The 56100-nt window shown below is 61.8% G+C and carries 54 protein-coding genes and 2 pseudogenes (1 of these 56 only partly in view); 32 read left to right on the top strand and 24 right to left on the bottom strand.

Features of this window, described 5'->3' with window-relative positions; genetic code table 11:
- Nucleotides 1–383, top strand: partial view of an FAD-binding protein gene (locus HGO38_RS16010; protein WP_250956902.1) — the 3' end only. 1207 nt of this gene lie to the left of the window's left edge; only the last 383 of its 1590 coding nucleotides appear in the window; the start codon falls outside the window, past its left edge; its stop codon occupies nt 381–383.
- Entirely contained in the window at nt 380–742 is a 363-nt protein-coding gene (locus HGO38_RS16005) for a 4Fe-4S dicluster domain-containing protein (protein ID WP_250956901.1), read from the top strand. The genes HGO38_RS16010 and HGO38_RS16005 overlap by 4 nt, the downstream gene beginning before the upstream one ends.
- Nucleotides 743–921: 179 nt before the next feature.
- Here the strand turns inward: HGO38_RS16005 and HGO38_RS16000 are convergent, their stop codons facing one another.
- Entirely contained in the window at nt 922–1968 is a 1047-nt protein-coding gene (locus tag HGO38_RS16000) for a substrate-binding domain-containing protein (protein ID WP_250956900.1), read from the bottom strand.
- 303 nt (nt 1969–2271) lie between these two features.
- Here HGO38_RS16000 and HGO38_RS15995 point away from each other — a divergent pair, with 303 nt between their 5' ends.
- From HGO38_RS15995 to HGO38_RS15975, 5 genes are all read left to right on the top strand, one after another.
- Nucleotides 2272–3756 (top strand): sugar ABC transporter ATP-binding protein, encoded by a 1485-nt coding sequence (locus tag HGO38_RS15995; RefSeq protein WP_250956899.1) that lies wholly within the window; start codon nt 2272–2274, stop codon nt 3754–3756.
- The gene (locus HGO38_RS15990; protein ID WP_250956898.1) at nt 3753–4787 is read left to right on the top strand and encodes an ABC transporter permease; all 1035 of its coding nucleotides are present in this window, start codon (nt 3753–3755) and stop codon (nt 4785–4787) included. The genes HGO38_RS15995 and HGO38_RS15990 overlap by 4 nt, the downstream gene beginning before the upstream one ends.
- 43 nt (nt 4788–4830) lie before the next feature.
- Complete coding sequence (locus HGO38_RS15985; RefSeq protein WP_250956897.1) at nt 4831–5877, top strand: substrate-binding domain-containing protein; 1047 nt, start codon at nt 4831–4833, stop codon at nt 5875–5877.
- A gap of 76 nt (nt 5878–5953) precedes the next feature.
- The gene (locus tag HGO38_RS15980) at nt 5954–7207 is read left to right on the top strand and encodes an LVIVD repeat-containing protein (RefSeq protein WP_250956896.1); all 1254 of its coding nucleotides are present in this window, start codon (nt 5954–5956) and stop codon (nt 7205–7207) included.
- A 37-nt stretch (nt 7208–7244) separates the two neighbouring features.
- Nucleotides 7245–8609 (top strand): LLM class flavin-dependent oxidoreductase, encoded by a 1365-nt coding sequence (locus tag HGO38_RS15975; protein WP_250956895.1) that lies wholly within the window; start codon nt 7245–7247, stop codon nt 8607–8609.
- Nucleotides 8610–8677: 68 nt separating this feature from the next.
- Here the strand turns inward: HGO38_RS15975 and mgrA are convergent, their stop codons facing one another.
- From mgrA to HGO38_RS15955, 4 genes are all read right to left on the bottom strand, one after another.
- The gene (mgrA, locus tag HGO38_RS15970; protein WP_250956894.1) at nt 8678–9721 is read right to left on the bottom strand and encodes an L-glyceraldehyde 3-phosphate reductase; all 1044 of its coding nucleotides are present in this window, start codon (nt 9719–9721) and stop codon (nt 8678–8680) included.
- 73 nt (nt 9722–9794) lie between these two features.
- Complete coding sequence (locus HGO38_RS15965) at nt 9795–11057, bottom strand: SfnB family sulfur acquisition oxidoreductase (RefSeq protein WP_250956893.1); 1263 nt, start codon at nt 11055–11057, stop codon at nt 9795–9797.
- An 8-nt stretch (nt 11058–11065) separates the two neighbouring features.
- On the bottom strand, nt 11066–12334 hold the full coding sequence (locus HGO38_RS15960) for an SfnB family sulfur acquisition oxidoreductase (RefSeq protein WP_250956892.1): 1269 nt from the start codon (nt 12332–12334) through the stop codon (nt 11066–11068).
- A 32-nt stretch (nt 12335–12366) separates the two neighbouring features.
- The gene (locus tag HGO38_RS15955) at nt 12367–13776 is read right to left on the bottom strand and encodes an LLM class flavin-dependent oxidoreductase (RefSeq protein ID WP_250956891.1); all 1410 of its coding nucleotides are present in this window, start codon (nt 13774–13776) and stop codon (nt 12367–12369) included.
- A 448-nt stretch (nt 13777–14224) separates the two neighbouring features.
- Between HGO38_RS15955 and HGO38_RS15950 the strand changes: the two genes are divergently transcribed.
- The 3 genes from HGO38_RS15950 (at nt 14225) to HGO38_RS15940 (ending at nt 16842) form a co-directional block, all read left to right on the top strand.
- Nucleotides 14225–15055 (top strand): MetQ/NlpA family lipoprotein, encoded by an 831-nt coding sequence (locus tag HGO38_RS15950; protein WP_250956890.1) that lies wholly within the window; start codon nt 14225–14227, stop codon nt 15053–15055.
- 70 nt (nt 15056–15125) lie between these two features.
- Nucleotides 15126–16208: a methionine ABC transporter ATP-binding protein gene (locus tag HGO38_RS15945; protein ID WP_250956889.1), complete on the top strand. Its 1083-nt coding sequence runs from the start codon at nt 15126–15128 to the stop codon at nt 16206–16208.
- Nucleotides 16189–16842, top strand: a complete 654-nt coding sequence (locus HGO38_RS15940; RefSeq protein ID WP_250956888.1) for a methionine ABC transporter permease — start codon at nt 16189–16191, stop codon at nt 16840–16842. Before HGO38_RS15945 ends, HGO38_RS15940 begins: the two co-directional genes overlap by 20 nt.
- 69 nt (nt 16843–16911) lie before the next feature.
- On the opposite strand, the gene HGO38_RS15935 is transcribed toward HGO38_RS15940, so the two are convergent.
- Nucleotides 16912–17100 (bottom strand): hypothetical protein, encoded by a 189-nt coding sequence (locus tag HGO38_RS15935; RefSeq protein WP_250956887.1) that lies wholly within the window; start codon nt 17098–17100, stop codon nt 16912–16914.
- A 478-nt stretch (nt 17101–17578) separates the two neighbouring features.
- On the opposite strand from HGO38_RS15935, the gene HGO38_RS15930 reads away from it, so the two are divergent.
- The 12 genes and pseudogenes from HGO38_RS15930 to HGO38_RS15875 all read left to right on the top strand — a co-directional run bounded on the left by HGO38_RS15930 (nt 17579) and on the right by HGO38_RS15875 (nt 28677).
- Nucleotides 17579–18205 carry an RBBP9/YdeN family alpha/beta hydrolase gene (locus HGO38_RS15930; RefSeq protein WP_284739439.1) on the top strand — a complete coding sequence of 209 codons (627 nt, stop codon included), beginning with the start codon at nt 17579–17581 and terminating at the stop codon, nt 18203–18205.
- Nucleotides 18206–18255: 50 nt separating this feature from the next.
- A pseudogene (locus tag HGO38_RS15925) lies at nt 18256–18464 on the top strand (IS6 family transposase); the annotation flags it as partial.
- Between the two features lie 215 nt (nt 18465–18679).
- Nucleotides 18680–19867 carry an aminotransferase gene (locus tag HGO38_RS15920; protein WP_250956885.1) on the top strand — a complete coding sequence of 396 codons (1188 nt, stop codon included), beginning with the start codon at nt 18680–18682 and terminating at the stop codon, nt 19865–19867.
- Entirely contained in the window at nt 19867–21291 is a 1425-nt protein-coding gene (locus HGO38_RS15915; protein WP_250956884.1) for an FAD-binding oxidoreductase, read from the top strand. Before HGO38_RS15920 ends, HGO38_RS15915 begins: the two co-directional genes overlap by 1 nt.
- Nucleotides 21292–22089 (top strand): MetQ/NlpA family ABC transporter substrate-binding protein, encoded by a 798-nt coding sequence (locus HGO38_RS15910; RefSeq protein ID WP_250956883.1) that lies wholly within the window; start codon nt 21292–21294, stop codon nt 22087–22089. It abuts the gene before it with no gap.
- A gap of 1 nt (nt 22090) precedes the next feature.
- The gene (locus HGO38_RS15905) at nt 22091–23251 is read left to right on the top strand and encodes a methionine ABC transporter ATP-binding protein (protein WP_250956882.1); all 1161 of its coding nucleotides are present in this window, start codon (nt 22091–22093) and stop codon (nt 23249–23251) included.
- Nucleotides 23205–23897, top strand: coding sequence for a methionine ABC transporter permease (locus tag HGO38_RS15900; protein ID WP_250956881.1), 693 nt, complete (start codon nt 23205–23207; stop codon nt 23895–23897). The genes HGO38_RS15905 and HGO38_RS15900 overlap by 47 nt, the downstream gene beginning before the upstream one ends.
- Before the next feature lie 58 nt (nt 23898–23955).
- Nucleotides 23956–25014, top strand: a complete 1059-nt coding sequence (locus HGO38_RS15895; protein ID WP_250956880.1) for an isopenicillin N synthase family dioxygenase — start codon at nt 23956–23958, stop codon at nt 25012–25014.
- A gap of 259 nt (nt 25015–25273) precedes the next feature.
- Nucleotides 25274–26261: pseudogene (gene tauA / locus HGO38_RS15890) on the top strand (taurine ABC transporter substrate-binding protein).
- 101 nt (nt 26262–26362) lie between these two features.
- Nucleotides 26363–27166 (top strand): taurine ABC transporter ATP-binding protein, encoded by an 804-nt coding sequence (locus tag HGO38_RS15885; protein ID WP_250957069.1) that lies wholly within the window; start codon nt 26363–26365, stop codon nt 27164–27166.
- On the top strand, nt 27163–27999 hold the full coding sequence (locus HGO38_RS15880) for an ABC transporter permease subunit (protein WP_250956879.1): 837 nt from the start codon (nt 27163–27165) through the stop codon (nt 27997–27999). Before HGO38_RS15885 ends, HGO38_RS15880 begins: the two co-directional genes overlap by 4 nt.
- 222 nt (nt 28000–28221) lie before the next feature.
- Nucleotides 28222–28677 carry an RrF2 family transcriptional regulator gene (locus tag HGO38_RS15875; RefSeq protein ID WP_250956878.1) on the top strand — a complete coding sequence of 152 codons (456 nt, stop codon included), beginning with the start codon at nt 28222–28224 and terminating at the stop codon, nt 28675–28677.
- A 24-nt stretch (nt 28678–28701) separates the two neighbouring features.
- Here HGO38_RS15875 and HGO38_RS15870 read toward each other — a convergent pair whose 3' ends face one another.
- The 4 genes from HGO38_RS15870 to HGO38_RS15855 all read right to left on the bottom strand — a co-directional run bounded on the left by HGO38_RS15870 (nt 28702) and on the right by HGO38_RS15855 (nt 31656).
- Entirely contained in the window at nt 28702–29772 is a 1071-nt protein-coding gene (locus HGO38_RS15870; protein WP_250956877.1) for an acyl-CoA dehydrogenase family protein, read from the bottom strand.
- Between the two features lie 113 nt (nt 29773–29885).
- On the bottom strand, nt 29886–30023 hold the full coding sequence (locus HGO38_RS15865) for a hypothetical protein (protein WP_250956876.1): 138 nt from the start codon (nt 30021–30023) through the stop codon (nt 29886–29888).
- 408 nt (nt 30024–30431) lie between these two features.
- On the bottom strand, nt 30432–31046 hold the full coding sequence (locus tag HGO38_RS15860) for an RBBP9/YdeN family alpha/beta hydrolase (RefSeq protein ID WP_250956875.1): 615 nt from the start codon (nt 31044–31046) through the stop codon (nt 30432–30434).
- Between the two features lie 55 nt (nt 31047–31101).
- A complete protein-coding gene (locus tag HGO38_RS15855) occupies nt 31102–31656 on the bottom strand; it encodes a flavin reductase family protein (protein WP_250956874.1) in 555 nt (184 codons plus the stop codon).
- 415 nt (nt 31657–32071) lie between these two features.
- On the opposite strand from HGO38_RS15855, the gene HGO38_RS15850 reads away from it, so the two are divergent.
- Nucleotides 32072–32533, top strand: a complete 462-nt coding sequence (locus tag HGO38_RS15850) for an RrF2 family transcriptional regulator (RefSeq protein WP_250956873.1) — start codon at nt 32072–32074, stop codon at nt 32531–32533.
- Here the strand turns inward: HGO38_RS15850 and HGO38_RS15845 are convergent.
- From HGO38_RS15845 to HGO38_RS15820, 6 genes are all read right to left on the bottom strand, one after another.
- A complete protein-coding gene (locus HGO38_RS15845; protein WP_250956872.1) occupies nt 32530–33048 on the bottom strand; it encodes an L-2-amino-thiazoline-4-carboxylic acid hydrolase in 519 nt (172 codons plus the stop codon). The genes HGO38_RS15850 and HGO38_RS15845 overlap by 4 nt on opposite strands.
- A 100-nt stretch (nt 33049–33148) precedes the next feature.
- Nucleotides 33149–34318, bottom strand: coding sequence for an FMNH2-dependent alkanesulfonate monooxygenase (gene ssuD / locus HGO38_RS15840; protein WP_250956871.1), 1170 nt, complete (start codon nt 34316–34318; stop codon nt 33149–33151).
- A gap of 39 nt (nt 34319–34357) precedes the next feature.
- On the bottom strand, nt 34358–35791 hold the full coding sequence (locus tag HGO38_RS15835; RefSeq protein ID WP_250956870.1) for an FAD/NAD(P)-binding protein: 1434 nt from the start codon (nt 35789–35791) through the stop codon (nt 34358–34360).
- Nucleotides 35792–35973: 182 nt separating this feature from the next.
- On the bottom strand, nt 35974–36732 hold the full coding sequence (locus HGO38_RS15830; protein WP_250956869.1) for an ABC transporter ATP-binding protein: 759 nt from the start codon (nt 36730–36732) through the stop codon (nt 35974–35976).
- Nucleotide 36733: 1 nt separating this feature from the next.
- Nucleotides 36734–37573 (bottom strand): ABC transporter permease, encoded by an 840-nt coding sequence (locus HGO38_RS15825; protein WP_250956868.1) that lies wholly within the window; start codon nt 37571–37573, stop codon nt 36734–36736.
- 23 nt (nt 37574–37596) lie between these two features.
- Nucleotides 37597–38562 (bottom strand): aliphatic sulfonate ABC transporter substrate-binding protein, encoded by a 966-nt coding sequence (locus HGO38_RS15820; protein WP_250956867.1) that lies wholly within the window; start codon nt 38560–38562, stop codon nt 37597–37599.
- 365 nt (nt 38563–38927) lie between these two features.
- Here HGO38_RS15820 and HGO38_RS15815 point away from each other — a divergent pair, with 365 nt between their 5' ends.
- The 7 genes from HGO38_RS15815 to HGO38_RS15785 all read left to right on the top strand — a co-directional run bounded on the left by HGO38_RS15815 (nt 38928) and on the right by HGO38_RS15785 (nt 46377).
- Nucleotides 38928–40385: an FAD/NAD(P)-binding protein gene (locus tag HGO38_RS15815; RefSeq protein WP_250956866.1), complete on the top strand. Its 1458-nt coding sequence runs from the start codon at nt 38928–38930 to the stop codon at nt 40383–40385.
- A gap of 406 nt (nt 40386–40791) precedes the next feature.
- Nucleotides 40792–41889: an ABC transporter substrate-binding protein gene (locus HGO38_RS15810; protein WP_250956865.1), complete on the top strand. Its 1098-nt coding sequence runs from the start codon at nt 40792–40794 to the stop codon at nt 41887–41889.
- 34 nt (nt 41890–41923) lie between these two features.
- On the top strand, nt 41924–42745 hold the full coding sequence (locus HGO38_RS15805; protein ID WP_250956864.1) for an ABC transporter ATP-binding protein: 822 nt from the start codon (nt 41924–41926) through the stop codon (nt 42743–42745).
- Nucleotides 42738–43640, top strand: a complete 903-nt coding sequence (locus HGO38_RS15800) for an ABC transporter permease (RefSeq protein ID WP_250956863.1) — start codon at nt 42738–42740, stop codon at nt 43638–43640. The genes HGO38_RS15805 and HGO38_RS15800 overlap by 8 nt, the downstream gene beginning before the upstream one ends.
- Before the next feature lie 20 nt (nt 43641–43660).
- Nucleotides 43661–44671 carry a C-terminal binding protein gene (locus HGO38_RS15795; protein ID WP_250956862.1) on the top strand — a complete coding sequence of 337 codons (1011 nt, stop codon included), beginning with the start codon at nt 43661–43663 and terminating at the stop codon, nt 44669–44671.
- Complete coding sequence (locus HGO38_RS15790; RefSeq protein ID WP_284739438.1) at nt 44668–45732, top strand: LLM class flavin-dependent oxidoreductase; 1065 nt, start codon at nt 44668–44670, stop codon at nt 45730–45732. Before HGO38_RS15795 ends, HGO38_RS15790 begins: the two co-directional genes overlap by 4 nt.
- A 12-nt stretch (nt 45733–45744) precedes the next feature.
- Nucleotides 45745–46377 carry a shikimate kinase gene (locus HGO38_RS15785; RefSeq protein WP_352230491.1) on the top strand — a complete coding sequence of 211 codons (633 nt, stop codon included), beginning with the start codon at nt 45745–45747 and terminating at the stop codon, nt 46375–46377.
- Nucleotides 46378–46752: 375 nt separating this feature from the next.
- Here the strand turns inward: HGO38_RS15785 and HGO38_RS15780 are convergent, their stop codons facing one another.
- The 8 genes from HGO38_RS15780 to HGO38_RS15745 all read right to left on the bottom strand — a co-directional run bounded on the left by HGO38_RS15780 (nt 46753) and on the right by HGO38_RS15745 (nt 54139).
- On the bottom strand, nt 46753–48069 hold the full coding sequence (locus HGO38_RS15780) for a M20 family metallopeptidase (RefSeq protein ID WP_250956861.1): 1317 nt from the start codon (nt 48067–48069) through the stop codon (nt 46753–46755).
- A gap of 2 nt (nt 48070–48071) precedes the next feature.
- On the bottom strand, nt 48072–49028 hold the full coding sequence (locus HGO38_RS15775) for an ABC transporter permease (RefSeq protein WP_250956860.1): 957 nt from the start codon (nt 49026–49028) through the stop codon (nt 48072–48074).
- A complete protein-coding gene (locus HGO38_RS15770) occupies nt 49025–50002 on the bottom strand; it encodes an ABC transporter permease (protein ID WP_250956859.1) in 978 nt (325 codons plus the stop codon). The genes HGO38_RS15775 and HGO38_RS15770 overlap by 4 nt, the downstream gene beginning before the upstream one ends.
- An 18-nt stretch (nt 50003–50020) precedes the next feature.
- Nucleotides 50021–51007: an autoinducer 2 ABC transporter substrate-binding protein gene (locus HGO38_RS15765; protein WP_250956858.1), complete on the bottom strand. Its 987-nt coding sequence runs from the start codon at nt 51005–51007 to the stop codon at nt 50021–50023.
- A 30-nt stretch (nt 51008–51037) separates the two neighbouring features.
- Nucleotides 51038–51811 (bottom strand): ATP-binding cassette domain-containing protein, encoded by a 774-nt coding sequence (locus HGO38_RS15760; RefSeq protein ID WP_250956857.1) that lies wholly within the window; start codon nt 51809–51811, stop codon nt 51038–51040.
- A 28-nt stretch (nt 51812–51839) separates the two neighbouring features.
- On the bottom strand, nt 51840–52625 hold the full coding sequence (locus tag HGO38_RS15755; protein WP_250956856.1) for a glutamine amidotransferase: 786 nt from the start codon (nt 52623–52625) through the stop codon (nt 51840–51842).
- Between the two features lie 40 nt (nt 52626–52665).
- Nucleotides 52666–53844: a PfkB family carbohydrate kinase gene (locus HGO38_RS15750; RefSeq protein ID WP_250956855.1), complete on the bottom strand. Its 1179-nt coding sequence runs from the start codon at nt 53842–53844 to the stop codon at nt 52666–52668.
- A gap of 157 nt (nt 53845–54001) precedes the next feature.
- A complete protein-coding gene (locus tag HGO38_RS15745; protein ID WP_250956854.1) occupies nt 54002–54139 on the bottom strand; it encodes a hypothetical protein in 138 nt (45 codons plus the stop codon).
- Nucleotides 54140–54341: 202 nt separating this feature from the next.
- On the opposite strand from HGO38_RS15745, the gene HGO38_RS15740 reads away from it, so the two are divergent.
- On the top strand, nt 54342–55427 hold the full coding sequence (locus HGO38_RS15740) for a recombinase family protein (protein WP_250956853.1): 1086 nt from the start codon (nt 54342–54344) through the stop codon (nt 55425–55427).
- A gap of 3 nt (nt 55428–55430) precedes the next feature.
- Nucleotides 55431–55925, top strand: coding sequence for a tyrosine-type recombinase/integrase (locus HGO38_RS15735; protein ID WP_284739437.1), 495 nt, complete (start codon nt 55431–55433; stop codon nt 55923–55925).
- Nucleotides 55926–56100 lie beyond the last annotated feature (175 nt).

Raw genomic sequence — 56100 nt, 5'->3', positions numbered from 1 at the left:
CGGTCTCCCGGCATGACGTGGACCTCAAGGCGACGCTTTCGGTGATCCAGAACGAAATGCTGTCCTTCGACAAGAACATCTTCCGCACGGCCGACAAATTGAAGCGATCCGGCGCAGTGCTGGAAGATGTCTGGAGCGTCTTTCATGCGCATGCGCTCGGCAAAGACGACGCCGTATTGCGCACCCGGGAGACCGCAGCCATGCTGGCAACAGCGCGCTGGTCGGCAGCATCGGCGCTGGCGCGCGACGAAAGCCGCGGCATGCACCAGCGCGACGACAGGCCGGACGTCGATCCCAGGCTCAACCATCGCATTCTGGTGGGCGGCCTCGATAAGGTCTGGACCGCCAGGGAAAGCGGGCAGCTCCTGGAGCGTGCATCATGATCGAACTTATCATCGAGGACCGTTGCGCGGCCTGTAACAAATGCGTCGAAATCTGCCCAACGAACGTGCTGGCTATTGTTCCCGGCGGCATCCCGCGGATCGCACGCCAGGACGAGTGCGAGACCTGTTACATGTGTGAGCTTTATTGCCCGCATGACGCCATCTATGTCGGGCCGGACTGCGAGCGGCCCGAGCCTGTCGACAAGGACGTCATTCTGGCTTCCGGCCTGCTGGGCGAATTTCGCCGCAACCATGGCTGGGACGAATGGGCAGGCGATCCCCGCTATACCAACGAACACTGGCAGATGGAAAACGTGTTCCTGCGTGCCCGCGGCGCGGCACCGGCGGGGCAGGTATAGCAGGCTGCTGCAAAACTCCTCGTCGACGGGCTGAATTTGGGATTCACTGTTTAGATTGATGCGCAGACGCTTGGATGATGTCCCGTTCGATCCGCTAAGCCTTTGCCAACGGAAAGGGGCGAAGATCCCTCGTTGATCTCCGCCCCGCCGCTGCGCCGAGCCTGCTTGGGAGGATATGCTCAGAAGGCTGCAGACGGAATCCAGGACGCGGTTGCAGCCGCACTGGTCGAGAAGGCGGGGATCTTCTTGGCAAGGTCCTCGATCGTGTTAACGCCCGCTTTGCGCAACTCCTGCTGCGTGACGAGCACCGGATCGACGACGATCTTGGCCGGCACTTCTTCGCCGGCGATCTGCAGCGCGGCAGCGCGGATCGAGACGGCACCGACGACCGCCGGGTTGGTGGCAGCGGTCGCGACCCAGGGACTGCCTTCTTCGACGATTTCCTGGATATCGGCGGTCGAGATGTCGGCCGAATAAATCTTCAACTTGCTGGAGATGCCGAGATCGGCGGCGGCGAGCTTCACGCCACGTGCGAATTCGTCATAGGGTGCGAAGACGACGGTGATATCAGGGTTCGCCTGGAACACGGCCTTTGCCTGGTCGGCGGTGCTGGTCGCCGTCGTGTCGCTGACATTGCCGAAGCGTGCCTTCTCGACGATCCCCGGATGGGCGGCCTTCACCTTGTCCCAGATCTCGTTGCGGCGATCGAGCGGCGCAAAACCCGCGACATAAACATAGCCGGCATTAAAGCTGGCGCCATTGTCCTTGATGGCCTGCTCCAGCGCGACCTCGGCCAGCTTGTGGTCCGACTGCTCGATCTGCGGGATCTTGGCATTGTCGAGGTTAACGTCGAAGGCGACGACCTTGATGCCCTTGTCCAGCGCCTGCTGCACCACATCCGACAGCGATTCCGGCAGGCCGTGGTCAACCACGATGCCCTGGACACCGAGATTGATCGCCTGGAGGATCTGCTCGCGCTGCTCGGCGGCATCCTGGCGACCGGGGAAGACGCGCAGGTCGACACCGAGCGCCTTGGCCTGGGCTTCAGCACCCGCCTGATAGGCCTGGAAAAAGTCACCGGCCGAGATATAGCTGATCAGCGCCAGCTTGACGCCGCCCTTGTCGAAGGGGGCCGGCGCGCCGGCAATCCCTTCGGCCGAGACTGCGGGAACGAGCGCGAAAGCCGAAAGGGCGGTAAAGGCGAAAAGGCGAAGGGCGTGGGTCATTGTAACTCCATCAGGTCAGACAGTTGATCCGCCGATTTAATATCCAATTAATACACAGTTTTTATAGACTTATGATTTGCCAATTTTTGGCGAGAGGCGGATTTCTTTGCTACGCCTCGTGTCATGGACGGAAGTTTCACCTCAGCCGAACAGTCGCCTCTGACATCACCCAAACGCGCTACACAGGCCGCAGCAATGTCATTTGGAAATTTATTCTATTGATTTGGTAGACATTGAAACAGCCACCCTTGTTCGCCTGCGAGAAGCTTCTAGGAAACAGGGGACACAATTGGTGACTCCGCGATGCCCCTTCTGAGCGCCTTAAACATTGACCGCACATTCGGCTCGACCTGCGCTCTTGCCGGCGCATCCCTGCATATCGACCGCGGCGAGATCGTCGCCCTGATGGGGGCGAATGGGGCCGGCAAGTCGACCCTGGTCAAGATTCTGTCCGGGGTCGACCGGGCAGACAAGGGAACCATCACCTTCAAAGGCGAGACCTTCGCTCCTAGGATGCCGTCGGAAGCGACGCGCAAGGGTGTCGTGACGGTTCACCAATCGACCGATGTCGTCGGCATTCCCGGCCTGACGGTGGCAGATGCCCTGCTCCTCAACCGCTATGTCGACGGTGGCTGCCCCTTCTTCATCTCCGCCCGCAGCGTGCGCCACGCAGCCCGACAGGTTCTCGACGAGGCCGGCTTCGACCTGCCGCTTGACCGCGACTTCGCCGATCTGGGCGCCGCCGAGCGGCAGTTGGTGGCGATCGCGAGAGCTCTGTCCGACAAAGCCGAACTGCTAATCCTGGACGAGCCGACCGCGAGCCTGTCGTCTCAGGAATCGAAACGCCTCTACGAGATACTGCTCGACCTGAAGGCGCGGGGACTTGCCATCCTCTATATCTCCCACCGTACCGCCGACCTTGCCGCCATCGCGGACCGGGTCGAGGTGCTGCGAGGCGGCCGCAATGCCGGCAGCTTCGTGAGGCCAGTGGATTTCGACCAGGCAATTGAGACCATGATCGGCCGCACCCTTGGCGCGGCCCGACCAGAACGGCGAACCGATTTCGGCAAGGCCGTCTTGGAGCTCGAGGCCGCCCGGATCCTGCCGGACAGCCTTCCCTTCGATCTCACCTTGCATGCCGGCGAGGTAATCGCGATCACCGGCGTGCTGGGTGCGGGCAAGAGCAGGCTGCTCTCCGCACTCTTCGGCGCCGGACGCCTCGCAGGCGGCGGCATGCGGCTCGATGGTCGAGCTTACGATCCTCAAAACCCGGCAGAAGCGATCGCCCGTGGCGTGGCACTTGCGGCCGAAGACCGTCACCGCTCCTCGCTGATCCCAAAGGGCTGGCCAGGCGAAAGCATCGAAGCGACGATCAGCCTGCCGCATCTGCCGAAATGGTATCCCTGGAATTTGCTGCTCTCCGGCCGCGAACGGAACGAAGCGCTGCGGGCCATCGACCGTCTCGGCATCAAGGCCGCCGGCCCCGATGCTTCCATCTGGTCGCTCTCCGGCGGCAACCAGCAGAAGACGGTGCTTGCCCGCTGGGAAGTGGAACCCGGTCTTCTCCTGCTGCTCGACGAGCCGTTCCAGGGCGTCGACGTCGGCGCCCGCCAGGACATCATCGCCACCATCCGCAGCCACCGCGCCCGCGCGACACTGATTGCGACCTCCGATCCGGAGGAAGCCTATGAAGTGGCCGACAGGGTTTTCGTGATCGATCACCACACGCTTCGTCCCGCCAAGATCGGTGCTGGGCATTCATCCTCACTCGAAAGCCTTTCCACATGACGACAATCCCTGACAGCTCAAAGTCCCACGCTCAGCAGCCTGCGACCTCCGAACTTTTGCGCGAAACCGTCCGCCGGGGTGCCGTTTTCATCCTGCTCGCAGGCCTTGTCGTGCTCTTCAGCATCGCGCAGCCAGCCTTCATCAACATCAACAACCTGATGAGCATCCTGCAGGCGGTTGCGGTCGTCGCGATCATCGGCGCCGGCGTGACCGTGACGCTCGCCATCGGCGGCTTCGACCTCTCGGTCGGCGCGGTCGCGGCATCCAGCGTGATGGCCGCGAGTTACGCGATGATCGTGCTGGGCTTCAACGCCATCGAGACCGTCGTCCTCGTGCTTGCCTTTGGCGCACTGGTCGGCGCGGTCAACGCCTTCCTGATCGTCAAGCTGAAGGTGCCGGATCTGCTGGCAACATTGGCCGTCATGTTCCTGCTCACGGGCCTGCAGCTGATCCCGACCGCTGGCCGTTCGATCTCCGTTGGCCTCATCCTGCCCGATGGCACGACCGCCCCCGGCAAGGTCGATCCCAGCTTCCTGCTGATCGGCCGCTCGAGTCTGTTCGGCCTGATCCCCGTTCCTGTCATCCTGATGGTCCTGGTGGCGCTCGCGCTCTTCGTGCTGACGGAACGCACCCGTATCGGCCGGCTGCTCTATGCCACCGGCGGCAACGAAGTTGCAGCCCGGCTGGCCGGCGCCAACACAGCCCGGATCAGGACCTATGCCTACATCCTCTCCGGTACGCTGGCAGCCCTCGGCGGCATCATCATCGCCGCCCGTGTCGGCCGTGGCGACGTCTCCTCCGGCGCATCATTGCTGATGGATTCGGTCGCGGCCTCGCTGATCGGCTTTGCGGTCCTCGGCCTGCGCCGCCCGAACGTGCTAGGAACCGTGATCGGCGCCGTCTTCGTCGGCGTGCTCCTGAACGGGCTGACCATGCTCAACGCACCCTATTACACCCAGGATTTCGTCAAGGGCGCCGTACTCGTCGGTGCGCTTGCCCTGACTTATGGCGTCAGCCGCAGCCGCGCCTGACGCTCCAATCGCCAAACATACTGTTCGAACAAGGGGACCTCTCATGCTCCAGACATTCAAGACAATCACATCCGCGATCCTCGCCGGATCGCTGCTCACAGCCGCTCCGGCCTCGGCCGCCGGCATCGCCGGTGCACCAGCACCTTTCGACAAGGAGACCGTCGATATCGCCGTCGTCAGCTTCCTCGGCGGCGGTGACTGGCTGCAGGCTTTTGAGGCCGGAGTGAAGCGCCAGGCTGATGCGCTCGGTGTCAACCTGACCATCTCCCAGGCCCGCAACGACAACGACACCCAGCGTAGCCTCGTCGAACAGGCGATCAACCTCGGCGTGGACGGCATCATCATCAACAACGGCCGCCCGGAAGTGCTGCAGGACGTCGCCCAGAAGGCGCTCGACGCCGGTATCAAGGTCGTTGCCTATGATGTGAACCTCGACAATCCTGATATCCCGCAGATCGAGCAGAGCGATGCCGACATGGCCAAACTCGTTCTGGATCAGGCGATCAAGGACAAGGGTGACGGCTTTGCCGCCGGTGCGGTCTATGTTGCGGGCTTTGCGCCGCTCGACCGCCGTTACGCCGTCTGGAAAGACTACGTCGCCAAGCACAACCTGACCGAAAAGGCTGTCTGGGGCGTGGTCAACGATACGGTGCCGGCCTCCGTTGCCGACCAGACCAAGGCCGTGCTCACCGCAAACCCGGATATCTCTGTGATCTTCACCCCCTGGGATGAATTCGCCAAGGGCGTAAAGCTCGCCGTCGACGAACTCGGTCTCGCCTCGAAGGTCAAGATCTACGGCGTCGACATTTCGACCGCCGACATCCAGTTGATCACCGAGCCTGACAGTGCCTGGGTCGCGACTGCCGCCACCAATGCTGCCGTTGTCGGCGAAGTTTCCGTGCGCGCCGTGTCGCTGTCGATCGCCGGCCAGGATCCGGGCCGCTCGGTTCTGCTGCAGCCGACGCTGATCACGCGCGAGGACCTGATCAACAACAAGATCGGCACGATCGAAGAGCTGCAGGCCAAGTTCCCGGCCTTCCTGAAGAGCGATGCGGCAACCGCTCCCTGGATCCCGACCGTTACGCAGTAGTCCTAGCCCTTCAGGACCCAAGACGGACGCGCTGGACCAAGCGGCGCGTCCCTTTCCATTTCGCATGAGGACGACGATGACGAGCCCGGACCTGCCCAAGCCGCAATTTGCCCGCAACATGAAACTGATCGGCCACAGCGATATCGGCGGCCGGGGCGACGGTCTGCAACTGATGGTGCATCGCGGCCATGCCTATGTCGCCCATCCCTGGTCGCAAGGCTTCTCGATTGTCGACGTGCGCGACCCGAAGGCACCGAAGACGGTCAACTACGTGGCGGCACCGGCCAACACCTGGAACATCCATCTCCAGACCCATGACGATCTGCTGCTTGTCATCAATGCGCTCGATCTCTTCGCCGATGTCGAGACCTTTGTCGACGAGAAGGTCTATTACACCCAGTCCGTCGGCGAGACGGTCGCCGCCCGCAAGCGCGAGCGCGCCTGGACGGCGGGCATGACGGTCTACGACATTTCCTCTCCGGCCAGCCCCCGCAAGATCGGCCAGCTCGACGTCGACGGCATCGGCTTCCATCGGCTCTGGTATGTCGGCGGGCGCTATGCCTATGCCTCGGCCCTGCTCGACGGCTTCACCGATTATATCTTCGTCACCATCGACCTCAGCGACCCCACAAAGCCCGAGATCGTCGGCCGCTGGTGGCTGCCCGGCATGAACAAGGCTGCCGGCGAGGAACCGGCCTGGGGTACCGGACGGCGCTTTGCCCTGCATCATGTGCTGGTGCACGGCGACACGGCCTATGCCTGCTGGCGCGACGGCGGATTGACGTTGCTCGACATCAAGGATCATTCCGCACCCAAGCTGATCAAGCATCACAACTGGTCGCCTCCTTATGGCGGCGGCACGCATTCGCCACTGCCGCTTCCCGGCCGCGACCTGCTCGTGGTGGCAGACGAGGCCGTGCTCGACAACGAGGAAGACGGCCGCAAGCACACCTGGATCTTCGACATCCGCGTGCCGGAAAACCCGATCAGCATCTCGACCTTGCCGATCCCGTCAGAGGCCAACTACGCAGCTAAGGGCGGCCATTTCGGGCCGCACAACCTGCATGAAAACCGCCCCGGCTCCTTCGTATCGGAAACGCTGATCTTTGCGACCTGGCAGAATGCCGGCATTCGCGCCTTCGACATCTCGGACCCCTACCACCCGGTCGAGACCGGTGCGCTGGTGCCCGCCGATCCCGTCACCATGACCGACCGCAGACCGGGACGGCCGAAGGTGATCCAGTCGGCCGACGTCTTCGTCGACAAGAATGGGCTGATCTATGCCACCGATTACAATGCCGGTCTTGAGATCATCGAGTATGGTGGCTGAACCGGGCGCGACACAGCCATCCACGAAGCGGGGAACCATGCCGAAACAGATCCTCTTCAATGCCTTCAGCATGAACTGCGTCGGCCATATCAATCACGGGCTCTGGACGCATCCCCGCGACCGATCGACCGAGTTCAACACGCTGCGCTACTGGACCGACCTCGCCCGCACGCTGGAGCGCGGCCTCTTCGACGGGATCTTCCTCGCCGACATTCTCGGCGTCTATGACATCTATGGCGGCTCTGTGGATCTGACCCTGCGCGAAAGCATCCAGTTGCCGGTCCACGACCCGATGATGCTGGTCTCGGCCATGGCGGCCGTCACCGAACATCTCGGCTTCGGCGTGACGGTCAACGCCAATGCCGAACCGCCCTATCTCTTCGCCCGGCGCATGTCGACGCTCGACCACCTGACGGGCGGACGCATGGGCTGGAACATCGTCACCGGCTATCTCGACAGTGCCGCGCGTGCCATCGGCAACAGCGCCATGACCGCCCATGACGACCGCTACGACCAGGCCGAGGAAGCGCTCGAACTGCTCTACAAGCTCTGGGAAGGAAGCTGGGAAGACGATGCTGTCCGAGAGGACAAGGCTAACCGGATCTATGCCGACCCGGCCAAGGTCCACGCCATCCACCATGCCGGCCGCTTTTATCAATCGGAAGGTTATCACCTGACAGCCCCCTCCCCGCAACGCACACCGGTCATCTTCCAGGCCGGCACGTCCGCACGCGGGCGCCGTTTTGCCGCGCGCCATGCCGAATGCATCTTCATCTCGGCACCCGACGCCGCCACCGCCCAGAAGACTTCGCGTCTTCTGCGGGCCGATGCCGTCGAGGCTGGCCGGAAGCCGGATGACATCAAAATCTTCGTCGGAATATCGATCGTACCCGGTGCGACTGAAGCAGAGGCACAGGAGAAATATGCGGACTATCGCCGCTATGCGAGCCCCGAAGCGGGAATGGCGCATTTCTCTGCCGGCTCCGGCATTGACCTCGCGCAACTCGATCTGGACGATCCGATCGTGAAAGACAGCGCGCCCGGCAATGCGATCCAGTCGGGCATCGAGGCCGCCCGCAAACGCGGGCTGACCAAGCGGCAATTGCTGGAAGGCCTGGCGCTCGGCGGTCGCTATCCCACCTTCGTCGGTACGGGGTCGCAGATCGCCGACAGCTTGGCACGCTTTGTCGAAGAGGGCGAGATTGACGGTTTCAACCTGACCCGCACCGTCGTGCCGGAAAGCTACGAGGATTTCGTCACTTTCGTCGTGCCAGAGCTCCAGGCACGCGGGCTCTACAAGACGGCCTATAGCGGTGGCACCCTGCGTCACCAGCTTTTCGGCGCCGGTCCGCGGCTCTCCAGCCCTCATCCGGCCGCCGACGCGCGTCGCCTAGACATCTAACGTCTGAACGACCAGCAACAGAAAACGCCCGGCCATCCGACCGGGCGCTTGATTTCCAAAGAACCCGATCAAACGACGGCGTCGTGCGATGGCTTTTCCCAGAGGTTGATGCCGCCCTCGACCGCATGACGATCGATGTCCGCCAGCTCTTCCACCGTGAAGTCGAGGTTCTTCAACGCCTCGATGTTTTCGGCGACCTGCTTGGCGGAACTCGCACCGATCAAGGCGGAGGTCACCCTCGGATCGCGTAGCACCCAGGCGATGGCAAGCTGGGCGAGCGATTGGCCGCGACGCTTGGCGATCTCGTTGAGTGCGCGGGCCCGCACGATGTTCTCTTCTTTCAGATGTTCAGGCCGCAGAAAATCGCCACCCGGACGGTTGACGCGAGCGTCGTCCGGAATGCCGGTGAGATACTTGTTGGTGAGCAGCCCCTGCGCCAGCGGCGTAAACGCAATCACACCGGCACCCACGTCGTCGGACGCGGCGAACAGATCCTTTTCCGCCCAGCGGTTGAAGAGGTTGTAAGCCGGCTGATTGATCAGAAGCGGCACGTTACGCTCCTTGAGCAGGGCTGCGATCTCGCGCGTCTTGTTGCCGGAATAAGAGGAAATGCCGACATAAAGCGCCTTGCCCTGGCGCACGGCCTGGGCCAGCGCATCGGCAGTCTCTTCCAATGGCGTCTCGGCGTCGAAGCGATGCGAATAGAAGATGTCGACATACTCGATATTGAGACGCTTTAGGCTCTGGTCAAGGCTGGAGAGCAACGCCTTCTTGGACCCGCCACCGCGACCGTAGGGACCCGGCCACATGTCCCAGCCCGCCTTGGTCGAGATGATCAGCTCGTCGCGATAGCCGGCGAAGTCTTCGCTGAGGATACGACCGAAATTGATCTCGGCACTGCCGGCGGGAGGTCCGTAATTGTTGGCGAGGTCGAAATGGGTGATGCCGAGATCGAAGGCCTTGAACAGGATCGAGCGCTGGGTTTCGATCGGCGTGGTGTCGCCGAAATTATGCCAGAGGCCGAAAGAGATGGCAGGCAGCTTCAGGCCGCTTCGCCCAACACGGCGAAACGTCGCATCATCGTAGCGGCGGGGATCGGGGAGGTAGGTCATTGCGGGGGTCCTATTTCACAAGAAAATCCGGCACATGAGGATGTCATGTGCCGGCAAGTTGGCCTGCCAGAAGTCAGAGGGCGCCGTGCCGTGGCGGCAGGGTGCCGTTGAGGTAGAAATTGCCGATGTGATGGTATTTCCAGCGCACCGGATCATGCAGCGAATGGGTCCGGGCATTGCGCCAAAAGCGATCGAGGCCATAGCTCTCAAGCGTCGAACGGGCGCCGCCGAATTCGATCAGCTTGGTCGCGGCGAGTTGCGCCACCTCCGTGCCGAGCGCCTTGACCTCCGCCACGGCGATCGAGGCTTCCGCGACCGTTTTGGCATTCGGCTCGGCCGTGGCACGATCAAGAAGGCGGCCGGCCCGCGCCAAGAGGGCATCGGCCGCATGCACGCGGATCGCCACATCGCCCACTCCGTGGATGGTGTGCGGATCCTCGTAGCCATGCTCGATCGTCAGCTCGAAGAACGGCCGCGCATGCGCCCGAACATAGGAAATCGTCTCAGCGAGCGCCCCGCGCGCGATGCCGACCTGGACCGCCGCATGGATGATCTGCGCGAACGGACCCATCGGCGTCGGTCGCTCGAAGCTTTCGTCATGATCAACGATCTGGAACGGCGTCACCTCGACATCGTCGAAGATGACGGTACCGCTGCCCGTCGACCGCTGACCGAAGGACGACCAATCGTCGACGAAATCGAGACCTGGGGTCGCCCGGTCGATGAAGACCAGATGAACACGATCGTTCGGCCCCTTGGCGACGGCAACGATGATATGGGCAAAGAGCGAGCCGGTGGCGTAGAACTTCTGGCCGTTCAGGTAGAGCTTGCCGTCCTGCTCGGCGAAATGCGTCTTGTAGTCGACGGGCGTTTTTGTGCCGATCTCGGTGAAGGCATTGCCGAGGCGATCGCCTTCCATCACGCGACGGAAATAGTGCCGCTTCTGCTCCTCGCTGCCGTTCAGGCGCAGCGCCTCCACCATATAGAAGTGGTTCTGCGGGATCTGCCCGATCGAGGAATCCGCCGCCGAGATGATGGCCGTGACTTCGGCCAGCGTAACGGCCGAGACGCCGGCGCCGCCATAAGCCTTCGGGATGCTGATGGCCCAAAGGCCACTTTGCGAGAAACGATCGATCTCGGCGAGCGGCAGGCGCCGTTCGCGGTCGCGCTGGGCGGCGCCGATGGCAAATTCGCGGGCCAGATCTTTTGCCACCTGTATGGCCTCGGCATCGTCCCGAATGACAAGGGCCGGGGTCCGGCGCGGTGCGATATGCGGGGCCGGTCGGCCCGCAGTGAGTGCTGCCTCCCGGTGCAGCTTGCGATCATTCGTGCTCATCGTGGCGCTCAATTCCAGGCGTGACGCGGCGGATGCACGCCGTTCAGGTAATAATTGCCGACATGGTAGAACTTCCAACGCACCGGATCATGCAGCGTATGGACGCGCGCATTGCGCCAGTGGCGGTCGAGACCATGCTCGGCAAGCGTCGAGCGTGTGCCCGCGAGCTCAAACAGCTTGTTGGTCGAGAGAATCGCGATCTCGGTCGTCAGCACCTTGGACTCGCCCGTCTTGATCGTCGCTTCGGACACCGTCTCAAGCGTCGGATTGGCGCGGGCGACGTCGATACTGCGCCCGGCGATCTCCAGCAGGGCTTCGGCCGCATGCAACTTGATCTTCAGGTCGCCGATCTGGGCGATGGTGAAGAGGTCCTCACCGGCCGTTGCCTTGCCACTGTCGATCCAGGGACGGCTGTATTTGGTGACGAATTCGATTGTGTCGTCGATGGTGCCGCGCGCGATGCCGACATCGATCGCCGACTGGATGATCTGCGAGACAGGGCCGCCGACGGTCGGATGGTCGAAGGAGGTGACCTTCAGCGCACGCGCCTTCGGCACGCGAACATTCTCGATCTTCACCGAACCCGACGCAGTGGTCCGCTGGCCGAAGCTCGACCAGTTGTTGGTGACGGTCAGGCCCGGGGCCTCGCGATCGGCGAAAACGAGATAGCCCTGCCCCGTCTCGTCGACGCCGACGATGGGCACGATATGAGCCAGCAGCGCACCGGTCGTGTAGAACTTTTCGCCGTTGACGATGACGTCGTCACCGGCGTGGACGACCTTGGTCTCGAAATCGGCGACCGTCTTGCTTTTTAATTCCGAGAAGGCGTTGCCGTAGCGGATGCCTTCCAGCGCCCAGCCGAAGAACTGCTTCTTCTGCTCTTCCGTACCGTCCAGGTCGACGGTGGCGACGATCGCCAGATGGTTCTGGGTGATCTGGGCGATGGCCGGATCGGCTGCCGCAATGGTGGCAATCACCTTGGCAAGCGTCGCATAGGAGACTTCCGGGCCGCCATAGGCCTTGGGCACATTGATGCTCCAGAGACCGCTCTGCGAATACTCGTCGAGTTCGGCGATCGGCAGCAGTCCCTCCCGGTCACGCAGTGCCGCGCCGACCTTGAAACTCGCTGCGAGCTTCTCGGCGATCTCGATCGCCTCTTCGTCGGTCTTGATCACATGCGCCGGCCTCGCAGGCCGCGGGCGCGCGGTGAAGGGATCGGTGGAATTGACGCGCGGATGGACGCTGTAGTCGATCTTGGTGTCGCTCATGCTTCCCATGGGAAAACCTCTTGATGGTTGGACCTTCGATCTCAGCTGGCATTGGCCAGCGCGATCGCCTGGTTGCGTTTGTAAGCCTCGATGTCGCGGTAACGATTGGCCGGATGTGCCTTGGGCAGGTAAGGACCACCGCCGAACAGCTTTTCGCGCAGCGTGCCGGGACGGTACTCCGTTGGATAAACACCGCGCTTCTGCAGTTCCGGGATCAGATAGCCGACGATGTCCTCGAAGCTTTCCGGCGTCACGGCATAGGCAAGGTTGAAGCCGTCGACATCGGTCTCCTCGACCCAGGCCTGCAGCTCGTCGGCCACCGTCGAGGGCGAACCGACGATCACCGGCCCCATGCCGCCGATGCCACCCCACTCAGCGAGTTCCTTGATCGTCCAGCGCTTGTTGGGATCGCCTTCCGAGAGGCTTTCGATCGCCGAATGGATCGCGTTCGTCTCGACCTTGCGGACGAGATCGTCGGGCGCATAATGGGAAAAATCGACACCGGTCCAGCCGGACATGAAGACCAGCGACCCGTCATAGGAGACGTAATCGAGGTAGTCGCGGAACTTGGCACGCGCCTTCTCGTCGGTCTCGTCGACGATCACCGTGAGCAGGTTGTAGATGCGGAACTTGGAGGCATCGCGTCCGACGGCGGCGGCCCGTGCCCGCACGTCCCGGACATAGTTCTTGAGAATGGTCTTGGTCTGGGCCGCAACGAAGACACATTCTGCATGCTCGGCGGCGAACTGCTTGCCCGGACCGGAGGCGCCTGCCTGGTAGAGTACCGGCGTACGCTGTGGCGATGGCTCGGTCAGTCCGTAACCCGGAACGTCGAAGAAGCGCCCTTTGTGGCCTATCTCGTGCACCTTCGTCGGATCGGTGAAGATCCGCTTCTCCCGGTCACGCAGCACGGCGCCCTCTTCCCAAGACCCTTCCAGCAGCTTGTAGATGACCTCAAGATATTCGTGGGCGACCTCGTAGCGGTTGTCATGCGAGCGCAGACCGCCTTGGCCGATGTTCTTGGCACCGCTCTCCAGATAGGAGGTGACGATGTTCCAGCCGACGCGACCCTTGGTCAGGTGATCGGCCGTCGCCAGACGGCGCGCGAAGGGATAGGGATGTTCAAAGGAGATTGAGGCCGTGATGCCGATGCCCAGATGCTCCGTGGCGAGCGCGATGGGCGCTGCGAGCTGGATCGGATCGTTGACCGGGATCTGCGCGGCCTGATGAATGGCGTGGTAGTTGTTATCCTTGTAGACGTCGTAATAGCCGATCACATCGGCGATGAAGATCCCGTCGAAAATCCCCTTTTCAAGCGTCCTTGCCAGATCCTGCCAGTAATCGAGATCCTTGTACTTCCAGGATTTGTCGCGCGGATGCGCCCAGAGGCCCGGCGACTGGTGGCCAACGCAGTTCATGTCGAACGCGTTGAAATGGATCTGCTTGCTCATTCCTCGATCCCATCCGGATATCAGGCTGTGGTGCCAACAGCATCGCGATGTCGATCAGAATAAACAGTCATTATATATTTTTTATAGACTGTTTAAGGGGATTTTTTTCCAGAAGTAGATGAGTGGCTGACCGGTCGCCCATCTGACGTCTATTTCCGCCGCGGCGCCACCTTCGACAGCGGCTGGCGCCGGCCGCGCGGTAGCCGACCATGTCCGGCGCTTCCCCGGCCTGTCGATCGACTAGGAACGCGAGCTACTCCTGAGAAAAGCTCGGCCTGCTCAAAGTTTGTACACTAAATTTATAGATTATAATTTCACGGCCGACCAAAAGGACCAAAATGTTTTCCGCCCATACGCGAAACAAAAGTCTCTGGTGCTTGGTCAAGAGCCCTGTGCTTCGCCATTCTGTGTGTTGTCTTCCCAAACGTGACAACATCAGGAAAAACCAATGAAAAACAATAGAGGAAACACCTTCGCCTTCACCCGCCGCCTTGGTCTTGGCGCAGCGTTCGCCGCAGCCGTCGCAAGCTTCGCCGCGCCGCTTCCCTCCTTTGCCGCGGACAAGGAAATCAAGGTCGGCATTATCAGCGGCGAGGACGAGGACGTCTGGCGTGCTGTCCAGGAAGAAGGCGCCAAGCGCGGCCTGAAGATCGAGACAGTGGTGTTCAACGACTACACCCAACCCAACGAAGCGCTGGAGCGCGGCGATATCGATGCCAACGCCTTCCAGCACAAGCCCTATCTCGACAACCAGATCAAGCAGCACGGATACAAGATCGTGTCGGTCGGATACACCGGCGTCTGGCCGATCGGCCTCTATTCGAAGAAGGCCAAGTCGGTCGCCGAGCTCGCCGAAGGTGCAACGATCGGCGTGCCCAACGACCCGTCGAACGAAGGCCGCGCGCTGCGCGTGCTGCAGAACGAAGGCCTGATCAAGCTGAAGGACGGCACCGGCATCCTCGCGACCATCGCCGACATCGTCGAGAACCCGAAGAAGATCGAGATCAAGGAACTCGACGCCGGCATCGTCGGCCGCTCGATCGACGACCTCGATGCAGCGGTCGTCAACACCGACTGGGCGCTCAAGGCTGGTCTTTCGCCGGCCGAGCGCATCGCCCAGGAGCCGGTCGCAGACAATCCGTACCGCAACTTCATCGCGGTCAAGGAAGGTGCGCAGAACGAGGAATGGGTCAAGTCTCTCGTTGCGTCCTACCAGAACGAGAACGTCCGTGCAGTGTTCGACAAGGTCTACAAGGGCACCGGTCTCATAGCCTACTGATCCAGACCCCATACCATCTTGCGAGGCGGCCGGGTTTCCTGCCGCCTCGTAGCTGTTTTTGGAGAAACGCATGAAGACCCAGACTCAAAGGCGCCCGATCTCCCCCGCCACGGCAGACAGTGCCGCTGTCATTGAGCTTGTCGACATCCGCCGCCGCTTCGGCGAGGTGCAGGCGCTCGACGGGATCTCGCTGACCGTCGGCAAGGGCGAAGTCCTCGGCATCATCGGCCGCAGCGGCGCCGGCAAATCGACGCTCATCCGCTGCCTGAACGGGCTCGAAAAACCCGATGCCGGCGCGATCCGCATCGAGGGCCGCGACATCGTTCACTTGTCAGAACGCGAATTGCAGCCGCTCAGACGACGCATCGGCATGATCTTCCAGCACTTCAACCTGCTCTCGGCCAAAACGGTCGAGGAAAATGTCGCCCTGCCGCTGAAAATCGAGGGCCTGCCGAAGGCCAAGCGTCTGGCCCGCGCCCGCGAACTGCTGGAGTTGGTCGGCCTATCCGACAAGGCGAGCGCCTATCCGGCCTCCCTATCAGGCGGACAGAAGCAGCGCGTCGGCATCGCCCGAGCGCTCGCAGCCAATCCGGCATTGCTCCTGTCGGACGAAGCGACCTCGGCGCTGGATCCGGAGACGACACGCTCGATCCTCGCTTTGCTGCGCGATATCAACCGCAAACTTGGCCTGACCATCGTGCTCATCACCCACGAGATGGATGTTGTCCGCGCCGTGGCAGACAGGGTGGCCGTCATCGAAAATGGCAAGATCGTCGAGGAAGACGCGGTCTGGCGGGTGTTCTCGAACCCGAAGGCCGAGATTACCAGAAGTTTGCTGCAGGGCAGCCGCCCACAACTTCCGGAATTCTGGACGGAACGGCTTGGTCCGCAGGCGGCGGGCAGCGACGCGATCTTCAGCATCGATGTCGCCGGCGAGGATGCCGTTCAGCCCGTCCTGGTGGAACTGGCGAAACTCCTGCCGCTCGGCTTGCGGATCGTGCATGGCGGCATCGATCATATCCAGTCCAATCCGGTTGCTCGCTATTTCGTTGCGGTCCGTAGCAATGACGCGCTGATCGATCAGGTCAAGACAACACTGACGGCGCATGGCGCGCGCATGGAGGCCCTCGGCTATGTCACCAATCCTGTTTGAACTGCTGCTGAAATCCCTCTGGGAAACAGTCGCAATGACGCTCGCGTCGGGCGCCATCTCCTTTGTCGCCGGACTGCCCCTGGGGCTGGCCCTCGTCGCGACGGCCAAGGGCGGCATTGCCGAAAACCCCTGGATCAACGGCATCCTCGGCTCGGTGGTGAACGCCTTCCGTTCCGTGCCCTTCATCATCCTGTTGGTCGCCCTGATCCCGGTCACCCGGCTGATCGTCGGAACCGCGCTCGGCACATGGGCGGCCATCGTTCCACTCGCCATCGCCGCAACCCCCTATTATGCCCGCATCGCCGAGGTCTCGCTGCGCGAGATCGATCGCGGATTGATCGATGCCGTCCGGGCCATGGGCGGCAATCGCTGGACGATCGTGCGAGAGGTCCTCGTCCCCGAAGCCCTGCCAGGACTCGTGGCCGGCTTCACCGTCACGTTGGTCACGCTCGTCGGCGCCTCGGCCATGGCCGGTGCCATCGGCGCGGGCGGACTGGGCGACCTGGCCATCCGCTATGGCTACCAGCGCTTCGAGACGGCGGTGATGATGGCGGTCGTTGTCGTCCTGACCCCCCTCGTCTGTGGAATCCAGGGGGCCGGCGACCGGTTCGCCGCCCGCATCGAGCGCCGCTGATGCGGGCGACCCGCCGCAGAACCTGCGGCGGGTCATCGGATTGATGGCGATGATCGCTATCTCACACTCTCAGGCAGCCAGTGCCTTGCTCCCCATCACATGCCGGCCGATGGCGGCCCGCAGTTCTGAAGCGCTGCCATGCAGGCTGTTGTCCAGATCAATCACATGAAACTTGACCGCGATGAAACGCAGCCGGTTTTCATGCTGCACGGCTATCCCGACGGGCACCCCGCCATATTCGATTACTTGCCGTTCCATGATGGCCTCGCTGCCTCTGGCTGAGAAAATGGGCTGCCGGTGGTGCCGCGCATTTGACGCGAGAGCGAGAGACGACAGGAAGCCGAAACGATCGTGGATGCCACGGATACGCGGAACGGATGCGAATGGGACATAGTCGTTTCTCCTGTTGTCTACATTTTTAGTGTACTATTATCGCGAGAATTTTCAATCCACAGGCCGGAAAAATTGAAAGATAAATCTAATATTTTAGGTTCAGCGGCCCGACCTGGGAATTTCGTTCTGCATAAGTCGTTTCGGCGGCATTCGGTTCCGGAAATTCCGCATCCGGCGCAACGTCGCCTGAAGGGGGGAGATGTCGCCTTATGAGGAATCGCTGCAGTGGCTGGCCGATCGAAAAAATATTATCTACTATTTATGTAGAGAATAGGTGACGATTCCTTCGCAACGCAGCATAATCGGATGATACTCAAGGGGTCGAAACTGGAGAGCCTGGTCGATGTCGGAAGAGCGCAGTCGGGTGGACACATTTGTATTGCCAGGCCTGAATGGTTCGGGCGATAGCCATTGGCAGGCCCATTGGACGCGCGACAATACGAACGCCCGCATCATCGAACAGCGCGACTGGAACTGTCCGCATCTGGCGGAGTGGCAGGAACGGCTGGACGAAGAGCTCGCCAGCCAGGACAATATCTGGATTGTCGCCCACAGCCTCGGCACCTTGCTTGCTGCTAACCTCGCCGAGCGCCCGTCTGCCAAGAAGATCAGAGGCGCATTGCTGGTCGCCCCTTGTGATCTGGCAAAGGTGGAGGAATTGCATCCCTGTGTGGTCAATTTCGGTGGCATGCCAGTTCGCCGACTGCCCTTCCCCAGCATGGTCGTTGCTAGCCGCAATGACCCCTATATGAGCCTTGAATCCGCCCGGCAGTTCGCCAATCTCTGGGGCAGCGAACTGGCCGATATCGGCAATGCCGGCCATATCAACATCCGCAGCGGCCATGGTCGCTGGCCTCTCGGTTATGAGCTGCTCAACCGCCTGAAGGCGCGCGAAGTGGAATTGCGCCAGGCGCGCAGCCGTCGCCTCTCGGTTGTCGAACCATGGGCAGGATATTCGTCCATGTCCTGACGCAGGTGGCTCTATCTGCGCTTTAATTGGGTTCTGCGCGAAGTCGAATAAATCGGACTGAGAACAGTCATCGGCCGTTCCGAAAACGGGAACGAACCATTCAAGGCCACCGATCGCCAGGAGCGCTCCAACGGTTCGTCTCCATGCAGTCCGCGACCCCGTTTTTTTTCAGGTCCGTCGCGGACGCGGCGCACAAACAATACGCTACCATCGGCTCGAAGCTTTCGATGCCTGGAACATTGTGGCCCGTATTGCCTGAAAATCCGCGACCCGATGGTCTTTCTCAGCCTGGCCAACTGAACGTGAAAACACCGACAACAGCCTCGCCCCGTCTATGCACAATCTGACCTAGCAAAAATGCCCGCCATCATTGCCAAAATTCGGAAATAAATTCCTGAAAATGGCGCAACCCAAACCCAACTATTCTTTGTATATATATTTTATGGATTATATGTTGCGCCCAATAAAATCAGCATGCTGGGAACAACCGTGGTCAATCCAATTTTCGCGACCGTACGCACGTCGATCTTCGAGTCCATGTCGCGGCTGGCGACGGAAACGGGCGCAATCAATCTCGGGCAAGGCTTTCCCGAGGGACTTGAGCCCGAGATCGTGATCGAGGCCGCCGTGAAGGCACTGCGGGACGGTCCGCATCAATATCCGCCGATGATGGGCCTGCCCGGTCTGCGTCAGGCTGTGGCCGACAATGCAAAACGGTTCCTCGGGCTCGATATTGACTGGGAACGGGAAGTGCTGGTCACCTCGGGCGCCACGGAAGCCTTGACGGACACGTTTCTGGCCCTTCTCGACCAGGGCGACGAAGTCATCGTCTTCGAGCCTGTCTACGATGCCTATGGCACCTTGATCCGGCGCGCCGGCGGTGTTCCCGTGCCGGTCCGCCTGTCGCCACCCGACTGGGCGCTGCCGCTGGATGCGCTTGAGGCCGCCATCACGCCGCGCACCAAGCTCATCGTCGTCAACAATCCGATGAACCCGATCGGCAAGGTCTTTTACGCCCAGGAACTTTCGGCGCTTTCCGAGATCGCCCTGAAACACGACCTCATCATCGTCGCCGACGAGGTCTACGAGCACCTGGTCTTCGACAACCGGCCGTTCGTCTCCCTGTTTGGCTTGCCCGAGATCCGCGATCGTGTCGTGCGCATCGGCTCGGCCGGCAAGACGTTTTCGTTGACCGGCTGGAAAGTCGGCTACGTCACGGCTGCTCCGACGCTGCTGGAGCCCATTTCGCGTGCGCATCAATTCGTGACCTTCACCACTCCGCCGGCGCTGCAGGCCGCGATCGCGACCGGCCTCAACCTGCCCGATTCCTACTTTGCCGATTTGCGCTCGGGGCTCGAGGACCGCCGCGATCTGCTGGTCAATGGCCTGCGGCAGGTCGGGTTCAATGTTGCCGCGGTCGATGCGACCTATTTCGCCGTGGCCGATATCCGTGGCTTCGACCCGCACGGCGACGACCTCGCCTTCAGCCGCCGCCTGACCGTCGAGGCCGGCGTCACCCCGGTCCCTGTCTCGTCCTTCTATGGCGCGCGCGACGTTACAAGCCATGTGCGGTTCTGCTTTGCCAAACATCGCGAAACCCTTGAGACCGCTTTGGATCGCCTGGCCCGCTGGCGCCAGGGTCAAAGCTGGAAGGCGGCGTGATGAACTCCCACGTCCAGCTGCCGCCGGTCGAAGCTGCCATCATCGACCTCAAGGCCCGATTCGGCACCGCCGCGCTGACCGGCGAGTCGATCCGCGACCTGCATGCCCGCGATGAAAGTCACCACCATGGGCAGCGGCCCGATGTGGTGGTCTATCCCAAAACCACGCAGGAGGTGGCCGACCTCGTTGCGATCGCCACACGTCATCAGGTCCCGGTCGTTGCCTTTGGCGCCGGTTCCGGGCTTGAGGGTGGCGCCATACCGGTAGCAGGCGGAATATCTGTTGATCTGTCGGGCCTCGATGCCATCTTCGAAATCCGCGCAGACGACATGATCGCCCGTGTCGGCGCCGGTGTTCGCCGGCTCGATCTCAACACCGCCCTGCGTGACACCGGCCTGTTCTTCCCCGTGGACCCCGGTGCCAATGCCTCGATCGGCGGCATGGTCTCGACCGGCGCCAGCGGCACCAATGCCGTCCGCTTCGGCGTGATGCGCGAAAACGTGCTCGGCCTGACCGTCGTCACCGCAGGCGGCAGGATCGTCAGGACCGGCTCCCTGGCCCGCAAATCCTCCTCAGGCTACGATCTGACCCGATTGTTTGTCGGCGCGGAGGGCACGCTCGGCGTCGTCACCGAAGTCATTCTGCGCTTGCATCCGATCCCGGAAGCCCGTTCTGCCCATGCCGGATTTGCGACGCTGGCCGGGGCGGTGAATGCGGTCACCGACATCAAGCGGGCCGGGCTGTCCATCGGTCGCGTCGAACTTCTGGATCAGCCGTTGGTGGAAGTCGTCAACCGTCATGGCGAGATGCGGCTGGAACCGCTGCCGACGCTGTTCTTCGAATTTCATGGCGCCACGGACGATATCCGGTCGCTGTCCGGCACGGTCGGTGAGATCGTCGCGGCCAACGGCGGCACGGAGCTGACCTGGACCGCACCCGGCTCGGAGACACAAACCTTGTGGACGACGCGGCGCGATTGTCTCGCCTGGGCCAAGGCGGAGCGCCAGGGCGCCCATTCCTGGCCGAGCGATGTCTGCGTGCCGATCTCGCGGTTGGCCGACGTCATCCTGGAAACCCGAGAGGATGTCGCCGGCTCCGACATTCCCGCCTACATCGTCGGTCATGTCGGCGACGGCAATTTCCATTGCGTCTTCATGTTGCGCGATAACGAGGAGGCCGAGGTCGCCGACTATGCCGACCGGATTGTCATGCGGGCGCTGGCGGCCGGCGGCACGGCCAGTGGCGAACATGGCGTCGGTCTCGGCAAGCGCAAATTCCTGATCACCGAGCACGGCGCCGACGCCGTCGCTTTGATGCACCAGCTCAAGGCGGCGCTCGACCCGCTTGGCATTTTCAACCCGGGCAAGATCCTGCCGGACCCTGCCCCGTCCGATCTCATCAACACTCCTGGAAGGACTGACTGAATGCGCCTGAAATCCCTGATTGCCGGCACGGTCTCTGCTGTGGCCCTGCTGATTGCAGCCCACGCGCCGGCATTGGCCGAAACCATCAAGTTCGGCGTCACCGCCGGCCCCCATGCACAGATTGCCGAGGCCGTTGTGCCCATCGCCAAGGCCAAGGGCCTGGACATCCAGATCGTCGAATTCTCCGATGGCGCCCTGATCGATCCGGCCACCAATGATGGCGATCTCGATGCCAACGGCTTCCAGCACACGCCTTATCTTGATCGCCAGAATGCCGATCGCGGGCTGACGCTCGTCGCCGTCGGCGGCAAGACCGTGCTGTTGCCGATGGCCGGCTATTCGCGCAAGTACAAGACCCTGGCCGAGCTGCCCGAGGGCGCTCAGGTGACGATCCCCAACGATCCCAGCAATGCCGGCCGCGCGCTCAAGCTTCTGGAAGCCGGCGGCCTGCTCAAGCTGACGCCCGGCGTGACCTTCAATGCGACGGAACTCGACATCATCGAGAACCCCAAGAAGATCAAGATCGTGCCACTGGAAACAGCCCAGCTGCCGCGCTCGCTGGAAGACGTCGATTTCTCGGTCATCACCTCGCATTTTGCGCTCTCGGCTGGCCTCAACCCCGGCAAGGACGGCATCCTGATCGAAGACCAACTGTCGGACTATTTCTGCCTGATTGCAGTCAGCGAAAAGAACAAGGACGCCCCCTGGGTCAAGACCCTGGTCGAAGCCTACAAGTCTCCCGAGGTCAAAGCCTTCATCGACAAGAAGTTCGAAGGCAACGTGATCGCGGGCTGGTAACATGACCGTTCTGGCACGGACCAGCACCGACCTCACGACGAAGCTTGCCCTTTCTTCCCCGGCGTCAACCGAAGCGGAAACGACAGCCGCACGTCCCGTCATCGAGATCCGATCGCTGAGCAAGGTCTACGACCCCAAGAGCGGCCCTGTGCTCGACGACATTTCGCTGTCGGTCGCATCAGGTTCGATCCATGGGATCATCGGTCGCTCCGGGGCCGGCAAGAGCACGTTGGTCCGTTGCCTGAACGGGCTGGTGAGCCCCTCCTCCGGCCGGATCTTCGTATCCGGCCACGAGATCAGCGCGCTAAAGGGCCTGCAACTGCGCAAGGCACGGCAGAACATCGCCATGATCTTCCAGCATTTCAGCCTGCTCTCGTCGCGCACCGCCGCTGCCAATGTGGCGCTGCCGCTTGAGATTGCCGGCGTGGCGAAGGAAACCATCCGCCAGAAAGTGCCGGCCTTGCTGGACCTGGTCGGCCTCAGCGACAAGGCGGAGTCCTATCCGTCCGAACTGTCCGGCGGGCAAAAGCAGCGCATCGGTATCGCTCGTGCGCTGGCGCTCGACCCGAGCGTCTTGCTGTCGGACGAGGCGACCTCCGCGCTTGATCCGGAGACGACCGAGCAGATTCTCGATCTGCTCAAGGATATCAACCGCCGGATCGGTCTCACCATCGTGCTGATCACCCATGAAATGGACGTGGTGCGCCAGATCGCCGATCACGTCACCGTTCTGGAAAGGGGCCGGATCATCGAGAGCGGCGCGACATTCGATGTCTTCGCCTTTCCCAAATCGCCCACGGCCCGTTCATTCCTGTCGAGCATCGTCGCCCACGACCTTCCGCCCGAGGTGAGCGCACTCCTCTTGCCGGCGGCGACCGGAAATACCGATCCGGTTCTGCGCATCACCTTTACCGGCGCTTCGGCACATCAGCCTGTTGTCGCCGATCTGGTTCAGCGCTTCCACATCCGCCCCAATATCCTGCATGGGCGCATCGACTATATCGGCGGGGCACCGCTCGGCGTCCTGACCCTGGTTGCCGAAGGCGCCGGGTCCGGCTTCGAGAGCGTTTTGTCCTATCTGTCTTCCCTCGGTCTCCATGGAGAGGTCATCGGTCATGCTGTCCGGTCTGCTATCCCCGGCGCTCATCGCGCTGCTTCTTGAATCGATCAAGCAGACCGTCACTATGGTGACGGTTGCTGCCCTGATCTCCACCTTGATCGGCCTGCCGCTCGGCGTGCTGCTGGTCGTGACATCTCCCGGCCAGTTTCTCGAACGGCCGCTGTTCAACCGTATCGTCGGCACCCTGGTCAACCTGGTGCGATCGACCCCGTTCATCATTCTGATGGTGGCGATCATTCCGTTCACACGGCTGGTTGCCGGCACGACGGTCGGCACCTTTGCCGCCATTGTGCCGCTGACGGTCGCCATCACGCCACTCTATGCCCGTCTCGCCGAAGCCGCGATGCGCGAGGTCGACCAGAGCCTGATCGAGGCTGCCCAGAGCATGGGCGCAAGTCCGCTGCAGATCATCTTCAAGGTGCTGCTGCCCGAGGCCCTTCCCGGCATCGTCGCAGGGCAGACCGTCACGCTGGTCAGTCTGATCGGCTATTCGGCCATGGCCGGCACGGTCGGCGGGGGCGGATTGGGGGACCTGGGGATCCGCTTCGGCTACCAGCGTTTCATGCCCGAGGTGATGGTCGCCGTGGTCGTGGTTCTGGTCGCCATCGTCCAGTCGATCCAGATGACCGGCGATTTTGCCGCGCGCTTCGTCAATCACCGGATCGCCCGCAGCCGGCAAAGCGCCTAAAACAGCCCATCGAATTTTTGGCCATGCCGTTTGCAACGGCCACTCTAAGGAGAGCATCATGACAATCCACACGCTTGCGACCCAACTGCCCTTCGTCGATATCTCGCGGTTCAATGCGGGGCCGGAGGAGCGCGTCCGTTTCATCGCCGACCTGCGCCGGATCCTGCATGACCACGGGTTTTTCTACCTCACCGGCCACGGCGTCGATCCCAAGCTGATCGCCGATGTCATTGCCGTCTCCAAACAGTTCTTCGCCCTGCCGGAAAGGGACAAGCTGGAGATCGAAATGGTCAAGTCGCCGCATTTCCGCGGCTACAACAGGGCCGGACTGGAACATACGCGCGGCAAGCAGGACTGGCGCGAACAGGTCGACGTCAACAACGAGTCCGAGCCGTTGGAGATCGGCCCGGACACGCCGGCCTGGGCACGGCTGATCGGCCCCAACCAGTGGCCTTCCGCCCTTCCGGCGCTCAAACCCCTGCTGCTCGCCTATCAGGCCGAAGTGACCCGCATCGGCATCGAGGTCCTGAAAGCCATCTCGGTGGCACTCGGCCAGGATGAGAACGTCTTCTCTGCTATTTATCAGCCGGAACCGACGAAGCTGTTGAAAATCATCCGCTATCCCGGACGCGATGTTGCCCAGAGCGATCAGGGCGTCGGGGCGCACAAGGATGGTGGTTTCGTCACCGTGCTGCTGCAGGACGTGACCCCCGGCCTGCGCGTGCGCACAGAAGACGGCGTCTGGCTCGATGCTCCGCCGGTACCCGGCACCTTCATCATCAACACCGGTGAACTGCTGGAGCTGGCAACCAATGGCTTCGTGCGCGCCGACGTGCACGATGTTGTGACGCCGCCGGCCGGCACGGAGCGCTTCTCCGTCGCCTTTTTCATGGGTGCGCGTTACGATGCCACCATTCCGGTCATCGACTTGCCGGAAGAGTTGCAGCGCGAGGAACGCGGCATCACGGTCGATCCGCTCAACCCTATTTTCCGCGATGTCGGAAGCAATGTCCTGAAAAGCCGCCTGCGCTCGCACCCTGATGTCGCACGCGCCCACTATGCAGATCTGCTGACGCCGGAGCAACTCACCGGAAACGCCATCGCATCCGCCTACTAAGGTAGCCGGGCATCGATCCGCACATTGACGCAGACCGGAGAGGTCGGATGTGAACACCACATCCGACCTCTTTATTTTGGCCGCACCATCATCGGCGCGGGCGGATCGAACATCTCCCAATGTCGAACCGGTCGAAAATTCCTGACAGAGATGGCGGCAAAAAGAGTTGGAAATTTCTCTACTAAATCTATCGTCTGTATCATCATGCGTGCATCGAGAGGCGATAAGGTCTCCGAGGGTCCCTAGGAGGGGAAGCACCATGACACTCACTCGCAGAAGCCTGGCAGGCCTTGCCGCTGGCGCCGCTCTTTTGACCATTTTTCAAACCGGCCTTGTCGGAGCCGCCGATGTCACGCTCAATATCGGCTACCAGCCGATCGTCGAGCCTTCGCGCGTTCCGCAGGCCGATGGCACCTATGAAAAGGTCACCGGTGCCAAGATCAACTGGCAGAAATTCGACGGCGGCGCCGACGTGATCGCAGCGATCGCGTCAGGCTCGCTCGATATCGGCTATGTCGGCTCTTCGCCGCTTGCCGCGGCGGCCAGCCGCGAGCTGCCGATCGAGACGATCGCCCGAGGCGCTGGCCGTGCGGGATATCGCCAAGCCGGAAGAACTGGCCGGCAAGAAGATTGCCACCCCCTTCGTTTCGACGGCGCACTATAGCCTGCTGACCGCCCTGAAGCACTGGAACATCGACCCCAAGACCGTCGAGATCCTCAATCTGCGCCCGCCGGAAATCGCCGCCGCCTGGGCACGCGGTGACATTGACGGTGCCTATGTCTGGGATCCGGTGTTGGCCGAGATCAAGAAGACCGGCTCCGTGCTCGCCACATCCGCCGACGTGGCCGAGTGGGGCGGACCGACATTCGATGCCTGGATCGTCAGCAAGAAGTTTGCAGATGAGCATCCGGAGATCGTTACTGCTTTCGTTCGCGTCACAGGCGACGCCACGGCGGCCTACCGATCCAATCCGGAGGCCTGGGGCCCGACCTCGGCCGAGGCCGAAAAGATCGCCCGACTGACCGGCGCCAAACAGGAGGAAGTGCCCGCCCTGCTCAAGGGCTATCTCTTCCCGACGCTTGAGGAACAAGCCAAGGCCGATCTCCTGGGCGGCGGCACTGTCAAGGCGGTTGCGGCGACGGCGGCCTTCCTGAAGGAACAGGGCAAGATCCCGGCAGCGCTCGCCGAGTATACTCCCTATGTCTCGACCCGCTGGGTCAGCGACGCCGCAAAGCTGTCTTTCTGATCGGTTCGCCCAGGCCGATCCATCGGCCCAGGCCGATCCATCATGGCCCGGTTCTCAAAGGCCGGGCCATTTCCGATGAATTCATGCCCGAGGTCTATGCGATGAGCACCTTGTCTTTCCGTGACATCTCGCTGCGCTATGCTCCGCAAAATGGCCGCTCCAGAGAGCTGCATCCATGGGTTCTGGAACGGATCAATCTCAGCATTGCCACCGGGGAATTCGTCGTCATCATCGGCCGCTCGGGCTCCGGAAAGACCAGTCTGCTCAATCTCGCGGCAGGCTTCATCGCGCCGACTGAGGGCACGATCACCGTGGATGATGTGCCGATCGCCGGCCCCGGCGCCGACCGAGCCGTGGTGTTTCAAGACGATGCCCTGTATCCCTGGCTCAACGCACGCGACAACATCGCCTTTCCATTGAAATTGCAACACGTCGCCAGTCAGCATCGCCGGGTACGCGCCGACGAACTGCTTGAGCTGGTCGGATTGGCCGACGCTGGCGATCGGCGGATATGGGAACTGTCTGGCGGCATGCGCCAGCGCGTCGGCATTGCCAGAGCGCTGGCTTCGGACCCCCGCTTCCTTCTGATGGACGAACCACTGGGCGCGCTGGACGCGCTGACCCGCAGCCGCATGCAGGGTTTCTTGCTGAATGTCTTGCAAAAGAGCGGAGCCGGCGCCCTGCTGATCACCCACAGTATCGAGGAAGCACTGCTGCTGGCCACCCGGGTCGTCGTTCTGGAACCCGACCCGGGGCGGCTTGCTGCAGACATTCCTGTCGGCTTCGCGGGCGAGATTCTAGCTGGCGCGTCGCCGGCTCAGATAAAGTCGTCGCCGCTCTACAAAAGGATGCATGATGGCTTGACCAGCCTCATCAACAGGAATGCGAATGAGGACGCCGCATGACCCTATCGACAGAACTACCCGAGGCGCTTGTCGATCGAAACGCGACCCCCGTCGTCCTGCGCCGGCCCGAAGTGCCGATCTATGTCTATTCCTGCCTGACGATTGTAACGCTGATTGCCCTGTGGTGGCTTGCCTCCGCCTACAAGCTGGTATCGCCGGTGTTTCTGCCGGCTCCGCCGGTGGTGCTGCAATCGGCCTGGAACCTTGTCACCGTCGGATTTGTCGATTCCACCCTGGCCGAACACGTCGCCGCTAGCCTCAAGCGCATACTCGGCGGTCTCCTGGTCTCGGTTCTGGTCGGCGTGCCCGCCGGTCTGGCGATCGGCACCAGCCGCATCGGTCGCGGCATTCTCGATCCGATCGTCGAGTTCCTGCGGCCCCTGCCGCCACTTGCCTATCTGCCGCTGATCATCATCTGGATCGGAATCGGCGAAGGCTCGAAGATTACGGTCATCGCCCTGTCCATGCTGCCGGCCATCGTCTTGTCGACCTCCGCCGGAGTACGGTCAGTGTCCAAGGATCACATGAACGCCGCGCGCTCGTTTGGGGGCAGCGAAATGCAGTTGCTCACACATGTCATCTTGCCCTCCGCCCTGCCCTCCATCCTCACCGGCATCCGCATCGCGCTGGGAACCGGCTGGTCGACGCTCGTCGCCGCGGAACTGATCGCCGCGAGCCAGGGGCTGGGTTTCATGATCCAGTCCGCCGCCCAGTTTCTCGTCACCGACGTCGTGATCGCGGGAATCGCCGTAATCGCTTTCATCGCTATCCTGCTGGAATTGGCGGCCCGTGTTCTCGAACGCGCGCTCGTGCCCTGGGCAAACAGGTCATAGTTGCCGGTTTCGGTCGTTTTTTTGGTCGAAATCCAGCGCGACTGTTGCACGTCAACAGCGCAACACAAAAAACGACCAAAAAACGCAGTTTTCTGTGCTTGCGTCATTATTTGGTAAAAACTATTTAGTTTGTGGACATACAATCGCGTTTCAATCGAAGCGCGATCAATCGCATTTATACGCCCACCCCTGTTTCGACGTCCCACGACATGAGATTTGAAAATGCTAACCAACAAAGGCAAATACGGATTGAAGGCGCTGGTCGATCTCGCGCGGCTCGACAGTGGCGAAACTGCCTTCGTCAATGAGATCGCGACCCGCAACAATATTCCGAAGAAATTCCTCGACACGATCCTGCTGGAACTGCGCAACACCGGCATTCTGCGCTCGAAGAAGGGGCCCAATGGCGGCTATTCGCTGTCCAAGCCGGCGTCCGAGATCATGATCGGCCAGGTCATCCGGACGCTGGACGGGCCGCTGGCGCCGATTCGCTGCGCAAGCCGCACCGCGTTCGAAGCATGCGACGACTGCCGTGATCCCGACACTTGCCAGGTGCGTCGCTCGATGAGCGAGGTGCGGGATGCGATCGCCATGATTCTCGATAACATGACGCTGGCGCAGTTCGTCAATGACGAAACCACCGTGTCGGTTGTGAGCAGCGAAAAACAGGCTGGCTGAAGGCTGGACGTCGCGTCCATAACCTCACCTGTCAACCGCCCCGTCCGTTTCCTGTGACTGGGCAGGACCAGGCGTCTCCTTGGCCAAATCGGACCCAAGTTCGACAAGCGCGTCCTCGGATCGGCCGTCTGCCGTCTGCACAAACGTCTGGGTAGCCGCAATGGCAAGCGCCTTGGCCAGCTGACCGGCCCGCGTGATGGTACGGGCGCCGGGTGTCACCTGGGCGATGTCGATCTCGGTGCCGCAGCGATTGATCAGAGCTGCGAGAGACTCCATTTTTACGTAGGCCCTGGCAATCTCGACCTTTATCACGCGCAGGTCGCTCTCGTCAGCGTCGTGACGCCGGTCGCGAAGACGCTGGATCGAAGACAGAAATGTTTGCGTGGACTGGCCCAGAACCAGGGCACCGTCGAGCAGCTGGCCCGTTGCGCCAGACATCAGGCGCGCATCGGCACTGGCTTTCAGAACGGCATCTGCCGCGACATGGAGCCGCTGGAATGACAGCCGGTGGTGACCGGGCTCGCCTGGCGTTATACCAATTTCCCGCGCATGGCGTGGCACCAGGACAAAACGTGGCTCGCCCCGCTCATCCGCCAGCAACAGCGTCAGCCAGTCGACCGACAGTGCTGCGCTGCTGGCAATCTCGCCGTCCAGACAGTAGCCGATGCCCTCGGTCGACAGGCGAAGCCCTCGCTCGCTGACGGGACCATCGCCACGCACAAGGCCGCTGAAACATTCCCCGCAGGCGACACGTGCGAAAATCGCACGGCGCTGTTCTTCGCTGCCGGCGTTGCGGATGGCTTCAAGGGTCGAGAAATGTCCGGCAAGCGCAGTCGCGGATTCGGGTGACGTGGCCGCAATGATCGACACGGCTTCCGCCATCACGGCGTTGGAAATATCCAACCCGCCAAAATCCACCGGAATCGATATGGCAAACAGGCCGGACTGAACCAGGTCGTCCCAAGACGGACCGGACCGATCTCCCGCCTGTCCACCGCTGACCAGGCTGCGCGCAATGCCCAGCACTTCGTCCTCGGCCCCAATTCGCGTGGGAACGGTGCGCAATCGCTCGTGTAGATGCGTTACTGTTCCCATCGCTTGCTCCTTAGGACCGATATGCAGACTGCGCCGAACCAGCCATTAACCACAAGCAGCTTACTTCCCGTCTGAACGCCCTCCAAGTGACGCTGCACGCCGTGATCTGCCAACTAGAGCAGGAACACGGCTGCGGTGACGAACAAAAATGCCGCGGCAACGCAAGATGCCTGCAGGCAATAGGACAGACTGATCTGCCGTGATTTTACCAGACGGCGCTTGGGCGCGGAACCGCTAAAGGCATAGGACATGATCTGATCTCCTGTTGCGGTTCAAAGGACCGGAAACATGCCCCAAAAGACATGTTCGGAGTCCCTGTGTGGTGGCAATTCCTTTGCCTCGGCGTCTGCGACGGCCTTGTTGGCGACCTTGGCCGGTCGCTTGCCCAATTCAGGCCGTTGCGGCTCTACACCAGCCTCGCGGCGGGTAAGCCCGAACAGATCGAAGGAAAAACTCGCTATCCCCATGGGCATAATGCATGTCTCCCGTTTTGAACGATCACAGATGCGACGTTAACAATTTCGCCGCTACCGGGTTCCAAGTCAATATATTCCATAAAATTAGTATTCTATATTTCGAGCACTTCGGAGCAGGATTCTCCCACCGCGCCGGCCCGCCACGAAAAACGTCGCAGCCATGAGCCGATCGTCCGCCGTGGGCTATTGAATAACAAGGCTTGCCAACGCTTCCACCCGGCGCTTTCCCTGAAGGCTCGGGCTTTGAACAGGGCGCCGCGACGACCCCTGCACGAGCCGCATCAAATCATAGGCCACCGGCCATCGGCCATGACCGCTTTGGATATTGATATGGCCGGCAGCACCGATATCGATCAACTGGCTGCCCCAGCATCGGGCAACCTGCTGAACGCTGCCGAAACTCATATAGGGATCGTCAAGGCTTGCGACGACCAAACTGGGAAATGGCAAGGGATCGAGCGGCATCTCCCCGAAGTTCAGCACACAAGGGTGCAACCGCTCCGTCGCCTGCAGGTCGCAAGGCGCCACCAGCAGCGCTCCGCGGATATGCGCCCCCAGCGGACTGCGGGCGACGTTTGCGGTCAGCAGGCAGCCAAGGCTGTGCGCCACGATCCAGACATCGCCGATCGCGGCGATCCGATCTTCCAGCCGCTGCCGCCAATGGTGAAGATCGGGACAGGTCCAGTTATCCTGCTCTACCAGTTGCGCATCCGGTTGATCGAGCACCCAGTGCCGTTGCCAGTGCCCATCGCCCGAACCGTTAAGGCCGGGCAGGACAAGCGTCGCGGCGTCATTCACCAAAGCCCCCTGCTTCATACCAGCTATGCTTCGGCCTGCGATTGCGACCCGTCGGTTAGAAATTGCCGGGCAAGGCGGAATACCGTCCGTTGCCATAGACCAGTGAACCGCCGCCGGCGGCACGGATGGCCAGCACGCGACCGATGACGATGACATGGCTGTGCCGTTCGATCGCCTCCTCCACTTCGCAGTCGATCGCCGCCGCCGCGTCATCGAGAACCGGCGCGCCGCTTGCCAGCGTCGTCCATCCAAATCCACGATATCGCTCAGCGCCCCGCAATCCGCCGCGCCCTGCGAACTGACTTGCCAAGCCCTCATGAAGGGGTCCGACGACGTTGACGCAGAAATGCCCAAACCTCTCGACCACGGGCCAGGTGGACGATGTCCGGTTCAGCAAGACCAGCATGCGGGCCGGCTCGACCGAAAGAGCGGTCGCGGACGTCACGGTGGCACCCGAGCGCTGCTCGCCCTCCCCGGCCGTGATGATGCTCACGCCGCCGGCCAGATTGCGCAACGCTGCCTTTAAACCCTCGGCATCGACGGCATAGTCGATAGCCACTGCCGCAGGTTCGCGAGCGGTCTGGCCGAAGGCTGCTTGTGTAATATTCATGTAAGCTCTCCAGAGAAGAATTGACGTCGCGTCATGTCGCAAACTAGCAGCCAATCACGCCTGTCCGCAGATATAGAATTTCATTGTCCATATATTTGATAGAAATTATGCCTAAGATCGCGTGCGGTGCGCGTCAGGGATGGCGAGCAGGCCCAGCCAGTCGGGGCGCGGCGTTGAGCCCCGGTGAACAGGGGCCGCAATCCACGCAGATCAGAGGTGGCGGCGCCATAGTCAATGGCCGCTCGGAGCCTTGCAAAAATGATGTTATTCACCATTTCTATACATTGAATCAATTGTTGTCTTGAGGCCGACGCAATTGTCGCGTAGCCAGATTGTCGTTGGGTGCATTTGAATCGTACAATTCAACCTGCGCCACCTATTTCAGCGTTCACATCAATCGAAAGCTTCTCCATCAATGCTGACAAAAAAAGGAAAGTACGGGCTGAAGGCGCTTGTTGACCTGTCTCGCTTGAATGCAGGCGAAACAGCCTTCGTCAGCGAGATCGCAACGCGCAATAACATCCCCAAGAAATTCCTGGACACCATTTTGCTGGAACTGCGCAATGTCGGAATTCTGCGGTCAAAAAAGGGGCCCGGCGGTGGATACTGTCTGTCGCGGGCAGCCTCCCACATCAACATCGGTGAGGTGATCCGCACGCTTGACGGTCCATTGGCGCCCATACGATGCGCGAGCCGCACGGCATTCGAGACCTGTGACGACTGTGCCGATCCGCAGGCCTGTCACGTACGCCGATCGATGAGCGATGTTCGAGATGCCATTGCGTCGGTGCTGGACCACATGACGCTCGAGCAATTTGCCAACAAGGACGGCACGGAAGAGCAGACTGCCGTAGAACGGCAACCTGAACTGGTTTAGGTCTGCGGGCCCGGCTCCGGATCGAACGTGTAGCGGAAATCGCAATGCGAGGCACCGCGCATGATCGTCTGCGTGCGCTCCAGCTTTATCCTGGAATCATATCCCTGACAGAAGACGCTGTCCCTGTTGCAGGATAACAGGTGACCGATGTCGCCGAGCCCCATGGCGCGATAGGTCTCAGCGTACCGACACCGCGTCACGTTGTAGTCAAAGACCGTGTCGGACGCTTCGATCACCTCGATCTCCAGTGCATCGTCTTTGGTCCACAGATGTTGCAGCGCCTGGAAGGAACGCAGGCTCGTGCCGCCTTCGGTATTTGCCGCAAATGCTTCGGCCGCAGCAAACGCCGCCTTGCTGATGGCGGCATCGATGATGACCTGGGCGCGCTGCTTGCCAATCTCGGCCACCATGCTCTCGTAGATGGGCGCGATGATCGCGGCTTCGATCTTGCGCTGGGCGAGAATTCCGAGCTCGGCAGGTGTCTGCGCGCCTTGCGAGTGAACGTCACGTGTCATAAATCCGGTCTTTCTCCTGCGCAAAACCGTTGCGGAGTTTAAGCGAACTGGGACGCCGGTCGAGGGCGCCCCAGATCATGCGGGCTGCCAGACGCAGCCGTTAAGAGCCAGATACGACCTTGAGATTGCCCCCATGTCCGCCGCCGCCGAACACCTGCTTTTCGCCGAAGGACGAGCGGATCTGGTTGCGGGGTCCGCCAAGGCCGATTTCCGGAAACAGCAGTTCCGAGACGCGGTAGGCTTCTTCCAGATGCGGATAGCCTGACGCAATGACGGTATCAATTCCGAGGTCCTGATATTCCTTCAGCCGCGCGGCAATCGTTTTGGGAGATCCGACAAGGGCAGTGCCTGCGCCCGAGCGCACCAGCCCGATGCCCGCCCAAAGGTTGGGTGAGACTTCCAGCTTGTCGCGGCGACCATTGTGCAAAGCCAGCATGCGGGCCTGACCGACCGAATCGGAGTTTTTGGCAAAGCCGTCCTGTGCCGCGGCGATGGTCTCGTCCGACAATTTGGAGATCAGGCGATCTGCCGCCTCCCAGGCCTCGTCGTCGGTTTCGCGGACGATGAAGTGGAGACGGATGCCGAACGTCACCTCCCGGCCGTGAGCGGCGGCGGCCTTGCGGACCTTGGCGATCTTCTCACCCACCTGCTCCGGCGGCTCGCCCCAGGTCAGGTACTTGTCGATGATACCGCCGGAAAAATCGATCGCCGCATCGGACGACCCGCCGAAATAGATCGGCGGGCGTGGTGTCTGCACGGGGGGAAGACCGAGTTGAGCATGATGCGCTTGGATATATTTGCCGTCGAGATGGGCCTTGCCTGTCTCGATCAACTGGTTGAACACCTGGAAAAACTCGTCGGCATGGTCGTAGCGTTCGTCATGCGGCAGGAATATGCCATCCCCCGCCAGTTCCTGGGCGCTGCCGCCGACGACGATGTTGAGCAGCAGCCGGCCCTGGGACACCCGGTCCAGGGTCGACGCCAGCCGCGCATAATAGGCCGGCGACGCCGTTCCGGGCCGGATCGCCACCAGGAATTTCAGTTTCTCGGTAAAGGCAGCCAGATGGGCGGCCAGGATGAAGGATTCCTCGCAGGCGACGCCGGTGGGTATCAGCACGCCCGAATAGCCGAGCCGGTCGACCGCCTGGGCAATTTCGCGAAAATAGCCGGGGTCGGAAGGCCGGGCCAGATCGTCTGATCCCAGATAGGACCCATCCCCCGAAGACGGGATAAACCAGAGGAAATCAAGCGGATTGTCTTTGCTGCTCATGGCAGTCTCCTTTTATCAAGCTTGGGTCGAAGCGCGGCGTCAACTCGCCCTGTCGAGGGTCAGCGACGCCGCATGGTGCGATAGGAATGTTTGCGCCTGAGCCGCCACGAAAACGGCATGCTCCGTGACCTGCGGCAGGCCCATCAGTTCGCCGAACGTGCCACGGGCAAGCGGACCCACCACGTACAAACCGGGGTTCGGCTGTCCGTCAGCGCCAAGCGCGACAGCATGCAAGTCGCAGGCAATTCCGAGCCCTGTCGGGCAGGCGCTCAGCAGCCCGGCCTCCCTCATCGCGGCCAGAAACGGCTGTGACGACAGCACGTCGCCATGGGCCGGGCCGGTGGTGACCACCACGGCATCGAATGCCTGCGGGGCTGGCACCTGCTGGTATCGTCCACGGAAAGTCACCACGATGTCGGAGCCGCTGACCGCGGCTGCCCTGACCGATGCCGCGCGGACGTCCAGCCGGCCGGTCGCAATCGCCGTGTCCAGCACCGCCTCGACCTGGGGCGCGATGCGAAATCGGTGAACGTCCCAATAGGGCCGCACCCATCGGGCCAGCCGGCGCCGTTCCCCCACCGGCAGATGCTGCCAGATCTCATGGCCCTGGCTGCGAACGGCATCGAGAACCGCATGCCAGCTCAGCCCCTGGGCGGCGGCCGCCTTCAGCGTCAACCGGATCCGGCCCAGTAAGTGCGACGCAGTGTGGCTCGGCTGGGATGAGAAATCGCCGAACGGTTCCTGCACCTGGGAAACGTGCCCCCGAGACCGCAGGCCACGCCTGGAAATCGAGACGATCGACCCGACATGGCCACGACCGTGCAGGGCGGCGACCACATCGGCCGAGGTCAGACCATTGCCCACCACGAGAACCCGGTCCCCTGCCCCGATCACGTCGAGCGCACCAGGCTTGGTGACATCGACCACCAGTTTCGGGTGATGGCGGATAGGCTCCAGGGCCGCTGGTAACGCGGGTGCCGGATGGCTGACGGCAAGAACAACTGCATCGGCGGTCAGAAAGGCGCCAGCCGCGTCCTGCAGCCTCCAGCGAGAACCGGAACGCTCGATCCTGGTGACGGTGGCGCGTCGGTGCTCAATGGCACCCGACGAGACATGGGGGGCCAATTCCGCACCGACATAATCCCCGAAGACCGATCTTTGCGGATAGGCGAGACCCTGGGCATCATACGCCTGCCGATCACCGGCCAGCGCCTCCGTCTGCTCCAGATAGTGGGCAAAGCTCTCGGGATCATCGGGATAAAGGCTCATCTTGCCGGCGGGCACATTGATGCGATGAGAAGGCTCAACAGTGCTATAGGCAAGACCCGCCCCAAGCTTATCACGCGGCTCGAAAACAACAATCCGGACTTCCTGGCCCAACCGCATCGAGCGTGCGATATGCAGCGCCAGCGCCGCACCGCTGAAACCGCCTCCGACAATGGCGATCACGGGCAAAGATCTTGTTGACGGCATGCGGGGCTCCAGAAATCCAACAACTTTACAGTGGCAGTGTCGACCGTAAGCCTATTGAAATCAATATAATCTACCAAATTAATATTTTATTGTGCGTTGTCGAAGCGGAACGTTAGTCCATGGATTGCGGCGCGCAAACAAAACTGAACCGAAGCCGATCCGGCACGCCTTTCCCCACAATATCAGGCCAAGGTCGCTCGTGTTTTCACGTCCTGCAGGGACTGCTCCAGAAGGCCACCGAGCTGTCGCTTGACGTCTTCGAGGGCGCGAGACCGGCGATCTCGTTTGCGCGGCACACCGATGCGCACCTCGTCGAGAATACGACCGGGCCAGGGACGCATGACGACCACCCGGTCGGCCAGCACGGCTGCCTCTTCGATATCATGGGTGACAAGCAGCATTGTGGTGCCGTTGTCGGCCCAGAGATCGACCAGATGATCCTGGAGATCTGCCCGCGTCAGCGCGTCGAGCGCCGAGAAAGGCTCGTCCAGCAGCAGCAAAGCCGGCTTGGTCACCAGGGCGCGCGCCAATGCCACGCGCTGGGCCTGCCCACCCGACAGCTCCTTGATCCAGCGTCCGCCATACTGGGCAAGTCCGACCTTGTTCAGCGCCGTCGAGACCTGCTCCGCCCGCTCTGACGCCGGCAGCTGCCGAAGCCCGAAACCGATATTGTCCGCGACCGATAACCAGGGAAACAGACGCGGCTCCTGAAAGACGATATTGACCAGCGCATTCGGCTCATGGAGCACCGCGCTGTCGAGCCTGATCTGGCCGCGCGACGGCGTTTCGAGACCTGCCAGCAGCCGAAGCAGAGTGCTTTTGCCGCAACCCGAACCGCCGATGATCGCGACGATCTCGCCTTCTGCGACATTCAGCGAGAAGTTGTCGAGGGCGTGGGTTCCATTGGGATAGACCTTGCTGAGCTTCTGGATTTCTAGCATCTCACGCTCTCCGGCCATGATTATCCTGCCATCGCAGGAACGGTGCCGTCGCAAGGATCAGCAGCGTATCGGTGGCCTTGCCCACCACGGCGAAGATCAGGATGGCGGCCATGATCTGGTCCGGCTTGCCAAGCTGCTGACCATCGACAAGCAGATAGCCCAAGCCCTCCGACGCCCCCATGAATTCCGCGGCGACGACAAACATCCAGCCCAGCCCCAGTCCGGATCGCAGCGCCAGCACATATCCGGGCAGCACCGACGGAAGCAGAATTCGCCAGACCAGATGAGGCCCGGAAAGTCGAAACACCCGCCCCACTTCCACGATCCGTCTGTCCACACCCGCAACCGCGCCCGAAACGCCGAGATAGACCGGGAAGAACACGCCGACGCCGATCAGGGCGATCTTTGATACCTCGAAAATGCCGAACCACAGAATGAAAAGCGGCACCCAGGCAATCGACGGGATCGCCCGCAGCGCTTGGAGACCGGGATCCAGAAAGCGCGAAATAGTCTGTGAGTAACCCGTCAGTGCGCCCAAGACGGTGCCGGCGACAGACCCCAGGAAGAAGCCCACCGTGACCCGCCAAAGCGTGACGCCGACATGGGTGGACAGATCGCCGCTGGCCGCAAGCTCATAGACCGTGGCCGCAATCCGGGACGGCGGCGGCATCAAACGGCCGCCGACGACACCGAATTGAATGAGCGCTTCCCACAGCAGCAGAATGGCAGTGGGCACGACGAACCCGACGGCCGGATGAGCGCCAAGCGAGGACCGGCGCCGCCGGCCCTCCTCTGTACCCACCGTGGTTGGCTTGGATAGCGCCTGATCCAGGACGGCCATATCCGCGGTCTCCCCTTGCGTGCTTACTGGCCGATAGAGGCGCTGAAGCTCGGATCGATCAGGTCACCGACCGTGGCCTTGACATCCACGTCCGGCTTGACGACGCCTGCGGCCTGCAGTGCCAGGCCGGCGGCCTGGATCGTTTCGCGCTGGGCATCGCCGATCCGCGAATGCGTCAGGTCGGTGCGCTCCAGCTGTCGGGCAATGACCGCGTCCGGCAGCTTGGTCGCCGCCACAAGGGCCGCCTTCAACTGATCCGGCTCGGCCAGCGCCTTGGCGCGCGCCTTTTCATAGGCACCGATGACGATCTTGACGACGTCGGGATGCTCCTTGGCAAATTCCTCGCGGACATTGAGGATGCCCCAGCTGTTGTTGGCCGGATTGCGATGGAACAGCACGTCGCCGTTCTCCACCTCCGCGGATGCCATGATCGGGTCGAGCCCAGCCCAGGCATCCACGTCGCCGCGCTGAAGGGCCAGTTTGCCATCGGCATGCTGCAGCAAGACCAGCTTGACGTCCTTTTCCGTCAGCCCGGCATCGGCCAGGGCGCGCACCAGAAAGATATGGGGATCGGTTCCGCGGGTCACGGCGATCGACTTGCCCTTAAGCTCCTCGACCTTGGTAATCCCGGTATCCTTGCGTGTGACCAGCGCCGTCCATTCCGGACGGGAATAGACATAGACCGACTTGATCGGATTACCGTTGATGCGGCCGATCAAGGCGGCAGCACCCGCCGTCGAACCGAAGTCGAGGGATCCGGCATTCAGGTATTCCAGCGCCTTGTTGGAGCCAGCCGACTGCACCCAGGTGACCTTGATGCCATCCTTTTCGAGATCCTTCTCCAGAATGCCGTCATTCTTCAGAATGAGGCTGACCGGATTATAGGTCGCCCAGTCAATGCGGATTTCCGAGAGATCCGCCGCCCTGGCGACGCCCGAGAGCCCGATGGCCAAGGCCGCGCCAAGAGCCAAACGAAGGATAGATTTCATGGTAGCCTCCTATGATGATGATCAAATCTACAATTAATATAGACAAAGTATGCGCACCGCATTCCAATTTTGGCGCTGTCTAAGGAATAAAGCACCGCCGGCCACGCGGCAGTGGGATGCATTATGTCGCGTGCCGTTTTGACGGATGTCCGAAATAGCGGCTGGGTCCACCGACAATCTTCGAGCCATCGCCTCTCTACCCCGAGCGGAACCGCTGCGGCTCTGGTCTCGTAGCCCCGCTGAGCCGGACCGAAAATGCGCCAGACCACCTCTGTAGACAGGACCGTTTAAACTCTATATAAATTGTAGACAATAAGCCTGTGCCTGTTCAAGACGTGCCTTCGTTGAACCGAAAGGAGAACGACATGCTGAGAATTGCCACCCCTCTGGAGAGACGATTGATCCCGCAAGCAAGCCCGTGCAGGGTCGCCATCATCGGCGGCGGTTATACGGGCGCCACGATCGCCCGCCTTCTGGCGATCGGCGGTCACTGCGAAGAGCATGACATCGTGGTCTTTGAACCGCGCGGCAAACTGGGCTCGGGTCTCGCCTATGACACGAACGATTCTGCACTAAGGCTCAACGTATCCGCCGCCCGCATGCGCGCCATTCCCGACGAGCCCGATGCCTTCCTGCGCTGGCTGCACGACAGCGGCACTCTGGCGGCAGACCCCGATGCGACCGCGGCCGATGGGGCGATCTATGCTCGCCGTTCCGATTTTGCCCGCTTCATGGCCGAACGCATGCAGCCTGTCATCGAGGGCGGACTGGTCCGCCATGTGCGCGAGCGGGTCGAGACCGTGGTGCGCAGCGGCAGCGGCTGGCGCGTGACCGGCGATGGTGGCACGAGAGTCATGGCAGATGTCGTGATCATTGCCACAAGCCATCCCAAACCCAAGGCGCCGGGCCCCATCGCCTACGCCCTGAACGGACATCCAAGGTTCATTTCCGACCCGTCGCAACCCAACGCACTCGACGCCATCCGCGATCAGGACCGTGTGTTCGTCATCGGCGCCGGCCTGACCGCGCTCGACATCATCACCTCGCTGCGCCATCGCGGGCATGAGGGCAAGATCGTTGCCTTTTCGCGCTCTGGTCTGATGCCGCAGGAACAGGCCGCCGGCACACTGGGACCCCACGGCGATTTCGTCTCAAAGCCTTGTCACACGGCGCTGGCCCTGTTGCGTCAGGTGCGCAGAGCACTGGCCGAGGCGCAGAGCCGGGGTCTGCCATGGCAGAGCGTTTTCGACGCCCTTCGCCAGCAGGGCCAGACGATCTGGCAAAACCTGCCTCCTGTCGAGCAGAAGCGCTTCCTGCGTCATCTGCGCCGTCGCTACGAGACCCATCGCTACCGCATGCCGCCGCAGGTCGCGACCATAGTCGATCAGGGTCTAAGGGATGGTCGCGTGCTCATGCGCCCCGGCCGCATCTGTCGGGTGGAGCGCAGCGCAAAGACTGTCAGTGTCGATCTTATCGTCAAGACGGAAGGCGTCGTCGAACGGCACGACTTCGAATGGGTCGTCGTTGCCACCGGGCCTGACCACGCTTCGGTCGTCACCCGGCAACCCTATCTGGCGGAACTGGAACGGTCCGGCTGCATCCAGAGAGACAAACATGGCCTCGGCATCGCCTGCGACGGCGACAGTCGTGCCATCGGTCTGGATGGTCACCCGATCGAGACCCTGCTGATCGCCGGTCCCTTGGCCCGCGGCACCTTCGGCGAACTGACGGGCGTGCCCGAGATCGCGGCCCAAGCCGAACAGCTTGTTGCCGGAATTTCCGCGCGCCTGCTGCAAGGCCTGCCCCGGCGCCGTCACGCCTGACCAACATCTTTTTTGTCGGACGCAATCCGTCTTTGACGACTGTGATTGTCGAAAGCTATCTGTCGGCCTCCTTCAAGGGCCAATGCCTGCCCCCGCGAGAAAAGTGACAGCTCCGCTGAGACAGCCGTTGCTGACCACTGGTAGCGGTTCGCCCACCTCCGAACAGCGCCGCTACGCCGCGTCGATGGACGGTCCCTGATTATCACAGCAGGCTAATTTTTTGGCTCTTGGGCCAAGTGGCGCAAATTTGCACTCGTTTCGAACGCGAAAAGAGAATGCAATATAATTGATAGATTTTGTTATCATGCTTACTCTGTCTGACGAACTGCTTGCGGCACTCAGCGATGATGCCCTTCACTCCCGCGCAAAGAAACATCCGTTTCTTTTCATTCAGACAGGAATTTTCATGACGTCACCATACCGTTCGACATTCACCGCTCGTCTGAAGCGTCATCTTGCAGTTGGTGTCACATTTGGTGTGCTCGCCACCCTGCTCGCAGGGCCTGCCGCGGCGGAAGGAAAGATCCGGATCGCGCAGCAGTTCGGCATCGCCTACCTTATCCTGGATGTTGTTCGCGACCAGGCACTTATCGAAAAGCATGGCAAGGAGGCAGGCGTTGACATCGCTGTCGAATGGGCCAGCATCTCCGGTGCCACCGCGATGAACGAGGCGCTTCTCGCTAACAATCTCGACATCGTCTCCGCAGGCGTGCCCCCGGCGCTGACCCTTTGGGACCGCACCAAGGGCAAACAGGACGTGAAGCTGGTTGCGGCGCTCGGCTCCCTGCCGAACTATCTTCTGACGACCAACCCGGACGTTCACACGCTTAAGGATTTCTCGGACAAGGATCGCATCGCGGTGCCTGCCGCCGGCGTCGGCTTCCAGTCGCGCACGCTGCAGATCGAAGCCGCCAAGCTTTTTGGTCAGGAAAACTTCCAGAAGCTCGACCAGATCTCCATCAGCCTGCCGCATCCTGACGCGACCGCGGCGCTGATATCAGGTGGGACTGAAGTGAATTCGCATTTTTCCTCGGCACCGTTCTACTATCAGGCGCTGCAGGGCAACAAGGCGGTGCACAAGGTCATCAGCTCCTATGACATTCTGGGCGGACCGGCAACCTTCAACGTCCTCTATACCAGCGCTGCTTTCCACGACGAGAATCCGAAGACCTACGCGGCCTTCTACGCCGCATTGCAGGAAGCGGCGAACTGGATCAACGCCAATAAGGAAAAGGCCGCTGACACCTTTATCCGCCAGCAGAAGTCAAAGCTTTCGCCGGCCCTGATCCTGGAGATCATCAACGACCCTGAAAACGATTTCACCATCGTGCCGCAGAACACCTTTGTCTACGCAAGGGAGCTTCACAAACTCGGTGTGCTGAAAAACGAGGCGAGTTCCTGGAAGGACTACTTCTTCACCGAGGCGCATGGCGAGAACGGCGGTTTAGCGCCCTTCTTGAACGTTCACGGTCAGGACCGGACTGCTGCGGCAATCCGGTCCTGACCCGTCACGCTTGATGGAAATGAAGGTAGATGCCATGACTGCGCCCGTCCGGCACGGCGATATTGCGCCTGCCCCGCCGCTGCTGTCCGTGCAGGGGATCACGCTCGAATATCACTCCGCCGGGCGGATCGTTCGTGCCACCCAGAATGTCAGTTTCGATGTCTGGGAGGCCGATCGCTTCATTCTGCTGGGGGCCTCCGGCTGCGGCAAGTCGACCTTGCTGAAGGCGGTCGGCGGTTTTATCGCGCCCCGGGAAGGGCAGATCCTGCTGGATGGGCACCCGGTCCATGGCCCAGGACCGGATCGCATCGTCGTCTTCCAGGAATTCGATCAATTGCCGCCCTGGAAGACGGTGCGCGAGAATGTGGCATTTCCCGTGCGCGTGTCGGGGCGGCTCAATCGGAAGGAAGCCCTGGAGCGTGCCGATCACTATATCGACAAGGTCGGTCTCAGCCGCTTCGCCGATGCTTATCCGAACGCGCTGTCCGGCGGCATGAAACAGCGCGTCGCGATCGCCCGGGCGCTCGCCATGGAGCCGCGCGTGCTGCTGATGGATGAACCCTTCGCAGCACTCGATGCGCTCACCCGCCGTAAGATGCAGGAGGAACTGCTGGCCCTTTGGGAAGACGCGCGTTTCACCCTGCTGTTCGTCACCCATTCGATCGAGGAGGCGCTGGTGGTTGGCAATCGTATTGCGCTTCTCTCACCGCACCCCGGGCGCATGCGGGCTGAAATCAACAGCCATGAATGGGATCTCAAAAGCGGCGGAAGCCCGCAATTCCAAGCAGCGGCAAACCGTATTCACCGGCTTCTCTTCGAAGATGCGGATGCGGTTGGGGGAGCGGTCGATGAGTGACGTTTTGATCACGGGCACACAAACGCCAACTCGACCGGTCCCGCCCGTCCGGCCGGAATACGAACTGCCGCTCGAGCCTTTGGCGGGAGCAACCATCCTGACGGTTCTGCCGTTCTACCAGCGCCTCTGGCAGCGTGCCTGGCTGCGCAAGTGCGTGATCCTGGTCTGTCTGGCTCTGATCTGGGAAATCGCGGCGCGACTTCAAGGCAATGAACTGCTTCTGCCGCCGTTCAGCGCCGCCATAAAGGCCCTTGCGGAGGACACCCTGAACGGTCTCATCCCGAGCCGGGCTCTGAACTCGCTCGAGGTGTTGATCAAGGGCTATGTGGCTGGCGTCGTCCTGGCATTCGTTCTGACATCACTGGCGGTATCCACCCAGGTCGGCCGCGATCTGCTGTCCACCCTGACCTCCATGCTCAATCCCCTGCCGCCGATTGCCTTGCTGCCACTGGCGCTCTTGTGGTTCGGGCTGGGACAGGGGAGCCTGGTCTTCGTGCTGATCCATTCGGTGCTCTGGCCCTTGGCGCTCAACATGTATACCGGCTTCACCGGGGTGCCGGAAACGCTCCGCATGGCCGGCCGCAACTATGGCCTGCGCGGCCTGCGTTACGTCCTCTTGATCCTCGTGCCGGCCGCCCTGCCCTCCATCATCGCCGGCCTAAAGATCGGCTGGGCCTTCGCCTGGCGCACGCTGATCGCCGCCGAGCTTGTGTTTGGCGCCTCTTCCGGTCGCGGCGGGCTGGGCTGGTACATCTTCCAGAACCGCAATGAGCTCTACACAGACCGGGTCTTCGCCGGACTGATCACGGTGATCCTGTTCGGTCTTCTGGTCGAAAACGTCCTGTTCCGTCAGCTTGAGAAGCGGACAGTGATCAAATGGGGAATGACGCGCTAGCGTCATAAGGACAGGCAAGAATGACAGCAGGACAGAAATATGTGGTCGGGATCACCGACCACATGATCGGAAAGCCGGATCTCGAAGCGGACGTGCTCGGGCCAGACGTCGAGATCGACTTCTTCGCCAGCACCGACGCATCCGCCCTCACCCCCGATCGTCTGGCAAGGCTCGATGCCCTGATGGTCTGGGGCGCTCGGCTGCAGGCGCCAACCATCGCGCATCTCACGCGCTGCAAGGGCGTCGTGCGCTATGGCGTCGGTTACGAGAAGATAGACCTTGCGGCGCTTGCCGCTGCAGGCATTCCCTTTGCCAACAATCCGGACTACGGCACCGAAGAGGTCGCCGATCACGCGCTTGCCATGATCCTGAGCCTGCACCGGCGCCTCTGGGAGCACGATCACCGATCCAGGGGACATGCCGCGGGATGGCAGGTCCATAGCCTGAAGCCCCTTGCCCGTTCCAACCGGGCGACAGTCGGGGTCGTCGGCGTCGGCCGGATCGGAACGGCCGTCGTGAACCGGCTCAAGCCCTTTGGCTTCCGCATTCTCGGCTATGACCCAGGACAGCCGCCGGGACATGAGAAGGCGATTGGCTACGAACGCCCCGAACGGCTGGATGAACTCTTCTCTCAAGCCGATATCGTCACACTCCATTGCCCGGCAAACGCTGTGACGCGCGGCATCCTGAATGCTGACGGCCTTGCTCGGCTCAAGCCGGGGTCCATTATCGTCAACACGGCCCGCGGCGAGTTGATCCCCGATCTCGACGCTTTGGAGCAGTCCCTGCGCAGCGGCCATATCGCCGCCGCCGCCATCGACACGCTGATCCAGGAACCGCCCGGCGACCATTCCTTGTTGACGGCGTGGCGCAACCGCGAGGATTGGCTCGCAGGACGGCTGGTGATCACGCCGCACAATGCCTTCTACTCCGACCACGCGGCCATCGAAATGCGCCGGAATGCGGCGAAGACGGTCAGAATTCTGCTGGATGAGGGCAGGCTGCGCAATCAAATCACGGATGAATCATGATGGGTTCGGATTTTCTCTGGTACATTCCCAACGACACCCAATCGGGTCACCGAGGCGATGTGGCCGATCCCGATCACAATAGCCTCGATACGCTGACGGCCCAGGCGAAAGCCATGGAAACCCATGGCTGGAAGGGCGCCTTGATCGGCACCGGGTGGGGGCGGCCCGATACATTCACGGTCGCAACCGCGCTGGTCGCCCGCACGACGACGTTCGAGCCTTTGATCGCGGTGCGGCCCGGCTACTGGAAACCGGCGAATTTCGCCGCCGCCGCCGCAACGCTTGACCATCTGAGCAACGGCCGCGTGCGTGTCAATGTCGTGTCCGGTCCTGACGAGCTCGCCGCCTATGGCGACAAGGAAGGCGATCAGACGCAGCGCTATGCCCGCACCAGGGAGTTCATGCGGCTCGTCCGCCGACTTTGGACGGAAGAGAACGTGACCTTCGCCGGCGAGCATTTTCAGGTGGCCGGCTCCACGGTGCAGCCGCGCCTCGCCCAGATCGGCGACCGCCGCCATCCCCGGCTGTATTTCGGCGGAGCCTCGGAAGCCGCCGAGCGTGTTGCCGCCACCGAAGCCGACGTGCAACTCTTCTGGGGCGAGCCGCTGGAGGGTGTGCGCGAGCGCATCGAGCGGTTGAAGGCCCTCAGCGCAACGCTTGATCGTGATCTGCCGCCCCTGGAATTCGGCCTGAGGATCACGACGCTCGTTCGCGGTACGTCGCAACAGGCCTGGGCGGATGCGGAAGCGAAGGTCGCCAGGATGGCCGAGGGATCGGCCGGCAGTTGGCAGGATCATCGCCATGGCGTGGCAGTCGGCCAGCGGCGCCTTCTGGATTTGAGCCGCCAGGGCGACGTTCTGGATGATAACCTTTATACAGCGCCCGGCAAGTACGGTGGCGGTGGTGCAGGAACGACCTGGCTGGTCGGCTCGGCCGAAGAGGTTGCCCGCGCACTGCGCAAGTACGAGGCACTCGGCATCACCCATTTCATACTGTCGGACACGCCCTATTTGGGAGAACTCGAGCGCCAGGGCAGCGAGTTGCTGCCGCTTATGGAATGAGGAAGGCAAGCGTTGAAGAAATTGGTAGCGGGCGCCATGAACGTGTCTTTGAATTCTCAGCAGGAGGCGGCCCTGCTCGCCGCCCTCGGTGGACGCTGCATTGTGCTCATCGGCATGATGGGCTCGGGCAAGACCTCGGTCGGCCGGCTGTTCGCTGCGCGGCTAGGGCTTGATTTTGCCGACGCCGATGCCGAAATCGAAGCCGCGCACCGCACGACGATCCCGCACATCTTCGCCCGGCACGGCGAGGCCTATTTTCGCGACGACGAGCGCCGGGTGCTTGCGAGGCTCCTGGCCGAAGGGCCGAAAGTTGTGGCAACCGGTGGCGGCGCCTTCATGAATGCCGAGACCCGCGCGCAGATTTCAGAGCAGGGGGTGTCGATATGGCTGAAAGCCGATTTCGACGTGTTGATCCGCCGCGTGCGCCGGCATGCCAACCGGCCGCTGTTGCAAACGCCCGATCCCGAATGCGCCCTGCGCAAATTGATCGATGACCGTTACCCAACTTATGCTCTGGCCGACGTGACGGTGGTGTCCGATAACGGCCCGCGCGAAATGGTCGCGGCAAAAACGATGCAGGCTCTGATGTCCTATTTGAAAATTTACCCCGTACCGCAATCCGGCCCGCAAGATAGTATTTCATGAACAAGGTGCGGGTCGATCTCGGATAGCGCTGCCTCCATACAGCCTGCGCGATCGTTGCTGACGGTCATGCGGCACATCATCCCGACAGCTTTGAGCCAGAGTCTAGATGCGGTCGGCATCAGGCATTTGGTCGGCGTCTCGTATCGCCGGGCGAAACTCCAAGGGCTACGAACACTTCGCCCCGGTCTGCGACCGGTAGCGTGACAACACGCAAACGTTTCCCCCTGCATTAGCAGAGATTTGTCCGAGCCTGCACTGCAGCCGAAGCCTTAGTTTGCCTTGAAGGGAGTCGAACCTTCGACCCCTTCATTGTTTAACACTAATTGGCCCAAAAACGCGTCACCCGTTCTTGGCGACCTCCCTCACTTTTTCAATCTAGTAGCACCACTTGTGCACCGCCAGAGCGATCGCCTTCGTGCAGTCGACGAGGTCGCGAACCGAGACTCGCTCGTTCGGCTGGTGCGCCTGCGCTGGATCGCCGGGTCCGAAATTCACGGTCGGCGTGTTGCCGAGACCGGTCGGTAGACCGATGTCGCTATGGGCGCCGAAGCCGGAGAGCTTCGGCGACAGGTTGGCCGTCTCCACCGCCTGCTGGAAGATCGACACGAACGGGCTATCGGCAGGAATCTCGGCGCAATCGGCATCGAGAATCCATTCGACGCGGGCGGGATGCTCGCGCAGATAGGGATCCGCCTGGCAGACGTTGCGGACGTGTTCCTCGATCTCGCGCTTCACATGACCGCCGAGGGCGAACTCGTCCTTCTCGCTCGGCAGATACTGTGCGTCGATGATGATCTCGGCGCGGCCGGCCATTGAGGACGGATGCTCGCCTGCAGTCATCTGGGTGACAATGATCTGGTTGGGCAGATCCATAAGCGGATGGTTCTTCTTCGGGTCGAACATCCAGCGACGGTTGAGGATGTCGATGCCGTCGAGCATCTGGCGGCAAAGCTGCACGGCGTCGACCGGCCCGCTGGTGTACCAGGCATTCGGCGTCAGCTCGGCATGGCCGCCGATCCCGTCGATGATGATTTTACCCCAGAGGATGCCATGGCAGAGCGGCGCGATGCGGTTGGCGGTCGGCTCCGTCATGATGCCGGCATCGGCCTTGAAGCCGCGATCGACCATGGCGAGCGAACCCATGCCGCCGATTTCCTCGTCCACCACGGTGGTGAAGACGACATCGCCCTTCAGTTCGACGCCCATCTCCTTGAGAATTTCGACCGCCATCAGCATGCAGGCGACACCGCCCTTCATGTCTACGGTACCGCGGCCATGCAGGAAGCCGTCCTTCAGCACCGGCACGAAGGGATCGGTCGTCCAGTGTTCGGCAGCGCCTGGCGGTACCACGTCGATATGGCCGGTTAGCATGATCGAGCGGCCGTCGCCGGTGCCCTTCAGGGTGCCGCCGAGATTGGGACGCCCCTCGAAGGTGCGGCCCTTGTTGGCACCGGGGCGACCTTCATACTTGGCATAGAGCGCCGGGCCATCCGGATCCCATAGGTCGGTGGTGAAACCGAGGGCTTCCAGCCGCTTCTGCAGATAGAGCTGGCAATCGCGTTCGCCTGGACCGGCTTCCTTCGGGTTCGACTTGACGATCGACGGGAAGGCGACGAGATCGCTCAGCGTCTGGACGATTCGCTCCTGCACCGCCTCGACGCGGTCTGCGATCTGTTCTTCGATGGATGGCATGCTTAACTCCAGCGTTTTGAAAGACGTTCGATGAGCAGGACGGCGATCAGCAGCGCGCCGACGATACCGACCTGCCAGACGGTGTTGACGTTGAGCTGCAGGAGCCCGGTCTTCAGGGTGACGAGCAGGGTGACGGCAGCGATCACCCCCCCCACCCCGCCGATACCGCCGGTTATGGCGACTCCCCCGAGCATCACCGCGGTGAGCGATTCAAGCTCCAGGTTCTGCCCGATATTTGGCCTGGCACTTCCGAGCCAGGCGAGCGACACCAGCCCCGCCAGGCCGGCGAGCAGGCCGCTGAGGCCGTAGACGAGAAGCCGGGCGCGATCGACGGGAATGCCGACAAGGCGTGCCGAGCGCTCGTTGAAGCCCATGGCGAAAAGCCAGCGGCCCCAGGCGCTGTAGAGAAGCAGCACCGCGGCGATGACGAAGACCGGCACGACCAGAGTTACAAACGGCATGGGCAACGACAAGATCATTCCCCGGCCCCAGGGCAGTAGCCAGGTCGGCACGCCCGATTGCGCGCCGCCGCCGGTCAGCGCCAGCGCCATGCCCGAATAGACGAACAGCGTGCCGAGCGTCGCGATCAACGGGAGTATCTTGAGCCGTGTGACCAGAATGCCGTTGAACAGTCCAAGCAGCGTGCCCGCCACGACGCAGGCGACCGGCAGCAACGCGGGCGGCATGCCGGCCTTCACAGCGAGCATGGCCAGAACCACCGACAGCGACACGGTGCCGCCGACCGAAAGGTCGATACCGGCCCCTCCGGCCAGGATGACGAGGCACTGGCCGAGCGAGACCAGCGCGAGGATGGTCGAGAATTGCAGGACGGTTGTGACCGTCGAGGCGCTGAACATCGTCGGCCTGAGCGCCGCGAACAGCAGGATAACGGCGATCCACAGCACGGCGAGCAGAAGCAGGATGCGGCTGGAACCGGATCGTTTCAGAAGGCTTTTCATCGCTGCATCCACCTTGCCTTGAATTCACCCATGCGCGACGCCGGCAGTTCGAGCGCGAGCACACCGATCAGCAGCGCACCGGTCACGACAGGTTGCCAGAGCGACGGCACGCCCATCAGCAGCAAGCCGTTCTGCAGGATGCGCAGGAGGATCACCCCGAGTGCCGTGCCGAGAAGGCTGCAGCGCCCGCCCATGATGCTGGTACCGCCAAGCACGACGGCGGCGATCGCATCGAGCGCCAGGGTGCTGCCGATCGCCATCTCGACATTGCGATAGCTTGCGACGTAGAAGCTTGCCGCAAGGCCGGTCAGGGCACCGCTGATGATGAAAGTGGCGATTCGGACTTTGGTTACCGGCACGCCGGATAGCCGCGCTTTCTCCTCCGAATTTCCGATCGAAAGCAGATGCGGACCGTAAGGCGTGCGGCGAAGCGCCAACCACACCGCCAGATAGGCCAACCCAATCGCAAAGATAGACATGGGAATGCCGAGCACGGTGCTGGACAGGAGCTGGGTGAGACCGGTGGGCAGGCCGGAAAGCCATTGCCCGCCGAGAAGTGCGAAAACTCCCATGCGATAGACGCCGAGGAGGCCGAGCGTACCGACGATCGCCGGCACCCGGCCGAGCACGACAACCAGCGCCGTAAGGAGGCCTATAACCGCACCGGTCACCGGGCCGACAAGCAAAGCCAGCGCCGGCGCAACCGACGCCAGCAGGGCGTGGGCGACGGCGATGGCAGCAAGTCCCATCAGGATGCCGATCGAGACATCGATACTGCCCATGGCGAGCAGCAGGGTCATGCCGAGACCGGCCAGCATCAGCTCGGTGCTGTTGCGGGCGATTGTCGTGGCATTGCCTGCCGTCGCGAAATAGGGTGACGCGACAGAAAAGACGATCGTGGCGAGAATGACCGCGCCAAGCAGCGCCCATTCACGTCCGCCGATGGCGAGAAGTCGTGGACTCGACTGTCGCATCACAGACTTTACCCGCCCTTAGAAGTCGAACTTGTCGACATTGTCGGCGGTAAAGACGGCTGGAGGACCGAGCAGCAGAATGCCGCTATCGGCATTGTAAGTGACCGGCGAGGTGAAGCCCTTCACGGTGTTTTCAGCAGCGAAAGGCTTGCCGTCGATCAGCTGCTTGCCGGCCCAGACCGTCAGGTAGCCGAGCTGCGCCGGATCCCAGAGCACCGAGAAGCCGAAGGAGCCGCTCTTGATATAGGAGCGGGCGGTGTTCGGGCTGCAATAACCGGTGCCGACGACGGTGCCGATCTTGCCGGCCGTCTCGATCGCCTGGGCGACGCCCGGGCATGTCGAGGAGGCCACCGCGATGATGCCCTTGATATCCGGGTTCGCGGTCATCAGGTCGCCGGCGATCTGGGCAGCACGCTGGGCCGTGCCGCCGGCATATTGGGGCTCAAGCAGCGTCAGCTTCGGATACTTCTCCTTGGCCTGCTTCTGCATGAAGCCGATCCAGGCATTAAGGTTGGAGGCCGTCGCCTCGCCCGAGACGATGCCGATCTTGGCATCTTCGCCAACGCGCTTGACCAGTTCGTCGATGATCGTGGTGCCGAGGCCCTCGTCGGTCGCCTGCGCGACATAGACGGCACGACCGCTATCGGGCGCATCGCTGTCGCTGGTGAAGAGCTTGACGCCCTTCGCCTTGGCGGCTTCGACGACCGGTGCGATGGCGGATGCGTCGAGCACGCTGACCGATACGGCGTTGACGCCCTGATCGATCAGGTTCTGGACGATCTGCAGCTGGTCGACAGGGTTGGTGTCGACCGGGCCGGAATAGATGAAGTCGACGCCGAGATCTTGTGCCGCGCGCTTGCCGCCGGCCTCCATGGCGTTGAAGTAGGGGATGCCGATCAGCTGGGGCACGAAGGCAACCTTCGGCTTGTCCTGCGCGAAGGCGGAAGAGCCAAGCGCCAGCGTCAATGCGGATATGATTAGAACTGTCTTGATTTTCGGAAACATAGGGAGCCTCTCTGGAGCAAGTGACGCGCTTTATTGATTGTTTTGTTCAAGCGCCCGCACGTCGGGATGAGCGCCTGTGATGAGGGAGACGATTTCTTCGGGATTGGTCTCTTCCTTCCGCCGCTCGGCGACCTTTCGGCCACGGCGGAAGACGACCATGCGGTCGGCGACCTCGAACACATCGGCAATGTTGTGGCTGATCAGCACGACCGCGCAGCCGCGTTCGGCAAGCTTGCGGGTAAGCTGCAGCACTTTGCGGGTTTCGGCGACGGCAAGCGCCGCCGTCGGTTCGTCCATGATGACGAGCCGGGCATTGAGATTGAGCGCCCGACAGATCGCGACCGCCTGCCGCTGACCGCCCGAAAGACTGCCGACAGGCGCTTCCGGATCGGAAATATGGGCATCGAGTTCGTACAGCAGGCCGTCCACCTTTTCGCGCATCGCCTTGCGCTTCAGAAACGGAACGCCCAGCACCGAGCGCTTCAGCTCACGCCCGAGAAACACGTTCTCCGAGATCGACAGGTTCTCCGATAAGGCGAGTTCCTGAAAGATCGTCGCGATGCCGGAGCTTGCCGCATCCTTTGGCGAGGCAAACTGCACGGGCTGGCCTTCGACCAGCAATTCGCCGTCGCTCTGGGGATGCGCGCCGGCGAGGATCTTGATGAAGGTGGACTTTCCGGCGCCGTTGTCGCCGAGAAGGGCCAGAACTTCGCCGCCATTGATCTCGAGATCGACACCCTTCAGCGCGGTGAGCGCGCCGAAGCGTTTGGTGATCCCGGTTGCGCGCAGGAATGGAACGGTCATCGTGCTGTCCTTTGCGTTTGCGGCAGGTTCACTTGGGCGTGCCGGCTGTGTTGGCAGCCCAGCGAAAAATGTTCTTCCAGATCGTCGCGTATCCTGCCCAAGCGACGAATTCGTGCGGCACCCAGTGCGGTCCGATATCCGAGGTCCAGGCGACGGTGCGGCCCTGGCCGTAGCTGCCGGTGACGAGCAGCGGATGACCACCTTCCTCTTCCGGAAGCGTAGCCAACACCTCGACGCCATCGCCTTCCCTGGCGACGACCTCGTTGGCACCGAGAAGCAACGGCCATTCGCCGTCGAGGCCTTCGAGGATCGGATGGGTCTTCGGCCCGGTCACGACGGCATGGAAACCGTCCGGAACTTCCACCCGGTCGTCATAGGGAAGGCAGGTGACGGGCAGAGCCTCTTCCACCGGCGTGCGCCGCCAGCGCGCCTTGCCGTCGATGCCCTGGAAGGAGAAATAGCCCCCTGCCATGACGAGCCCGCCGCCGGCCTTCGTCCATTCGCGGATGATCTTCAGGCGATTGGGAACCGGCTTGCCATGCAGCCAGACGGCCGGCGGCAGCTGCAGCGAATTCGCCCCGATGTCGGAAAGCAGGATGACCTGGTATTCGGACAGGCCTTCGAGCGCGAAGGGGAATTTTTCGACGCAGTCATGCGCCGTCATATAGGTGATATCGAACTCGTCGCCCTGCAATGCGGCAACCAGTGGCTCGGCACCGAGATGGAAGGTCACGCTGCCGAACTGGTCGAACCCCTTGTAATGGGTTGCCGAACTGACCCAGCTCTCCCCAACCAGCAAAACCTTCGTCACCATGTCCGTCTCCTTATGCTTTCGATCATGTCGTTTCAGAAAATTACCCGGCCTTCGCCTCGACGGCGGAAAGCAGTGCTTCGAGTTCCTGGGCGTTCGCCGTGCGGGCCTGCGCGCCTTCGGACGTGGTGGTGAGGCTTGCGCCGACCGCCGCATGGCGTGCGGCATCGACCAGCGGCCGTTCATGCAGCCAGAGGCTTAGGAAAATTCCGGCAAACGCATCGCCCGCCCCCGTCGCATCAACCCGACTGACCGGCAGTGCAGGCACCTCGATCGGTGGGCCGCCACTTTTGCGGAAAACGACGGCACCGAATTCACCGAGCGTCAGCACCACGTCGCCGCGCCGTTTCACCCGTGCGATCGTCCGGGTGGCTTCCTCGATCATCGAGGCGAGCGGCGTGCGGATGGAGTAGATTTCGCGCAGCGTGTCGTCGTTGATGAAAGTGAGATCGACCTGTCCGATCAGGCGTTCGAAAGCTTCCGGATTGCGCGACCCTTCCGGCAGACCGGCGGTGTGCAGGCTGACATTCCAGCCGGCTTCATGAAAACGCGCGATCGACGGCATCATCCGCTCGTAGTGAAATCCTTCGATATGGAGGCAGGACCGCACCGGGCCGGGCGCGATATCCATGTTGGCAGTAAGATCGATGTCGCTGAGCTCGAAGGTCTCGTGAATGATCGTGCGGCCGCCATTGGCCTCGATGATCACCATTGCCCGCGGCAGCCGGTTCTTGCCCGGCCGGCGGATCGGCAGCACGTTGACGCCGTGCGCCAGAAGCTCGGCCATGGCCCACTCGCTGTCAGCATCATCGCCGACGGCCGTGGCGAGATCGATCTGCAAGCCGTAGGGCGCCCCGACGGCGGCGGCAGCAACCGCCAGGTTGGCGGCCGGTCCACCAAGCGCCTTGTCGATGTGGCTCGCCGCCACCCGATCGTCGCGATGGGGCAAAACCTGCACCCGGCAGAGATAATCGACGCAGATATGACCGACGACCAGAAGCCGCGGATTGCCCTCGGCAGCCGCGACCTTGCGGGCCGACATCATCGGCAGCGAACGCGCGAAAACGCTCGGCCGATAGGCGAGCTTCTGAATGGTGGCCTGGATTTTCTCGGCGGTTTGGGCTTTGACCGGCACTGTCCCATTGAGGAAATTGGACACGGTACCGACCGAAACACCGGCGGTACGTGCAACATCCGTAATGGTAGGACGGCCTTTTTTCATCATTTCCCCGCCGATTGAAGCGCTTCAAAGCGTATGGGTGGACTGGGCAGCCGTCAAAGAAACATTATTCCAATTTTTCGGACTACACGTCGGAATAATCCGGGACATCCGTTTTCATTAGAACACCTGACTTCAAAAGACCCGAATTGAAAATATTTCAATCCAATTTGATAGGACGTTCAATTGCCCGTTCAGCCAGCGAGAAACGCAGCAGCTGGGCAAGCACCTGGCAGCCGGCGACCACATGTTCGGGTTCGACGAATTCCGCCTCGTCGTGCAAAGCGCCTGAAAGCATCCGCGTACTTTTGAAGCCTCTCGCCTACGCCGCCTTCTCTGTGGCTTGCTGAAGATCGGCGGGAAACGTGCAGGGGGGCATGTCGAAGCTGCGTGTAGTCGAGATGGAACACCCCTGTCGTTCGGACTCTCGCGCGATTGTGGACGTAACCAGTTGTTCGAGTTCATTCAGCCTGTCCGGATCGGGATGACGGATATCGACCGTGCAGCGCGCCTCATCCGGGATGGCGTTCACCGATCCCGGCTCGACCGAAATATGCGCCGACATCTGGACGGTCCATGCCGGCACGCCGGTCACGGATCTCGAGATGGCGCTGCGTGCTGCACTCAGCCACGAACTGGTCGAACAGATCCGTTACCGGACACGCGAGGGCATGAAGATAGCCGTGACGAAGGGCAAGGCAGCCACGCGCCTGTCTTACGGTTATGTTCTTTCTCAGCAGCGTGATGCGAATGGTGACCGGATCAGGGGATTGCGCGATATCGATCCCGTCAAGGCAGAGATCATCCGACGCATTTTCAGGCTCTATGCCGATGGCATGTCGCGGCAGGATATTGCCAGCCTGTTGAATAGCGAAGGACTGGAGGGCCCCGACGGCATTGCCTGGCGTGACACGGCCGTGCGCGGATGGAAGAGCCGCGGGACCGGCATCCTCAACAATGAGAGCTATATCGGACGTATCGTCTGGAACAAACAGCAGTGCCGGAAGAACCCAGGCACAGAGCGCAGGACCGCTCGGCTCAACGACCGGAGCGAATGGATCGTCAAAGAGGTGCCTTCCATACGCATCGTTGGCGACGAACTCTGGAAGGCCGCTCGCGCAAGAGATGAGGAAGTGGCAGCGCAGTATCATTCCGGGGCAACCAACCGTCTCAATGCCACACAGCGGCCGGAATTACGGGCAGCCTATGAAGACTATCTGCGCCGTCAACGGGGATTGAGTGAACGCACGATCATCGATAGCTGGCGGTTTGCGGGGCAGTTCCTCGACTTCCGCTTCCCTGAAGAGACCGATGACCTCGCGAACATATCCGCCGCTGACATCGCCCAGTTCCTGCATGCGCGCGTTGTCCTAAAGGCACCACGCGACAAGACCGTGCCGTCCCACCTGCGAAACTTCTTCCGCTACCTGTTCAAGGCTGGGAAGACAGCCACAAACCTGGCGAACGCCGTGCCGCGTGTGGCGCAGCGGTTCGGAACTCGGCTTCCACGTCATATCTCGCTCGAACAGGTTGAGATGATCCTGGCTGCGGTGCGCGACACGGCACCATCCACCTTACGCAACTAAGCGATGGTGCTGTTGATGGCGCGCCTCGCTTTGCGTCCTCAAGAGGTCGTCTCCATGCAGATCGACGATATCGACTGGCGCTCTGGCGAAATCCTCATCCGTGGGAAAGGCGACAGGCACGACAGATTGCCGCTGCTGCCCGAAGTCGGAAAATCGCTGGCGGAATACATCAAGCTTGAGCGGGTGACCACGTCTCGATCTCTGTTTGTAATCAACCGAGCGCCGCACCACCCGTTCAAGGATGCGCAAGTTCTAAATCAGATCCTGCGCAAGGCCTACGAACACACGGGGTTAAAGCCACCGGCACCCTATGTCGGCGCCCAGATCTTGCGCCACAGTCTGGCGACCAATCTGGTTCGGAATGGCGCTTCTCTGGAGGAAATCAGCGACACGCTGCGCCATCGCTCCGGTGCGACCCCTATGATTTACGCAAGGCTTGATGTCGAGGGTCTGCGCACCATTGCTCAGCCGTGGCCGACCACAGGAGGTGCAGCATGAGCACGCTGTCTCAAGAGCTGGATCGCTATCTTTCCGTCCGCCGCGGCGTAGGACCGATCGACATTCACCAACTCCAGATCATGATTGCGGCGAGATGGATTAATCCTGTGAAGTGAATGGTCCTTCGTTCATAGCGCGTGGCGAAACGGCGAAAGTGTTTGAGGCGGTTGAAGCA

The sequence above is a fragment of the Rhizobium sp. CG5 genome, assembly GCF_023701945.1.
GTDB lineage: Bacteria > Pseudomonadota > Alphaproteobacteria > Rhizobiales > Rhizobiaceae > Allorhizobium.
The sequence above is the reverse complement of the archived record's forward strand: the minus strand, read 5'-3'. Positions and strand labels throughout refer to the sequence as shown.

What these genes read in the sequence shown, in the direction of transcription:
- HGO38_RS16005 (WP_250956901.1), top strand. Translation starts at nt 380, where the DNA reads ATGATCGAACTTATCATCGAGGACCGTTGCGCGGCCTGTAACAAATGC.
- HGO38_RS16000 (WP_250956900.1), bottom strand. Translation starts at nt 1,968, where the DNA reads ATGACCCACGCCCTTCGCCTTTTCGCCTTTACCGCCCTTTCGGCTTTC.
- HGO38_RS15995 (WP_250956899.1), top strand. Translation starts at nt 2,272, where the DNA reads ATGCCCCTTCTGAGCGCCTTAAACATTGACCGCACATTCGGCTCGACC.
- HGO38_RS15990 (WP_250956898.1), top strand. Translation starts at nt 3,753, where the DNA reads ATGACGACAATCCCTGACAGCTCAAAGTCCCACGCTCAGCAGCCTGCG.
- HGO38_RS15985 (WP_250956897.1), top strand. Translation starts at nt 4,831, where the DNA reads ATGCTCCAGACATTCAAGACAATCACATCCGCGATCCTCGCCGGATCG.
- HGO38_RS15980 (WP_250956896.1), top strand. Translation starts at nt 5,954, where the DNA reads ATGACGAGCCCGGACCTGCCCAAGCCGCAATTTGCCCGCAACATGAAA.
- HGO38_RS15975 (WP_250956895.1), top strand. Translation starts at nt 7,245, where the DNA reads ATGCCGAAACAGATCCTCTTCAATGCCTTCAGCATGAACTGCGTCGGC.
- mgrA (WP_250956894.1), bottom strand. Translation starts at nt 9,721, where the DNA reads ATGACCTACCTCCCCGATCCCCGCCGCTACGATGATGCGACGTTTCGC.
- HGO38_RS15965 (WP_250956893.1), bottom strand. Translation starts at nt 11,057, where the DNA reads ATGAGCACGAATGATCGCAAGCTGCACCGGGAGGCAGCACTCACTGCG.
- HGO38_RS15960 (WP_250956892.1), bottom strand. Translation starts at nt 12,334, where the DNA reads ATGGGAAGCATGAGCGACACCAAGATCGACTACAGCGTCCATCCGCGC.
- HGO38_RS15955 (WP_250956891.1), bottom strand. Translation starts at nt 13,776, where the DNA reads ATGAGCAAGCAGATCCATTTCAACGCGTTCGACATGAACTGCGTTGGC.
- HGO38_RS15950 (WP_250956890.1), top strand. Translation starts at nt 14,225, where the DNA reads ATGAAAAACAATAGAGGAAACACCTTCGCCTTCACCCGCCGCCTTGGT.
- HGO38_RS15945 (WP_250956889.1), top strand. Translation starts at nt 15,126, where the DNA reads ATGAAGACCCAGACTCAAAGGCGCCCGATCTCCCCCGCCACGGCAGAC.
- HGO38_RS15940 (WP_250956888.1), top strand. Translation starts at nt 16,189, where the DNA reads ATGTCACCAATCCTGTTTGAACTGCTGCTGAAATCCCTCTGGGAAACA.
- HGO38_RS15935 (WP_250956887.1), bottom strand. Translation starts at nt 17,100, where the DNA reads ATGGAACGGCAAGTAATCGAATATGGCGGGGTGCCCGTCGGGATAGCC.
- HGO38_RS15930 (WP_284739439.1), top strand. Translation starts at nt 17,579, where the DNA reads ATGTCGGAAGAGCGCAGTCGGGTGGACACATTTGTATTGCCAGGCCTG.
- HGO38_RS15920 (WP_250956885.1), top strand. Translation starts at nt 18,680, where the DNA reads ATGCTGGGAACAACCGTGGTCAATCCAATTTTCGCGACCGTACGCACG.
- HGO38_RS15915 (WP_250956884.1), top strand. Translation starts at nt 19,867, where the DNA reads ATGAACTCCCACGTCCAGCTGCCGCCGGTCGAAGCTGCCATCATCGAC.
- HGO38_RS15910 (WP_250956883.1), top strand. Translation starts at nt 21,292, where the DNA reads ATGCGCCTGAAATCCCTGATTGCCGGCACGGTCTCTGCTGTGGCCCTG.
- HGO38_RS15905 (WP_250956882.1), top strand. Translation starts at nt 22,091, where the DNA reads ATGACCGTTCTGGCACGGACCAGCACCGACCTCACGACGAAGCTTGCC.
- HGO38_RS15900 (WP_250956881.1), top strand. Translation starts at nt 23,205, where the DNA reads ATGCTGTCCGGTCTGCTATCCCCGGCGCTCATCGCGCTGCTTCTTGAA.
- HGO38_RS15895 (WP_250956880.1), top strand. Translation starts at nt 23,956, where the DNA reads ATGACAATCCACACGCTTGCGACCCAACTGCCCTTCGTCGATATCTCG.
- HGO38_RS15885 (WP_250957069.1), top strand. Translation starts at nt 26,363, where the DNA reads ATGAGCACCTTGTCTTTCCGTGACATCTCGCTGCGCTATGCTCCGCAA.
- HGO38_RS15880 (WP_250956879.1), top strand. Translation starts at nt 27,163, where the DNA reads ATGACCCTATCGACAGAACTACCCGAGGCGCTTGTCGATCGAAACGCG.
- HGO38_RS15875 (WP_250956878.1), top strand. Translation starts at nt 28,222, where the DNA reads ATGCTAACCAACAAAGGCAAATACGGATTGAAGGCGCTGGTCGATCTC.
- HGO38_RS15870 (WP_250956877.1), bottom strand. Translation starts at nt 29,772, where the DNA reads ATGGGAACAGTAACGCATCTACACGAGCGATTGCGCACCGTTCCCACG.
- HGO38_RS15865 (WP_250956876.1), bottom strand. Translation starts at nt 30,023, where the DNA reads ATGTCCTATGCCTTTAGCGGTTCCGCGCCCAAGCGCCGTCTGGTAAAA.
- HGO38_RS15855 (WP_250956874.1), bottom strand. Translation starts at nt 31,656, where the DNA reads ATGAATATTACACAAGCAGCCTTCGGCCAGACCGCTCGCGAACCTGCG.
- HGO38_RS15850 (WP_250956873.1), top strand. Translation starts at nt 32,072, where the DNA reads ATGCTGACAAAAAAAGGAAAGTACGGGCTGAAGGCGCTTGTTGACCTG.
- HGO38_RS15845 (WP_250956872.1), bottom strand. Translation starts at nt 33,048, where the DNA reads ATGACACGTGACGTTCACTCGCAAGGCGCGCAGACACCTGCCGAGCTC.
- ssuD (WP_250956871.1), bottom strand. Translation starts at nt 34,318, where the DNA reads ATGAGCAGCAAAGACAATCCGCTTGATTTCCTCTGGTTTATCCCGTCT.
- HGO38_RS15835 (WP_250956870.1), bottom strand. Translation starts at nt 35,791, where the DNA reads ATGCCGTCAACAAGATCTTTGCCCGTGATCGCCATTGTCGGAGGCGGT.
- HGO38_RS15830 (WP_250956869.1), bottom strand. Translation starts at nt 36,732, where the DNA reads ATGCTAGAAATCCAGAAGCTCAGCAAGGTCTATCCCAATGGAACCCAC.
- HGO38_RS15825 (WP_250956868.1), bottom strand. Translation starts at nt 37,573, where the DNA reads ATGGCCGTCCTGGATCAGGCGCTATCCAAGCCAACCACGGTGGGTACA.
- HGO38_RS15820 (WP_250956867.1), bottom strand. Translation starts at nt 38,562, where the DNA reads ATGAAATCTATCCTTCGTTTGGCTCTTGGCGCGGCCTTGGCCATCGGG.
- HGO38_RS15815 (WP_250956866.1), top strand. Translation starts at nt 38,928, where the DNA reads ATGCTGAGAATTGCCACCCCTCTGGAGAGACGATTGATCCCGCAAGCA.
- HGO38_RS15810 (WP_250956865.1), top strand. Translation starts at nt 40,792, where the DNA reads ATGACGTCACCATACCGTTCGACATTCACCGCTCGTCTGAAGCGTCAT.
- HGO38_RS15805 (WP_250956864.1), top strand. Translation starts at nt 41,924, where the DNA reads ATGACTGCGCCCGTCCGGCACGGCGATATTGCGCCTGCCCCGCCGCTG.
- HGO38_RS15800 (WP_250956863.1), top strand. Translation starts at nt 42,738, where the DNA reads ATGAGTGACGTTTTGATCACGGGCACACAAACGCCAACTCGACCGGTC.
- HGO38_RS15795 (WP_250956862.1), top strand. Translation starts at nt 43,661, where the DNA reads ATGACAGCAGGACAGAAATATGTGGTCGGGATCACCGACCACATGATC.
- HGO38_RS15790 (WP_284739438.1), top strand. Translation starts at nt 44,668, where the DNA reads ATGATGGGTTCGGATTTTCTCTGGTACATTCCCAACGACACCCAATCG.
- HGO38_RS15780 (WP_250956861.1), bottom strand. Translation starts at nt 48,069, where the DNA reads ATGCCATCCATCGAAGAACAGATCGCAGACCGCGTCGAGGCGGTGCAG.
- HGO38_RS15775 (WP_250956860.1), bottom strand. Translation starts at nt 49,028, where the DNA reads ATGAAAAGCCTTCTGAAACGATCCGGTTCCAGCCGCATCCTGCTTCTG.
- HGO38_RS15770 (WP_250956859.1), bottom strand. Translation starts at nt 50,002, where the DNA reads ATGCGACAGTCGAGTCCACGACTTCTCGCCATCGGCGGACGTGAATGG.
- HGO38_RS15765 (WP_250956858.1), bottom strand. Translation starts at nt 51,007, where the DNA reads ATGTTTCCGAAAATCAAGACAGTTCTAATCATATCCGCATTGACGCTG.
- HGO38_RS15760 (WP_250956857.1), bottom strand. Translation starts at nt 51,811, where the DNA reads ATGACCGTTCCATTCCTGCGCGCAACCGGGATCACCAAACGCTTCGGC.
- HGO38_RS15755 (WP_250956856.1), bottom strand. Translation starts at nt 52,625, where the DNA reads ATGGTGACGAAGGTTTTGCTGGTTGGGGAGAGCTGGGTCAGTTCGGCA.
- HGO38_RS15750 (WP_250956855.1), bottom strand. Translation starts at nt 53,844, where the DNA reads ATGAAAAAAGGCCGTCCTACCATTACGGATGTTGCACGTACCGCCGGT.
- HGO38_RS15745 (WP_250956854.1), bottom strand. Translation starts at nt 54,139, where the DNA reads ATGCTTTCAGGCGCTTTGCACGACGAGGCGGAATTCGTCGAACCCGAA.
- HGO38_RS15735 (WP_284739437.1), top strand. Translation starts at nt 55,431, where the DNA reads ATGGTGCTGTTGATGGCGCGCCTCGCTTTGCGTCCTCAAGAGGTCGTC.